This window comes from Cupriavidus sp. 05N40 (assembly GCF_056397305.1).
Map to the genome: position 1 here is coordinate 1 of NZ_JBFTND010000121.1, position 42,558 is coordinate 42,558.

General features: G+C 63.4%; 37 protein-coding genes and 1 pseudogene. 15 read left to right on the forward strand and 23 right to left on the reverse strand.

The genetic code is table 11. The annotated features are described in order from the left end of the window. The coding region (locus tag AC1DO7_RS25300; RefSeq protein ID WP_477116688.1) for a CGNR zinc finger domain-containing protein at positions 1–553 on the reverse strand (553 nt) is incomplete at its 3' end. A 466-nt stretch (positions 554–1,019) separates the two neighbouring features. Between AC1DO7_RS25300 and AC1DO7_RS25305 the strand changes: the two genes are divergently transcribed. Together AC1DO7_RS25305 and AC1DO7_RS25310 are read left to right on the forward strand one after the other, a co-directional pair. Beyond that, the gene (locus tag AC1DO7_RS25305; protein ID WP_441614031.1) at positions 1,020–1,874 is read left to right on the forward strand and encodes an alpha/beta fold hydrolase; all 855 of its coding nucleotides are present in this window, start codon (positions 1,020–1,022) and stop codon (positions 1,872–1,874) included. A 77-nt stretch (positions 1,875–1,951) separates the two neighbouring features. Further along, positions 1,952–2,923, forward strand: coding sequence for a zinc-binding alcohol dehydrogenase family protein (locus tag AC1DO7_RS25310; protein ID WP_477116689.1), 972 nt, complete (start codon positions 1,952–1,954; stop codon positions 2,921–2,923). A 127-nt stretch (positions 2,924–3,050) separates the two neighbouring features. Here the strand turns inward: AC1DO7_RS25310 and AC1DO7_RS25315 are convergent, their stop codons facing one another. Beyond that, positions 3,051–3,899, reverse strand: a complete 849-nt coding sequence (locus AC1DO7_RS25315) for a LysR substrate-binding domain-containing protein (protein ID WP_441614033.1) — start codon at positions 3,897–3,899, stop codon at positions 3,051–3,053. A 103-nt stretch (positions 3,900–4,002) separates the two neighbouring features. Between AC1DO7_RS25315 and AC1DO7_RS25320 the strand changes: the two genes are divergently transcribed. Next, the gene (locus AC1DO7_RS25320) at positions 4,003–4,650 is read left to right on the forward strand and encodes a LysE family translocator (RefSeq protein ID WP_441614074.1); all 648 of its coding nucleotides are present in this window, start codon (positions 4,003–4,005) and stop codon (positions 4,648–4,650) included. A 163-nt stretch (positions 4,651–4,813) separates the two neighbouring features. On the opposite strand, the gene AC1DO7_RS25325 is transcribed toward AC1DO7_RS25320, so the two are convergent. The 4 genes from AC1DO7_RS25325 to AC1DO7_RS25340 form a co-directional block, all read right to left on the reverse strand. Next, entirely contained in the window at positions 4,814–5,974 is a 1,161-nt protein-coding gene (locus tag AC1DO7_RS25325) for an MFS transporter (protein ID WP_441614034.1), read from the reverse strand. Then, positions 5,971–7,326, reverse strand: coding sequence for an MFS transporter (locus tag AC1DO7_RS25330; RefSeq protein ID WP_477116690.1), 1,356 nt, complete (start codon positions 7,324–7,326; stop codon positions 5,971–5,973). Before AC1DO7_RS25330 ends, AC1DO7_RS25325 begins: the two co-directional genes overlap by 4 nt. 59 nt (positions 7,327–7,385) lie before the next feature. Beyond that, positions 7,386–8,147 (reverse strand): SDR family NAD(P)-dependent oxidoreductase, encoded by a 762-nt coding sequence (locus AC1DO7_RS25335; RefSeq protein WP_477116691.1) that lies wholly within the window; start codon positions 8,145–8,147, stop codon positions 7,386–7,388. A gap of 87 nt (positions 8,148–8,234) precedes the next feature. Further along, a complete protein-coding gene (locus tag AC1DO7_RS25340; protein WP_477116692.1) occupies positions 8,235–9,992 on the reverse strand; it encodes an FAD-dependent oxidoreductase in 1,758 nt (585 codons plus the stop codon). A gap of 172 nt (positions 9,993–10,164) precedes the next feature. Here AC1DO7_RS25340 and AC1DO7_RS25345 point away from each other — a divergent pair, with 172 nt between their 5' ends. Continuing rightward, positions 10,165–10,971, forward strand: coding sequence for an IclR family transcriptional regulator (locus AC1DO7_RS25345; protein WP_441614038.1), 807 nt, complete (start codon positions 10,165–10,167; stop codon positions 10,969–10,971). A gap of 193 nt (positions 10,972–11,164) precedes the next feature. Here the strand turns inward: AC1DO7_RS25345 and AC1DO7_RS25350 are convergent, their stop codons facing one another. Further along, entirely contained in the window at positions 11,165–12,091 is a 927-nt protein-coding gene (locus AC1DO7_RS25350) for a LysR family transcriptional regulator (RefSeq protein WP_477116693.1), read from the reverse strand. Positions 12,092–12,194: 103 nt separating this feature from the next. Here AC1DO7_RS25350 and AC1DO7_RS25355 point away from each other — a divergent pair, with 103 nt between their 5' ends. Genes AC1DO7_RS25355 through leuD form a run of 3 tightly spaced genes read left to right on the forward strand, consistent with a single transcriptional unit; the run spans position 12,195 to position 15,232 of the window. Continuing rightward, positions 12,195–13,157: a tripartite tricarboxylate transporter substrate binding protein gene (locus AC1DO7_RS25355; protein ID WP_441614040.1), complete on the forward strand. Its 963-nt coding sequence runs from the start codon at positions 12,195–12,197 to the stop codon at positions 13,155–13,157. A 19-nt stretch (positions 13,158–13,176) separates the two neighbouring features. Beyond that, positions 13,177–14,595 carry a 3-isopropylmalate dehydratase large subunit gene (gene leuC / locus AC1DO7_RS25360; RefSeq protein WP_441614041.1) on the forward strand — a complete coding sequence of 473 codons (1,419 nt, stop codon included), beginning with the start codon at positions 13,177–13,179 and terminating at the stop codon, positions 14,593–14,595. Next, positions 14,588–15,232 (forward strand): 3-isopropylmalate dehydratase small subunit, encoded by a 645-nt coding sequence (gene leuD / locus AC1DO7_RS25365; RefSeq protein WP_441614042.1) that lies wholly within the window; start codon positions 14,588–14,590, stop codon positions 15,230–15,232. Before leuC ends, leuD begins: the two co-directional genes overlap by 8 nt. A 91-nt stretch (positions 15,233–15,323) precedes the next feature. Here leuD and AC1DO7_RS25370 read toward each other — a convergent pair whose 3' ends face one another. After that, positions 15,324–16,208, reverse strand: coding sequence for a LysR family transcriptional regulator (locus tag AC1DO7_RS25370; protein ID WP_441614043.1), 885 nt, complete (start codon positions 16,206–16,208; stop codon positions 15,324–15,326). 233 nt (positions 16,209–16,441) lie between these two features. Here AC1DO7_RS25370 and argC point away from each other — a divergent pair, with 233 nt between their 5' ends. Beyond that, positions 16,442–17,374 carry an N-acetyl-gamma-glutamyl-phosphate reductase gene (argC, locus tag AC1DO7_RS25375; protein WP_477116698.1) on the forward strand — a complete coding sequence of 311 codons (933 nt, stop codon included), beginning with the start codon at positions 16,442–16,444 and terminating at the stop codon, positions 17,372–17,374. Positions 17,375–17,526: 152 nt separating this feature from the next. Here the strand turns inward: argC and AC1DO7_RS25380 are convergent, their stop codons facing one another. After that, the gene (locus AC1DO7_RS25380) at positions 17,527–18,957 is read right to left on the reverse strand and encodes a DUF2252 domain-containing protein (RefSeq protein ID WP_441614044.1); all 1,431 of its coding nucleotides are present in this window, start codon (positions 18,955–18,957) and stop codon (positions 17,527–17,529) included. A 307-nt stretch (positions 18,958–19,264) separates the two neighbouring features. On the opposite strand from AC1DO7_RS25380, the gene AC1DO7_RS25385 reads away from it, so the two are divergent. The 4 genes from AC1DO7_RS25385 (at position 19,265) to AC1DO7_RS25400 (ending at position 23,777) form a co-directional block, all read left to right on the forward strand. Continuing rightward, the gene (locus AC1DO7_RS25385) at positions 19,265–19,795 is read left to right on the forward strand and encodes a hypothetical protein (protein ID WP_441614045.1); all 531 of its coding nucleotides are present in this window, start codon (positions 19,265–19,267) and stop codon (positions 19,793–19,795) included. Between the two features lie 211 nt (positions 19,796–20,006). Further along, complete coding sequence (locus tag AC1DO7_RS25390; RefSeq protein WP_477116694.1) at positions 20,007–21,992, forward strand: alkyl/aryl-sulfatase; 1,986 nt, start codon at positions 20,007–20,009, stop codon at positions 21,990–21,992. A 195-nt stretch (positions 21,993–22,187) separates the two neighbouring features. Then, the gene (locus AC1DO7_RS25395) at positions 22,188–22,481 is read left to right on the forward strand and encodes a hypothetical protein (protein WP_441614048.1); all 294 of its coding nucleotides are present in this window, start codon (positions 22,188–22,190) and stop codon (positions 22,479–22,481) included. A 267-nt stretch (positions 22,482–22,748) separates the two neighbouring features. Then, positions 22,749–23,777: a YeiH family protein gene (locus AC1DO7_RS25400; protein ID WP_441614049.1), complete on the forward strand. Its 1,029-nt coding sequence runs from the start codon at positions 22,749–22,751 to the stop codon at positions 23,775–23,777. 106 nt (positions 23,778–23,883) lie between these two features. On the opposite strand, the gene AC1DO7_RS25405 is transcribed toward AC1DO7_RS25400, so the two are convergent. The 8 genes and pseudogenes from AC1DO7_RS25405 to AC1DO7_RS25440 form a co-directional block, all read right to left on the reverse strand. After that, a complete protein-coding gene (locus AC1DO7_RS25405; RefSeq protein WP_441614050.1) occupies positions 23,884–24,747 on the reverse strand; it encodes a hypothetical protein in 864 nt (287 codons plus the stop codon). A 137-nt stretch (positions 24,748–24,884) separates the two neighbouring features. Then, positions 24,885–25,781, reverse strand: coding sequence for a hypothetical protein (locus AC1DO7_RS25410; RefSeq protein WP_441614051.1), 897 nt, complete (start codon positions 25,779–25,781; stop codon positions 24,885–24,887). Between the two features lie 222 nt (positions 25,782–26,003). Continuing rightward, the gene (locus AC1DO7_RS25415; protein WP_441614052.1) at positions 26,004–27,248 is read right to left on the reverse strand and encodes a complex I 51 kDa subunit family protein; all 1,245 of its coding nucleotides are present in this window, start codon (positions 27,246–27,248) and stop codon (positions 26,004–26,006) included. A 19-nt stretch (positions 27,249–27,267) separates the two neighbouring features. After that, positions 27,268–28,917: an FAD-binding protein gene (locus tag AC1DO7_RS25420; protein ID WP_441614053.1), complete on the reverse strand. Its 1,650-nt coding sequence runs from the start codon at positions 28,915–28,917 to the stop codon at positions 27,268–27,270. A 14-nt stretch (positions 28,918–28,931) separates the two neighbouring features. Continuing rightward, a complete protein-coding gene (locus tag AC1DO7_RS25425; RefSeq protein ID WP_441614054.1) occupies positions 28,932–29,570 on the reverse strand; it encodes a 2Fe-2S iron-sulfur cluster-binding protein in 639 nt (212 codons plus the stop codon). Between the two features lie 85 nt (positions 29,571–29,655). Further along, positions 29,656–29,742: pseudogene (locus tag AC1DO7_RS25430) on the reverse strand (hypothetical protein); the annotation flags it as partial. Positions 29,743–29,836: 94 nt separating this feature from the next. Further along, a complete protein-coding gene (locus AC1DO7_RS25435; protein WP_441614055.1) occupies positions 29,837–31,342 on the reverse strand; it encodes a DASS family sodium-coupled anion symporter in 1,506 nt (501 codons plus the stop codon). A gap of 490 nt (positions 31,343–31,832) precedes the next feature. Further along, positions 31,833–32,744 carry a LysR family transcriptional regulator gene (locus tag AC1DO7_RS25440; RefSeq protein ID WP_477116695.1) on the reverse strand — a complete coding sequence of 304 codons (912 nt, stop codon included), beginning with the start codon at positions 32,742–32,744 and terminating at the stop codon, positions 31,833–31,835. 120 nt (positions 32,745–32,864) lie between these two features. Between AC1DO7_RS25440 and AC1DO7_RS25445 the strand changes: the two genes are divergently transcribed. Continuing rightward, a complete protein-coding gene (locus AC1DO7_RS25445; RefSeq protein ID WP_441614057.1) occupies positions 32,865–33,596 on the forward strand; it encodes an SDR family oxidoreductase in 732 nt (243 codons plus the stop codon). Between the two features lie 217 nt (positions 33,597–33,813). Further along, a complete protein-coding gene (locus tag AC1DO7_RS25450; RefSeq protein WP_441614058.1) occupies positions 33,814–34,671 on the forward strand; it encodes an oxidoreductase in 858 nt (285 codons plus the stop codon). Positions 34,672–34,906: 235 nt separating this feature from the next. Here AC1DO7_RS25450 and AC1DO7_RS25455 read toward each other — a convergent pair whose 3' ends face one another. Then, positions 34,907–35,374: a cupin domain-containing protein gene (locus AC1DO7_RS25455; RefSeq protein WP_477116696.1), complete on the reverse strand. Its 468-nt coding sequence runs from the start codon at positions 35,372–35,374 to the stop codon at positions 34,907–34,909. Between the two features lie 282 nt (positions 35,375–35,656). Then, positions 35,657–36,535 (reverse strand): LysR family transcriptional regulator, encoded by an 879-nt coding sequence (locus AC1DO7_RS25460; RefSeq protein WP_441614060.1) that lies wholly within the window; start codon positions 36,533–36,535, stop codon positions 35,657–35,659. A gap of 207 nt (positions 36,536–36,742) precedes the next feature. Between AC1DO7_RS25460 and AC1DO7_RS25465 the strand changes: the two genes are divergently transcribed. Further along, positions 36,743–38,125 carry an MATE family efflux transporter gene (locus AC1DO7_RS25465; RefSeq protein ID WP_441614061.1) on the forward strand — a complete coding sequence of 461 codons (1,383 nt, stop codon included), beginning with the start codon at positions 36,743–36,745 and terminating at the stop codon, positions 38,123–38,125. Positions 38,126–38,182: 57 nt separating this feature from the next. On the opposite strand, the gene AC1DO7_RS25470 is transcribed toward AC1DO7_RS25465, so the two are convergent. From AC1DO7_RS25470 to AC1DO7_RS25485, 4 genes are all read right to left on the reverse strand, one after another. Continuing rightward, positions 38,183–39,340: a porin gene (locus AC1DO7_RS25470; RefSeq protein WP_441614062.1), complete on the reverse strand. Its 1,158-nt coding sequence runs from the start codon at positions 39,338–39,340 to the stop codon at positions 38,183–38,185. A 54-nt stretch (positions 39,341–39,394) separates the two neighbouring features. Next, positions 39,395–40,456, reverse strand: a complete 1,062-nt coding sequence (locus tag AC1DO7_RS25475; RefSeq protein WP_441643213.1) for a phosphotransferase family protein — start codon at positions 40,454–40,456, stop codon at positions 39,395–39,397. Between the two features lie 27 nt (positions 40,457–40,483). Next, on the reverse strand, positions 40,484–41,284 hold the full coding sequence (locus AC1DO7_RS25480; protein ID WP_441614064.1) for an SDR family NAD(P)-dependent oxidoreductase: 801 nt from the start codon (positions 41,282–41,284) through the stop codon (positions 40,484–40,486). A 38-nt stretch (positions 41,285–41,322) separates the two neighbouring features. Then, positions 41,323–42,558: NAD(P)(+) transhydrogenase (Re/Si-specific) subunit beta (locus tag AC1DO7_RS25485; RefSeq protein WP_477116697.1), on the reverse strand; the 1,236-nt coding region annotated here is incomplete at its 5' end.

Consider the following 42,558-nt stretch of genomic DNA (forward strand, 5'->3'; position numbering starts at 1 on the left):
ATCTGCGGCCATGGCCCCGCGTGTGATCGGCAAACATCAGCGTGCACTGAGGACCCTCGCACGCTTTCACATGCAAGAAGTCTTCTTCACACACGAGTTTCGCGAGTATCTCGGCGATCGGCATCAGCAACGACTCCGGCGAGCGCCACCGTCGAGTCGCACGTAGTCCGAAGGCCGTTGGCGCACCTGGCGCGTTGGCGACGATCTCGGCATACYCTTCGTCCCGCTCAAGCAGGCGGTTTAGAGGTTCGAGTTCACGCAAATCCTCGGCGACCAGCGGTCGTCCCTTCGTACGCTGGACAAATCCCCTGAACCATTCCCGCAGACTTCGCGCCTGTGCCGCGACGCCATCGAGTTCGCCGGGCATCGACTCCGACCGTAGCGCGTCGAGCGTGCTGCGAGGCACCAAACCTGCCTGTTCTAGCCACGCAAGAAGGCCTTCCCCATCACCGATCCAGTCGACTTGCTCACTCGTCGGCGTGGCAACCGAGTTCAGGAAATCGAGGCCCTGCGCATCGGCCACGAATATTGCGGGAAGTCGTCGGTAGTCCATCTCAAGTGACCTGATGTGCAGTGTTGATGGAGGCCATGGTAACCCCTTAAAATCGTCTTGACAAGTTACACAACAAGAAACTAACCTACATGAACACAGCAGAACGGTTACTCGGGTTCGGAGCGTGTGCATTGCAAACGGCTGGAAGATTGAAAGGAGCGAGAAATGCCTCGTGGAGACGTGAAAGCGGCGCTAGGGGATGGCGCCTGGGCGGACGGAGCGAGTTGCAGGAAGGTGATTAGCGGTCTGGCGGAGCGAGGCGTCAATGCAAGGGCGGCATCCGTGCCGGTGATGTCGTCCGGCGAAGACATCGCCGTACTGGACAGAGCGCTGCAACGAATCGAACAACCGGTTGTGCTTGTCGGCGACGCCCAGCCTGGAAAGCGGCGGTCACTTCGCATGTTGGTTGCTGTTTCCAACGCGTGTTAACCACCGGTCACGTCATCAACTCACGAGAGAGAACCTCATGTCCGCTATTGCCTATCGCCACGCCGACGTCGACGGCTTCAATGTGTTTTATCGAGAAGCCGGTCGTGCCGGTGCCCAGAAAGTACTGCTCCTCCACGGCTTTCCAAGCTCGAGCCACATGTTTCGGGATTTGATTCCTCAACTGTCCGACCGCTTCCATCTGGTTGCGCCGGATCTACCTGGGTTTGGTCGTTCGGATATGCCGGCCCATGACACCTTCGCCTACACGTTCGACAACATCGCCGACGTGATCAGCCGCTTTACCGAAGTGATCGGGTTCGATCGCTTTGCCGTCTACGTATTCGACTACGGCGCGCCGACGGGCTTTCGGCTTGCGCTGAACCATCCGGAGCGGATCACCGCGATCATTTCCCAGAACGGCAATGCTTACGAAGAAGGACTCAGCGAAGGCTGGAATCCTATCCGGGCTTATTGGCGAGATCCTTCGCAGGGAAACCGTGAGGCACTGCGGGCCCTGTTGACTCCGGAAACGACACGCTGGCAGTACACACACGGGGTATCTGACACGGCTTCGGTATCGCCGGACGGGTATTCGCTGGATAACTTTTACTTGGGCCGTGCCGGCGCGGACGAGATTCAACTGGACCTGTTTGGCGACTACCAAAGCAATGTCGCGTTGTATCCCGCGTTTCAGCAGTATTTCAGAACGCACAAGCCTCCGTTCCTCGCCGTCTGGGGGAAAAATGATCCATTCTTCCTGCCTGCTGGCGCTACGGCATTCAAGCGTGACATCCCTGGCGCGGTGGTGCGCTTTCTCGATACGGGCCACTTCGCGCTCGAGACGCATGCGACAGAAATCGCCGCGGCCATGCGTGATTTTCTTGTTACCTGAAGTGTGGGTGTGTGTGGTCGATATGTAGCGACCAGACACGCCAATCAAATTGATTGTTCAACCAAAGGAGCAGCAATATGCGTGCAATCGTGATCGAGAAATTCGGCGGTCTGGATGGCCTTGTCTACACAGAGTTGCCTGAACCCGAACCGCTGGCGGGCCACGTGGTAATCGAAATCAAGGCATTTGGCATCAACCACGCAGAGATGCATATGCGGCGTGGCGAATGGGCCGAAGCCGCAAAGGTAAGCGGCATCGAATGCGTCGGGGTGGTGAAGTCGTGCCCTGGCGGCGAGTTCCCGGTTGGGGCGAAGGTTGCCGCGTTGATGGGAGGTCTAGGTCGAACCATCAACGGGAGCTATGCGGAATACACGCGCGCACCGGTGTCCAACGTCGCATTGATTGAGTCAGACCTGTCGTGGGCCGAACTGGCGGCCATCCCCGAAACCTATGCGACCGCATGGACCTGCCTGTTTCGCAATCTCGAGATCACGGAGGGACAGACGTTGGTCATCCGCGGTGCGACATCATCGTTTGGACAGGCGGCGGTGAAACTGGCGGTCAATGCCGGTGCGCGGGTCATCGCAACAACACGCAATCGCGAGCGCTTCGAGATGCTGGAGGGCCTGGGCGTGGCACGTGTCGAGCTCGAGGGACYGGACCTTTCGCAGCGAATTGCCGAGGCAAAGCAGGTTGACGCGGTACTCGACCTCGTCGGCAACAGCACCATTCTCGATTCGCTGGCGATGCTGCGACGGGGTGGCCGTGCCTGTCTTGCGGGCTGGTTGGGCGGCCTGGCTCCGATCGCGGACTTCAACCCACTCCTGCAAATGGCGAGCGGCGTGTATCTGACCTTTTTCGGTAGTTTCGTGTTCGGCACCCCGGGTTTTCCGCTGTCCGACGTACCGCTTCAGAAAATCGCAGAAGACGTGGCGGCTGGCCGTCTCAAGGTGACTCCGTCCCGGGTGTTCGGCTTTGATCAGATCCATGAGGCGCATCGGGTGATGGAAGCCAATGAAGCCGGCGGAAAGATGGTAGTCGTTCACTGAAGCAACATTGGCTTACCCAGACCGGGAGACATGAGATGTCCACGAAAGTAGCGATCGTCACGGGCGCCAGTCAGGGCGTCGGGCATTCGGGCGGATCGTGTCGATATCCGGCCATTGAACGACCGATCTAGCCCCTCATTTCAGCCAGAATCTGCTCGGCGAGAAAATCACACGGCGGTCGGCCGGACTGTGCGCTGCGGGCAAGCACGACCTCGAGTTCGTCCAGGGGCGGCAACCCTTCGTTCTGGGATAGCTGGACAAGGTGCCCCGGCACGCTGCATCTTGCGAGGGGCGCTATCGCGAGCCCCGCTTCTACCATGCTGACAAGGCCCAGCAGACTCGGGCTTTCGTAGGACATCCGGTACTTGATATTTTCCCGCTGCAGCGCGCTGATGGCATGGGCACGCGCGGTGCTGCCATGTGCGAAGACGGCGATGGGCAGCGGGCGTTCTTTCCATACTTTCCTTGCGGCCGACCCGGCCCACACCATCGGCTCGAACCGGATGAATTCGCCCGCGATGCCCCTTGTTTTCGTGATGCAGGCCAGGTCCAGCGTATTGTCTTTGAGCAAGGGAGCGAGCGCACTGCTGGGCAGGCCGATGACCCGGATTTCGACACGCGGGTGAGCAACCGCGAACTTTCCCAGAACCTGTGGCAGCAACGATGAAGCGTAGTCGTCAGGAACGCCGATGGTGACCCGGCCCTTTATCTCCGGGCGAACGATCGACGCCCATGCTTCCTCCCGCATGGCAAGCATTCGGCGGGCATAGTCCAGAAGCGTCCTGCCCTCTGCCGTAATCGCCACGTTGCGGGTGCTTCGCACGAAGAGCGGTTTTCCCAGCGCTTGTTCAAGCGCCTTGATCTGCATGCTCACCGCCGATGGCGATCGATGCACGGACTCCGCACCCCGAACAAATGAACCTGTATCGGCGACCGCCACAACCATTTCAAGAACGTCCAGATCGAGCTTCTTCATTTTGGTCAGAAAAGCTGAGCAATGGATTCAGTTTAATGCGTTTTACTTGAGTATGCATCGGACCGATACTGCTTGGGATGACCACTTGAACGAGCCCACAAAAATGCACGGTACGGTATCGATTTACGGATTTCTGGCGGTCGGCGGAATGCTTGCCGTGACACCGGGTCCGAACATGATCTACGTGATGTCGCGCTCGATTGCGCAAGGACCTGCGGCCGGCCTGATATCGCTTGCAGGCGTCATGCTCGGATACCTCGTCTATATGTTCGGGGCAGCATTCGGCATCACGGCGCTTTTCCTGAGGGTGCCTTATGCAGGCAGCGCGTTGGGTGCGGTGGGCGCCGTGTATCTGTTCTATCTGGCGTGGCAGGCCGTGAGGCCTGGGGGCCGTTCGCCTCTGGAGGTTCGCGATCTGCCTCGCGAACAGCCTCGCCGGCTCTTCGCGATGGGCGCAACGACTAGTTTGCTGAATCCCAAGCTCGCGATGGTCTTTCTGTCGCTCCTGCCGCAATTCATCAACCATCAGGACGGCAGCGTGCTGAGGCAATCGCTCGTGCTCGGTTCGTCGCTGATTGTGGCATTCGCATCGGTCAATGGCTTTGTGGCGGTCTGCTCCGGCAGCATGGCGAGGTTCCTCTCCAGCCGCCCGGGACTTCTGCTTGCTCAACGCTGGACTATGGGCGTTGTTCTGCTTGCCCTCGGCGCAAACATGGCCATCGATGCATTGAAGTCGGGAGGCTTCTATTGAGCTACGTCGCAAACCAGGTCGAGAGCGGCCGCCTGGTCGGAGACGATCAGTGGCCGAAACTGGCTGCGGATTCAAGCGGTCGATACAACGAGTTGATGGAATCGTTGGTGGGCCGGTGTATCGAAGTTCAGGGTTTTCCGCGGGCGTTCATTGTGCCGCCTGGCTATCCGGGGCGGTGACGGGGAGCGTCCGCGCGGAGCCGTGCGCCGAATGCCAGGCCGAGAACGGGAAGGGCCACGGCGGCGGCGGCGAACAACCATCGCGCTTCCAGCGTTCCGGCGACGGCCGCGGCGCCGCTCATGCCGATCGCCTGTCCCAGGAACAGGCTCGCGGCAAACAGCCCGACCGCCGTGCCGCGCGATGGCGGGAACACCTCGGTCGCCTGCGTTTGCAAGGTGTTGTGAAGCATGTAGAAGCCGAGTCCGCCGAGGAAGCATCCGGGGACGCTCCATTCCCACCGTGGTCCGAGCGCCACGATGGCAAAGGCTGCGCCCAGGAGCATGCCGCCGAGGGCGGCCAGCGCATCAGGCCCCAGGCGCCTGAACAGCACGCCTGAGACCGCCACATAGGCCAGGCCACCAGCACCATACATCGCCATCACGGCGCCGGCCGCGCCCAGGCCGAGCCCGAAGCGGCCGTGCAGGTAGGTCGGCACGAAGGCAAATCCCGCCAGGGTGAACAGGCCTTCGATTGCCGTCACTGCGAACAGCAGCCTTGCGCGCGGCTGACCCAGCACGCTGCGGAACTGCTCCCCGAATGAACGCCTGGCAGCCAGGTGGGAGACCAGGCCCGAGCCCCGCGTCCGCACGGCGAGCGCGGCAACGCCAGACCCCGTCGCCAGCACCCAGAAGACAACGCGCCAGTGCAGCCAGTCGGCAAGCAGGCCGGACATCCACTGGCCACCGATCGTCCCGCCGATGGTCGCGAGGAAGAAGCGGGCAAGCACCTGCTGCCGGTCCCTCGCCGGAACCGTATCGCCGATCATCGCCATGCTCATGGGGATGACCCCCGCCGCTGCGGCGCCCGAGAGTCCCCGGGCCAGCGCGAGGGCGGGCATGGTCGGGGCCACGGCGGCCATGACATGCGCAACGGCGCAGCCGGTCAGCGCCAGCGTGATGACGCGAAGCTTGCCGAAGCGGTCGCCGAGCGGGCCAAATACGAGTTGCATCAGCCCATAGGCCAAAGCGAACGCGGAGATGGACCACGCTGCCATGCCAACGGGTACGCCGAAGTCCGACGATAGCGCCGGAAGCAAGGCGTCACACGCGCGCATGGACGCCATGCTCATGGCCGCCGCAATGGCGAGAGGCCCGAATCGCCTCACTCCGCCACCCTTGCCATCGGATAGGCGTGCCGGGGCTTGGCGATCATGAATACCGTCCCCGCCGCGAGCAGCGCCGGCACCGCGAGCAGGCCGAATACATCGCCGAAGCCCCAGCCAAGGCCGAGGAGGCCCGCACCGATAAAGGAGCCCGCCATGCCACCGATGCGCCCGATGCCCWGCATCCACGCCACCCCGGTGGTGCGTGCCTCGGTCGGATAGAGGCTTGCGGCGTAGGTGGACATCGAAGTTGCCGCGCTCGTGACCAGGGTGCCACAAAGGAAAAGCGAGATACCCAGGAACTCCGGATGATCGACACCGCGTCCCACCACGATGACGAGCACGGCGGCCAGCAGGTACGCCACGACGATGGTACGGTTGGCATTGAAGCGGTCCATGAGCCAGCCAGCAGCAAGGTTGCCCAGCAGGCCACCAAGGGGAAACAGGGAGGCCAGCAGCGCGCCACGTTCCACGCTGTATCCGGCTTCACGGAACAGCGTCGGCATCCAGTTCGTCATCAGGTAATAGATCACCAGACCCATGAAGCACGACAGCCAGAGCATGACGGTGCGCCGCCGGTATCCTGCCGACAGGATGAGTGCAAGAGCCGAAGCCTTTCCCGCCTTGCCTGCCGCAGCCATCGGCGCGACGAACACGCAGTGTTCGAGCGTTTGCCGAGGCGCAATGCGCTTCAGGATGCGCGCGATCCGCTCGGGCGCCCCGTTGCGCACCGCCAGGAACTGGGCCGACTCCGGAAGCAGCGCAAGCAGCAGTACGGCGAGTACCAGCGGCGCGATGCCGCCAGCCGTCAACACGCCGCGCCAGCCGAAATGGGGAATCAGCCAGGCCGATGCCGCGCCGCCCGCCACCAGTCCACCGGAGAAGCCGCAATACATGGCATTCACCGCAAGGGAGCGCAGACGCGACGGCGCGTATTCCGACATCATCGTGATGGTCGTCGGCATGGCTGCGCCGAGTCCGAGGCCGGTCAGGAAGCGCAGGACGGTCAACGTGCCAACGGTTTGCGCCTGGGCGGCAACGAGCGTCCATCCTCCGAAGCATGTGACAGCCGCCACCAGTACCGCCTTGCGGCCAACGCGATCCGCCACCGGTCCCGCGAAGATCGCGCCCAGGCTCAGCCCAGCCAGTGCGGCGCTCATGACGACACCGAGTTCACCGCGGGCGATGCCCCATTCGTGYGCCAGCGACGGAGCGATAAAGCCGATGGCCGCCGTGTCGTAGCCGTCAGCCGCCACGACGAGGAAGCAGAAGGCGAGGACCAGCCACTGGCAGGGGGAAAAGCGTTCGGCGTCGATGAAGGACTGCACGTCGATCGTGCGGGATGCCTGTTTCATCGTTTGTCTCCTGGATGGGCGGGCAAACGCGATGTCCGCGCCTGCCTCGTTTGTGAGGGTCAGGCGGCGAGGTATCCGCCGTCCACGGGCAGGGTCACGCCGGTCACATAGGTGGACATCGACGAAGCGAGGAACAGCACCGCGCCCACCAGCTCTTCGGGTTGCCCCACCCGGTTCATCGGGATACGGGACATGAAGCGTTCGAGCTTCGCCGGGTCCGTGCGCGTGGACGCGGTCATGGGCGTGTCGATGACGCCCGGCGCAATGGCATTGACGCGCACACCGTCGCRCGCGAGGTCGGCTGCCAGCGACTGGGTCAGCATCTTCACCGCGCCCTTCGAGGGCGAGTAGCCGAGCGTGTTCGGCTGGCCCGAGAACGACGCGATGGAGGCGACGTTGACAATGGCGCCACGGGTCTGTCGCAGGGCCGGCAGCCACGCGTGGCAGACGTTGAACGTCCCTTCGAGGTTGACCTTCATCACCCGCTGCAGGTTGTCCAGCGCATGCTCGCTGTCGATGCCCTGGCGAATCAGGATGCCGGCGTTGTTCACCAGCACGTCGACGGGGCCGACGCTGGCGGTGATCTCTTCGGCGACGGCACGGCACTGCGCGGCATCGGTCACGTCCAGCGCGCAGGCACGCGCCGCGTGGTTCCGGGCATCGATCATCGCCGCCGTCTCATTGGCATTGGCTTCGTTCATGTCGGTGACGACGACCGTCGCGCCGGCCTCGGCGAGGCCGATGGCGATGGCCCGGCCGTTGCCCTGGCCCGCGCCGGTTATAAAAGCGACCTTCCCGGTCAGGAGTTGAGGAATCAGCATGATTGCAATCCAGGGAAATTCAGGGTGAACGCCGCCACGCGGCCGCCGCAATGCGGCCGCGTGGGTGACAACAATCGGGCAGGGAGTTCAGTGCATGGCCAGAGGCTCGCGCGCGGAAGCCGCGCTCGCATTCGGGGGCGTGGCCTGAGAGTGATCGGCGATGTGGTTGCCCGCGACATAGCCGAAGGTCAGGCCCGGGCCGAGCGTGATGCCCGCACCGCTGTACTCGCCGCCCATGATGCTTGCCGCGTCGTTGCCCGCTGCGTAGAGGCCGGGGACTGGATCGCCGTCCAGGGAGACGACCTGGGCGTGCTCGTTCGTACGGATGCCCATGAAGGAGCCAAGGTCGCCCGGTACGAGCTTGAGCGCATAGAACGGACCGTTGGCCAGCGGCGCGACGCAGGGATTTGGCGTGTGCAGCGCATCGCCCTGGTAGCGGTTGTAGGCTTTGCTGCCACGCCCGAACTCGGGGTCGCGCCCGTACTGCGCCGTTTCGTTGTACTGGCGAACGGTGGCGGCGAGCGTCGCCGGTTCGATACCGACCTGCTTCGCAAGGTCCTCGATGGTCTTGCCGCGCTTGAGGTAGCCGTTGCGCAGATGCGGCCCGAGCGGCATCGGGAACGGCTTCACGAAGCCGAGGCCGTAGTGCCGGATCGCCGCATGGTCGGCGATCAGCCAGCACGCCGTCTCCGGCTTGCCCTTCGAGGCGGCGATCATCGCCTGCACGAGATCGTGGTACGAGTTCGCCTCGTTGGCAAAGCGCTTGCCATCCAGGCTGACGGCAATCACGCCTGGTTTCGCCCGGTCAATGAAGTGGGGCATGATGCCGGTCGTGCCGTCCTTGCGCGGCACGAGCGACATGGGCGTCCACGCGGCGGCATTCGACAGGTTCTTGTCGAACACGCCGCCCACCGCTTCGGCCATGCGCACGCCGTCGCCCACATTGGTCTGCGGCGTTGGCGAGAAGTGGCCGTGGCCTGCCTGCACGTGCGGGTAGGTCTCCTTGCGCCGCTCGAGGTCGTGCGGAAACCCGCCGCTGGCCAGCACCACACCGTGACGCGCCTTTACGCTGATCCGCTGGCCGTCGCGCTGAAGCACTGCGCCCGTGACGCGCCCTCCGTCCTGCAACAACGCCACGGCAGGCGACGACAGCCATACCGGGACCGACAGGTCGGCCGCCGACTTCGCGAGTCGCGCGGCCAGCGCATTGCCGTTGGTCAGCGTCATGCCCCGCCCGTACTTCATTACCTCCAGGAAATGCCTGGTCAGGCGTTTGGTGACATACCAGGCGGACGCCAGCGATCGCGTCACCCGCATGAAATGAACGATCTCCTTGCCGGAGCCGATCGTCACACCGAAGACGGTCAGTTCCGGCAGCACGGGGCCGAGGGTCTTGAGCAATGGGCCGAGTTCGCGGGCGTCGTACGGGCGCGTCACCATCGAGCGGCCGCCTTGCGCGGCGCCGGGCGCCTCGGCGTGGTAGTCCGGGAACGTTAGCGGCATGTCGAACTGGACGGCGGTCTYCGACATGAAGAACTCGATCGCTTTGGGGCCGTTCGCCAGGAAGGCGCGTACACGCGCCTCGTCGAACCCGGCGCCGGCCTGGTTCCGGATATAGGTCAGCGCCTGGTCCGGTTGTTCGTGATGGCCGTATGCCTTGGCCAGATGGGTGTTCGGCACCCATAGCCAGCCGCCCGAGCGGGCCGTCGTGCCGCCGTAGTAGCTCGCCTTCTCGGCCACGATGACCTTCAAGCCCCGGCTGGCGGCGGTAATGGCCGCGGACATGCCGGCGACGCCTGATCCGATGATCAGAACATCACATTTTTCCTGTTGCAGTGCAGACATCGACTTCTCCATTCAAGTGCGGGCGGTATGGCCGCCAAGAGCGGCGCCGCCATGATTGCTAGATTAGTACTAGCGCGCTTGAAATGATCTACTAGTTAACCCTACGCTTACGCATTAGATAATGTCTAGTGTTATACTGCGCGCACTAACCATCTCATGGCAGGGACATACCGTGGACCAGACCGACCAGGCACCCGAGCCACCCGAGCGAGAACGCCGCGGCATCCAGTCGATTGAAGTGGGGGGGGAAATCCTGAAGGTGCTGGCCTCCGAGGCCAGGCCGATGGCGCTACGCGATCTCGTGAAGGCGGCAAACATGCCGTCCGGCAAGATCCATCCGTATCTGGTGAGTTTCGGGAAGATCGGACTCGTCGCCCAGGACCCGGTCACGGGTCGCTATCTGCTCGGCCCGATGGCCATCCAGCTCGGGCTGACCAGCCTGCAGACGCTCAACCCCATCCGCGAGGCCACGCCGTTCGCCGAAGCGCTGTCGGAAGAAACGTCGCACGCGGTCGCGCTCGCGGTATGGGGAAACCTCGGGCCGGTCATCGTGCGGCTCATCGATGCGTCCTATCCCATCCACACGAATATCCGAACCGGCACGGTCATGTCGCTCGCCAATACGGCAACCGGCAGGATTTTCTCGGCGTTCCAGCCGCGCCAGCTCACCGAGAAGCTGTTGCTGGACGATCGCGTACGGCTCGGCCCCGATATCGCGCATCCGCTGGACGCTGCCATTGTGGAGGAGATGATCAAGGAAGCGCGGGCGCGCCACATGTCCCGCAGCATCAACCATCCCACGCCAGGGATCGTTGCCTTTTCCGCGCCCGTGTTCGACTACTCGGGAAACATTGCGCTGACGATTACCATCATGGGGCCGACCGGCACGGTCGATACCGATTGGGACGGCCCGGTTGCCAAAGCGCTGGATGCCTGTGCGCAGGCAGTTTCGAAGCGCCTTGGCTACCGGGCCAAGTAGCGGTGCTTGCGAGGGGAATCGTGCACGCTGCCGAGCGAACAGGCGTTCAGCTTCGTGTGGCTGACCGTCGGCATGGCATGACCGCTGCCGATTCCAACGTAGCCGGCTATCTGTCCCCAAGCGGTATCCGCATTACGTCGCATACGCGAGCCTGGCGCCGACGTGAGTGATGCTCTGGAAGGTAATACCAGTACTACCAGTGACCGTCCGAGCCGCCGGAAGCTGGACCACGGTGATCGGCGAAGCGGTCCAGCAGGAAGTCCACGAGAACCCGAACCTTGTCGGGGCGATTGCTCTGGGCCGGAAATACGAGATTGATATCCGCCGGTGTGAGCTGCCATTGCGGCAGCACCCGGCACAACGCGCCGCTTCGCAGGTGCTCCGCGACGTCCCACTCCGAGCGTACGATCAAGCCTTGACCATCGAGCGCCCAGGCCAACGCGGACTCTCCGTCGTTTGTGCTCATGGTCCCGCGGATCTTGACGGTTTCCTGCTRCGCGCCGTTGCGCAAATGCCAGGTACCAAACGTCTCATCGCTCTCACGGATGAAAATGCAGTTGTGCCGGGACAGGTCGCGCGGACTTGAAGGCTCGCCGCTTGCTTCGATGTAAGACGGTGCGGCACAGACCATGCGGCGGTTGTTGGCCAGTAGCCGACCGGTCAGTCGCACATCCGGCAGTTCTCCAAAGTGGACCAGCACGTCCAGACCCTGCTCGACCAGGTTCAGCGAACGATGGCTCAGATAAAGCTGCACCTCGACTTTCGGAAACTTCCGCGTGAATTCGGAGAGGGCCGGCGCGATATGCCTTCGTCCGAATCCCAGTGTTGCCCCGATTTTTAGCAAGCCGTGCGGCGTACTGCTGCTTCCCGCAATGGTGCGCTCAAGGGCTTCCATCTCCGCATGAATTCTGGCGCCTTCGACCAGGTAGCGCTCCCCCTCGGGCGTCAGGCTGATGCGTCGCGTGGTCCTGTGCAACAGGCGGACACCCAGACGGGCCTCAAGGCCAGAAAGCCGCTTGCTGACGGCCGGTGGCGTGACGCCCAGTTCCTGCGCGGCCCCTGCAAGGCTTCCGTGCCGGTTGATCAGCATGAAAAACGCAAGGTCGGAGAAATGGTCCATTGGTGAACTACAGGAACGAAAGAAGTGAATAACTATGAATTATGCGTCATGTGGTAACTGATAGGATGGTTTCCATAACGATTCATACTCACAGGAGACGCCCATGAAGTTTGCCCATCTCACCGCAGCGCTGATTTGTGCCACGTTCGCTGGCACTGCGGCTGCGCAATCCTATCCTCAGCGACCGGTCCGGCTCATTGTGCCGTACGCGCCGGGTGGAAGCGCCGACATCGCCGCGCGTCTGGTATCTGACACTTGGGCGAAAAGTCTGGGCGGCACCATCGTGGTTGAGAACCGGGCCGGCGCCGGCGGCAATATCGGTGTCGATGCGGTCGCGAAAGCCGCCCCCGATGGCTACACGATCGGACTGCAAACGGTCTCGCTCGCCATCAACCCGGGCCTGTTCCCGCGCATGCCGTACGACACGCTGAAGGACCTTGCGCCGATCGGCATGGTCGCCAGTTCGCAGCATGTCCTGGTGGTCAACAACAATGTGCCCGCCAGGAACCTTCAGGAACTGATATCCGTTGCGAAGGCAAAGCCCGACAAGCTGACCTATGGTTCGGCAGGCAACGGGAGCACGTTTCATATGTCCGCAGAACTGTTCAAGTCTGTGGCAAGCGTCTCTATCGTCCACGTCCCTTATCGCGGCGGTGGCCCGGCCCTGGTTGACACGATCGCCGGTCAGGTCGACATGAGCTTCCCGGTGGTTTCCGCCGCCCAGCAACATGTCCAGAGCGGCAAGCTCCGGGCGCTGGCTGTCACCGGATCAAAGCGCTCCCCACTGCTTCCCAATGTCCCGACCGCAGCCGAGGCGGGCCTGTCCGATTACACGTTTGAAACCTGGTTCATGGTGTTTGCGCCGGCGGGCACGCCGAAGCCTGTCGTAGACAAGTTGAACGCCGCACTGAATGCCGCGCTGGCATCGCAGGCGGCCAGGGACCGGATGCTCAAGGAAGGCTTCGAGGCGACGCCGAGCACGCCCGAGGCGGCGCGGCAACGCCTGGAAAAGGAGATGCCCATGTGGGCCAGATTGATCAAGCAGCGCGGCATCACCGCGGAATGATCCTGAAAGAGGTATAGCAATGACCCCGACAACCCTGTACCAGAAGCTGGTCGACTCCCATACGGTCGCCAGAATTGATGAAGACAACGTTCTGTTGTATTGCGACCTGCACCTGATGAATGAGTACACCAGTCCTCAGGCATTCCATGGGCTGCATGAGCAAGATCGCGGTGTGCTGATCCCCGGGCAAAACGTCTCCGTCGTCAGCCATATCATTCCGACGCACCCAACGGCGATCCGGGTGATCGCGGATCCCGCCTCCGCCCTGCAGGCCACGAACCTCCGGGACAACTGCAACCGGCATGCGATTCCGCTGTTCGACACCAACGACACGCTGCAAGGGATCGAGCACGTGATTGCACCGGAGCACGGGATGATCCGGCCGGGCATGGTGGTGATCTGCGGCGACAGCCATACCACGACGTATGGCGCGCTCGGCGCCCTGGGCTTCGGTATCGGGACCTCCGAGGTCGAACATGTGCTGGCGACCCAGACGCTGGTCTATCGGATGGCAAAGACCATGCGCATCCGCGTAGACGGGAAGCTCCCGGTCGGCACGACCGCCAAGGATCTCATTCTCAGGATCATCGGTGCGATCGGCGCGCAAGGCGCACGCGGGTATGTCGTCGAATACTGCGGATCGGCCATTCTGGATCTGAGCGTCGAGGCACGCTTCACGCTCTGCAACATGACGGTGGAAGCTGCGGCGCGAGGCGCGTTGATCGCGCCAGATGCGGTCGCCACCGATTACGTGCTGCGCCGTGCGGTGGACATCGAAGGCCCGCAACGTGAAGATGCGCTCCGATACTGGGCAAGCCTGCAAAGCGATGCGGGCGCCCTGTTTGATATGGAGTATGTGTTTGACGCGAGCGATGTCGAGCCCTATGTGACCTGGGGAACCAGCCCCGACCAGGTACTACCTGTTTCCGGACACATTCCATTCCCCGAGGATCAGATCGACGAAGTCGAGCAGCGGTCGGTTGAACGGGCGCTTGCGTACACACACCTGACGCCCGGGGCGGCGTTGGAAGGCACGCCGATCCAGCATGTCTTTATCGGATCCTGTACCAACGGACGCATCGAGGATCTCAGGGCCGTGGCGAACGTAGTCCGCGGCAAGAAGGTGGCCGAAGGGGTCAGGGCCATGGTGGTACCCGGCTCAGGCGCGGTCAAGGCTCAGGCCGAACGGGAAGGCATTGCCGACATCGTTACCGCCGCGGGATTCGAATGGCGCCAGCCGGGTTGTTCGATGTGCCTGGCAATGAACGATGACGTGCTCGCCGACGGCGTTCGCTGCGCTTCCACCACCAATCGCAATTTCGAGGGCAGGCAAGGACGCGGGGCCATCACCCACCTGATGAGCCCGCCCATGGCCGCCGCCGCGGCGATCACCGGAACGATCACCGACGTCCGAAAGCTGGAGACTTCCCATGTCTGAGTACACGCACATCACTGGCAAGGGTGCGGCGATCCGCATCGAAAACCTCGATACCGACCAGATCATCCCGAAGCAGTTCCTGCGGGGCATCGACAAGACTGGCCTGGACAAAGGCATTCTCTATGACCACCGCTTCGACGCCACCGGCGCACGCCGTCCGGACTTTGTGCTGAATCGCCCGGAGTACGCCGGCACCGGCATCCTCATCGGCGGAGCGAACTTCGGCTGCGGATCGAGCCGCGAGCACGCGGTATGGGGACTGCAGCAATTTGGCATTCGCGCCGTCATTGCACCCAGCTTCGGCGAGATCTTCTATTCGAACGCCATGAATAACCAGCTTCTGCTGGTAATGTTGCCGCGGGAAGCCATTGAGCAGTTGATGAACGACGTGGACGCGAATAGCGGCAACGTGATCACGATTGATCTCGATGCGATGCGGGTGCGGACACCTTCAGGGGAGTATCCCTTTGAGCTGTCCGCGAGGCACCGCCGCATGTTCCTCGAGGGGCTGGACATCATCGGCCTCTCCCTGAAGCACCGTGGCGAGATTGAGGAGTTTGTCGGGAAGTACTGGTCCAGCTTCCCCTGGACAAAAAACGTAGCCAGACAAACTCGAGACCGGCTTGGGTCTACCTGAAAAGGACGACTTCGCTTGTCGCGAGTCGGGTGGGTGCCTCGCACAACTCGCACAACTCGCACAACAGCCGGTCGGCGTGTGGCCAACGGCGCTACCCCGCCCGTAGCGCCCACAGGGCCTCCAGCACGTATTCCGTGGCACGTTCTACCCGTTCCGCGCTGTGCGCCAACCCCAGTCGCCGCCACAATGCCGGCCGCAGCGGCCGCATCACCACGCGCGCATCCGGCGCCGGCGTGGTGACCTCGTGTGGCAGCAGGGCCGCGCCATAGCCGGCCGCCACCAGGCTCTTGATGGCGTCGTTGTAGTTGAGCTGGATACGCGGCGCCGGCCTCTGGCCACCGCTGGCGAACCACTCGGCGGTCAGGCGCGACAGGCGCGTGGTGCCGTCATTCAGGATCAGCGGGCGCGTTGCCAGCCAGGCCGGCGTGATGCGCGCAGGGCAGGGCCAGCTCGCTGGCAGGAAAGCCCGCACAGGATCCCGCCGCCAAGGGCGGATGGTCAGCCCCGCCACGCGCGCCTGTGGCAGGGCCACCAGACCGATCTCCAGCGTGCCGGCGGCCAGCCGCGCCAGCGTCTCCTCCGAGGTGAGCACGGCCACCTGCACGTCGATGTCGGGGTGCTGCTCCGCCAGCATGGCCAGCGCCTGCGGCAGCAGGTGGGCGATGGCCCCGGTCGAGGCGCCGAGGCGCACGCGGCCGGTCAACCCCTGCACCTGACGCTGCACGTCGTCCAGCGCAAGGTCGGCATCGGCCAGCAGGCGGCGGGCGCGATCGACCAGTGTCTCGCCAATCGACGACGGACGCACCTCGCCGCGCTTGCGCGTCAGCAGTGGCGCGCCGACGCGGGCTTCCAGCTCGGCAATGTGCAGGCTGACGGTGGGTGGAGCCAGGTGCAACGCGCGCGCAGCTTCGGCGAAGGAACCCAGATCGGCGATGGCGACGAGGGTACGCAGGCGGTCCAGGCTGATCTCGCGCATGGGGCGGAACTCCGGTCAAGGGCGTAAATGCTGACGAGGATATCGTTCAGGATTCGTGAATTTCATCGTCATGAAATTCAACTTTTCCGATTCTATCCGGTGGCGCAAGATGGCGCTTCCATGATCGCGCCACACCCGCGGCCGCACCAACGCAAAGCTGATGCCGAACCGGCCGGGGCCGCCACTTTCACGTCACTTCCGAGGATCCATCCCATGCGCTACCGCTTGTTTTCATCGACGGCGACCAGGGCACCACCGGCCTGCAGATCCATGAACGCCTGCGCGGACGCGACGATCTGCGCGTCCTTACGCTGCCCGCCGGCCAGCGCAAGGATGCGCGCGCCCGCGCCGACGCCATCAACGGCTGCGACATCGCCATCCTGTGCCTGCCGGACTCCGCCGCACGCGAGGCGGTGACGTCCATCGTCAATCCTGCGGTGCGCGTGATCGACGCCAGTTCGGCACACCGCACGCAGGCCGGCTGGACCTATGGCTTTCCGGAGATGGCCGCCGGCCAGGCGCAGCGCATCGCGGGCGCGCTGCGCGTCAGCAACCCGGGCTGCTATCCCACCGGGGCGATCGGCCTGCTGCGCCCCTTGGTGGAGGCCGGCCTGCTGCCGCACGACTACCCCATCGCCATCCACGCGGTGTCGGGCTATTCGGGGGGCGGCCGCGCCGCCGTCGATGCCTACGAGGGACCGGAGGCCACCCGGGCCCTGCCGTTCCAGGTCTATGGCCTGGGCCTGGCGCACAAGCACACGCCTGAAATCCAGCAGCACGCGGGCCTGGCACGGCGCCCCGCCTTCGTGCCGGCCTACGGCGCCTTCCGGCAAGGTATCGTGCTGACGGTGGCGCTGGAGCTGGACCTGCTGGCATCCGGCACGGACGTCGACAGGCTGCACGCCTGCCTGCTCGACCACTACGCCGACGCCCGCCATGTCGAGGTGATGCCGCTCGCCGAATCGGCCGCCGCCACGCACCTCGACCCGCAGGMGCTGAACGGCACCAACGACCTGCGCCTGGGCGTGTTCGCCAACCGCGAGCACGGGCAGGTGCTGTTGGCAGCGGTGTTCGACAACCTCGGCAAGGGTGCCGCGGGGGCGGCAGTGYAGAACCTCGACCTGATGCTGGCCGGGGTGGCGGCGGAGGTTCGCCGGGCCGCCTGACCTCTACCCAGGGTAACGGCGGTCGCCGCAGCCGGGCGAGTTCACCGTATCGCCGTCCAGGCGCGTCACTTAAGGCGGCGCAAGCCTCGGCGTCGAGATAAGAAGCGGGCCGGCAGCTTGTCGGCTTCCGGCCCGATGATGTCCCATGCAGATCAGATGTCCTCGATCGTCGCCTGGATGCGTCCCTCCCGAATCGCGGCGAGAAACGCCCGGAAATCGCTCCGGTTCTGTGATGCGTATTCGGTGGCGAACTCGCCGATCGCGTCATCGAAGGTCTGGCCGGAGCCCATGTAGCCCGCCATGACCGCGGCGTCGCCCGTCCGCGCGTGCGCACGGGCCAGGGCATGGGCGCACATCCGGCCGTACTGCCTGAGCATGCCGCTATCCCAGTCCTCGATGACGGCCGACATCTTCATATCGCGCAACTGCCGGATGTAGAAGTCCCGACCATTCTTGCCCCGGGTCCAGCCCAGGAACACGTCGCTGGCGGCCTGCATCAGCCGCTGGCCCACAATCACGCGCTGGCCGTGATTGTCGTACACGCTCTTGCCAGCATAGGGCTCCAGCACCGACGCCCGCGCCTCCTTCACCTGCAGGAACAGCGGGTCGTTATCGGCCGCCATGAACAGGCACACGGCGCACATCGTGCCGACACTGCCGACGCCGACAACCTTGATGGCCATGTCGAAGAAGTGAAAGCGGTCGAACAGCACCCGCGTATGGTCGGGCAGGCTCTCGCGGTACCGCGCGATGGCCTCCTCGTAGCCCGATGACAGGCCGGGCGCCTGTTCTTCAGACGGATGAAAGATCAGCGGCGGCTCGTCCTTGATCCTCGGATGCAGACCTTCCTCCACGACAAACTTCGGATACAGGTGGTCGGGTACCGACTTGCGCCGTTCCGCGGCGATGCGTTCGGCCAGCCGCTTGCGCGTCATCTCGACGATCTTGGGATCGCCGCTACGGTCCTCGTACTTCTGCAGGTCGATGCGGTCGTACCAGACATCGAGCGCGCGCATCCCCGCGTAGTTTTGCATTCGCTCCCGGTACTCGCGCACGGAGTCAGTCGCCACGCGTGCCGCGTCGCTCCTGGGTAGTGCCAGATGGTCGGCCGCGATCACGATGCTGGCCGTGAGTCGCTTCAGGTCCCACTCGAAGGGAGCCGGAAGGGTCTCGTCGAGGTCGTTGATATCGAAGATGACATTGCGCTCCGGCGTGGCAAATCCGCCGAAGTTCATCAGGTGCGCGTCACCGCAACTCTGTACGCGAATGCCGCTGGAGGGGGCGGTTGCCAGGTCGGCTGCCATGATCGCGGCCGCGCCCCGGTAGAAGGCAAAGGGCGAGGCTGACATGCGGCCGAAGCGGATCGGCACCAGCTCCAGTATCCGGCCCGTGTTCGATGCGTCCAGCAGTGCCACCGGATCCTTGCGATTGCGCGCGGCCTTCCAGCCGGATTGGGAAGAGCGCGGCACATCATCGCGCAGGGCCCGGCCTTTGGCGGCGCGCTCGTCTGCGGTGAGATAGATCGATGCGGAAGTCGGTTGGCCACCCTTCTGGGTGCGTTTCTTGTTGTCCGCCCTGGCCATGGATCGTCTCCTTGTTGTTGGGCATACGTGGGCACATCCCGAATGGGCGGCACTTGCACGCAAGCCCATACGGGACGCAAACGCGGCGAAGCAGAGCCCCACGCATGCGCCGGCGACTGGCCGGCGCTGATGGCGGTGAGCATCATCGCTTACTCAAGGTTAGGTGCAATTCAATCGCATCGCGGGCAAATTACCGCGCTGGGCCGGGAAAGGTGTCCTATTGTGTCTTGGCATTGGCAAGGCTCGATTGTGTCGATTGCGGCACCTTGGGTGGGCCGGGCCGGTGCATTCACTTCAGGAGACTGCGATGGGTAAGCTGGCTGCCACACTCAAGCATGAATTCATGGAAATGCTGCCGCCGACGATCTTCTTCTTTATCGCGCTCCACGTCGTGGCGATCATCCGTGCCCTGATGCTCCGCGGCACAGGGGTCTCGCTGCCTGCGTCGGCCTCCGTCCTCCTTGCTGCACTGATCCTCGGCAAGTCGGTGCTCGTTGCCAACATGCTTCCGTTCATCAACCGCTTTCCCGAGAAGCCGCTGATCTGGAATGTCCTCTGGAAGACGGCGATCTACATGGTGGTGGCGTTGTTCGTGCACTACCTGGAACGCCTCTACGACTACTGGAAGGACGCTCCTGGCCTGGCCGCCGCCAACCACCAGTTGCTCGTTGGAATCAACTGGCCGCAGTTCTGGGCGATCCAGATACTGCTCGTGACGCTAATCCTCAACTATTGCGTGATCGCCGAGCTGGGTCGCGTCTTGGGCCGGGAGAGGCTCAAGGCGATCTTCCTTGGTCCTCTGCCGCGGAGCGTCGTGGAGAGGAGTGCCAGGCCATAAAGCCACGGCTCGGCGATACGCATTTCACCCGCCGGTTTGCCGGGTGCACATGTGCGGCATGCGGCATGGGCCATGCGATTCAATTCAGAACGCGTAGCGAAAAAATTCACTTCTGTTTTCACTTGCCTTGGCAGAGTATTTTTCAGCACTCGGCAACGCCAGCGCGTGCCCGTTCGAGGTGCCCTCAAACACATTGGAACAGGGGTAAGGAATGACCACGGATCGCAACGTACTGGCCAGAGGCGTTGCGCTGGCCGCGGCCGCCGCCTTGTTGCACGCCGGCCCGGGCATGGCGCAGGACGCGCGCAAGGACGCCACCAGTGCTACCAGGGCCGCCAACCAGAAGCTGCTTGGCGAGCTGCCTTTCGCCGACCGCTCGGATTTCGATGACGCGCACCGCGGCTTTATCGCGGCGCTGCCGGACGCCATCATCAAGGGTACGTCGGGGAACCCGATCTGGAATCCGCAGCAGTACGCCTTCATCAAGGAGGGATCGGCCGCGCCTGGCACCGTCAACCCGAGCCTCTGGCGGCAGGCGCAGCTCATCAATATCAGCGGGCTGTTCCAGGTCACCGATGGCATCTATCAGGTCCGTAACCAGGATCTGTCGAACATGACCATCATCGAGGGCAAGGAAGGGATCACGGTGGTAGACCCGCTGGTCTCGCAAGAGACGGCAAAGGTCGCCATCGAGCTCTACTACGCCAACCGGGGCCGCAAGGCGGTCAAGGCGGTTATCTATACGCACAGCCACGTCGACCACTACGGCGGCGTCCGCGGCGTGGTGGACGCGGCGGATGTGGCATCTGGCAAGGTCAAGATCTACGCGCCGGAAGGCTTCCTCGAAGCGGCCGTCGCCGAGAATGTCATGGCGGGTAATGCCATGAGCCGCCGCGCCAGCTATATGTACGGAAACCTGCTGCCGCCCGACCCGAAGGGCCAGGTGGGCGCAGGGCTGGGCACCACGACATCTGCCGGCACCGTGACGCTGTTGCTTCCCACCGAAACCATCACCAAGACGGGCGAGAAGCGCACGATCGACGGGCTGACCTATGAGTTCCTGATGGCGCCGGGGTCGGAAGCGCCATCGGAGATGCTCTGGTATATCGAAGAGAAGCGCGCAATATCCGCCGCCGAGGACTGCACTCACACACTGCATAACACCTACTCGCTGCGTGGCGCCAAGATCCGCGAACCGTTGCCGTGGTCCAAGTACCTGAACCAGGCGCTGACCATGTGGGGCGCCAAGGCAGACGTCATGTTCGCCCAGCACCACTGGCCGACCTTCGGGCGCGAGAACGTCGTCAAGCTACTGCGCCAGCAGCGCGACCTGTACCGCTACATCAACGACGAAACGCTGCATCTCGCCAACCAGGGCGAGACGATGGTCGAGATCGCAGACAAGTTCAAGCTGCCGCCGGGCCTTGCGCTGATGTGGGCCAACCGGGGCTACTATGGCTCGGTCAGCCATGACGTCAAGGCGACCTACGTGCTCTACCTCGGCTGGTTCAACGGAAACCCGGCCACACTGGACGAGCTGACGCCGGCGGAAGCCGGCAAGCGCTACGTCGAGTTCATGGGCGGCGCCAACGCTGTGCTGGCCAAGGCAAGGCAGTCTTACGCCCGCGGCGAGTACCGCTGGGTCGCGCAGGTGGTCAACCACGTTGTGTTCGCCGATCCGTCGAACCAGGCCGCCAAGGCCCTGCAGGCCGATGCGCTCGAGCAACTCGGCTACCAGGCCGAGTCCGGCCCGTGGCGCAACTTCTACCTCAGCGGCGCCAAGGAACTGCGCGAGGGCGTGAAGAAGCTGCCGACGCCGAACACGGCCAGTGGCGATACAGTGAAGGCGATGACGCCGGAGATGTTCTTCGACTACCTCAGCGTGCGCGTCAACCGCGCCAAGGCAGCCAACGCTCATGTCGTGCTCAATGTCGACCTCGGCAAACCGGAGGGGACCTACCTGCTGGAACTTGAGAACGGCGTGCTCAATCACACTGCGGGCGTGCAGGYGCAGCAGGCCGATGCCAACATCACGATGTCACGCGATACGCTGAACGGCGTCATCCTGGGCCAGACCAAGATGGCGGATGCAGTAAAGAACGGTAGCGCGAAGGTCACCGGCAACCAGATGAAACTGGACGAGCTGGTGAGTTACCTCGATACGTTCGAGTTCTGGTTCAACATCGTGACACCGTAATCAGAAGATCTTCGTCAGGCTGCAGGTGTCAAGCCGCTACGAGGCCATCATCGCGGCCCGCAAGCTGGCGCTCTGTGAGCGTTGACGCGCACGCGTGGCATCAGCCCACGAAGCGCCGGTCAACGCTCCAAATTGACGCGCCGAAAGATCAGGTGCAACCTTCCATCATCTTCCTCCCCCGCACCGGAGCCCGCCATGACCTCCCAAGAATTCCGAGCGTTCAAGGCAAACCTGGCGATGTTGCTACGCGACATGCCGATCGGAACCACGGCCGATTTCTCCGACGTGGCCGTTGCCTACTGGGATGGCACCCAGGTGATCGGCGCTTATTTGCGCGACGGCGGGCGGCTGGATGAGGACTTCGAGTTCGACCGGAACGCGTGTGAGAGCTGGCACGACGAACTAGTCGGCTGGCAGGCCAACCCGACCTTCACCGAACGCGAGGAACTGAAGGGCAGCCTGCAGCACCCCGGGCAACGCGCCGCCTGACCGCAGCACCTCGCCAGCATGTCTGGTGGTGCTGGCACTGGTCCAGGATGCCGATGCGATGTGCTTCAGGAGCGGCTCACCATCGACGGTGGCATGGAATGCAAAGTCGTTGGCATCCGTTGCATGGCGGGCACCGGGTCCCGTGTCGCATGCTTGCTAACCGGGAACTTGCAGAGTGTGTCCGCCAGCGCTTCCCGGTTTGCCAAAGTTAGCGGGCCTGATACCGAGATGGGTGGCGAACGTCGTCGACCCGTCGGAGAGACATCCATGTCCGTGAAATTTCTGAATCCGAGCTTGTTAAGTACGTTCCGGGGCAATCTGCCCGGCATGGTCATCAGCGCGGTGGTAACAGTCGCAGCCATGTCGCTCGCCTCGCATTACCAGGCGCCGGTGATGCTGTTCGCCTTGCTATTGGGTATGGCGCTGAACTTCCTGTCCCGAGAATCCTCCACTGCTTCCGGTATTGACTTCAGTGCCAAGCAGGTGCTTCGGCTGGGGGTGGCCTTGCTGGGATTACGCATCACTGCCTCGCAGGTAGCGGCGCTGGGCTGGCACTCCGTTGCCATGGTCGTATTGGCGGTGGCGCTGACCATATTGTGCGGCATCGTGCTGGCCCGAATGATGGGGTTCCAGACGTTCTTCGGCTTGCTCACCGGGGGTGCCGTGGCGATCTGCGGTGCTTCCGCGGCGCTGGCCCTGTCGGCAGCCATGCCACAGCATCCGCTAAAGGAGCGCGCGACGCTGTTCACGGTAATTTCCGTGAGCACGCTATCGACGGTCGCGATGGTGCTATATCCGATGCTCGCGCAACTGTTGGCCCTGCCTTCTTTGCAGGCCGGAGCCTTTATTGGCGGAACCATCCATGACGTGGCCCAGGTCGTGGGGGCCGGCTACAGCATCTCGCATGAAGCTGGTGATGCGGCTACGCTGATCAAGCTGATGCGCGTGGCCATGCTGCTGCCGGTGATCGCGCTGGCAGCCTGGTTGTCGCAGCGGCATCAGCGGGCACAAGGGGAAGCCGGAAAGGGGCCGCGCCCGCCGCTGCTGCCATGGTTTGCCGTGGCCTTCGCGGTGCTGGTGGCGATCAACAGCACAGGCTGGTTGCCTCCGGGGTTGGTAAAGGCGGGGCAGTTTGCTTCGCAGTGGTGCCTGGTCATGTCCATGGTGTCGATCGGCATGAAGACCCACCTCAAGGATATCCTGTCCGTAGGCTGGAAGCCGGTGGCGCTGATGGTTCTCGAGACGCTGTTCCTGGCCGTGCTGTTCTACGGCATGCTGGTGGTGGTGCGATTCTAGTTTGGCAACCACGGGGCCTGGCGTCGCGGACCGCATTGTCCGGCAAGGCCGCCCATGCGTGCGCGCCAGGGCGATAGAGAGGAAGGGATAACCCAGGCGAGTCACGCTAGAAGCTGACACCCAGTGAAAGGATCGCGACCTGATCGGATGAGCCGGGATTGAACCAGTAAAAGCCTGCGGTGAACTTGCGCACCGTGACCTGTAAAAAGCCGCCTCGCTGGAGATCGCGGCTCCCCCCGTAGATCCGGGTACGCTGGGCGACGACACCGAGTCTCAGCCATTCGATCGGGCGGAATCCGAGTTCACTCCAGGCATAGAGATAGCCCGATTCGTCTCCATGTGGATTCAAGTATTCGGCTTCGATGTAGTAGTCGAACTTGCGTATGGCCACGCTGGCCTCGAGTCCGCCGATCACACCATGCGTGGAGCCTCCCACGAATCCGACGATAGGCGTCGCCTTGAACTGGACGGATTCGCCTCCCGAGAATGTCCAGCCGATGAATGCCGACTGCGAGTGCTTCGCCTCGTAGTTGGTTCTTGCCTCGAGGTGGAGCTGCGATTTTTCCGCAATGAAGATACCGCTGAGGTAGTCGCCGCTCTCACGCGGCATGTTCCAGTAGCCTGTCGCCGAGAAAGTCCACGGTGCGCCGGCAGGCTGTGCTGCGCCGTCCGGCGCGGGCTGGGGCGGTTCCTGTGCGCGGACACCGCCCACGGCCAGCGTGGTGGCCAGCAACATGGAGGCGGCTCGCATCCGAGCCACCCAGCGAGTTCCTGACGGCAATTGCGAGGGAGAGGCGCCGGCCGTGTCCCGCCGGCGTGCGAACCAGGAACATGACCGCGTCAACCAGCTCCCGGGCCAGCCCATCTCGGAGACCCGGTCCACCACGTCCGGCACCGGCTCGCGCATCGGCGCATCCTCCGGCGGCGCGGTCGCGCCCGCGCCGATAGTTGTCTTGGGTGCATCTGCCACGGAGAACTCCCGGACGCTGCATCGATGATCGGACAAAGTGACAGGGGCCAGTTCTGGCTATTTCCCCCGGCTCCGACAAAGTGTCCCGCGTGCCAACAGGCTCCCCGAAACGGTGTCTTCCTGAAAGGGCGAGGGGCTCAGAAGCGAAACACGGCACTCAGCATGGGCCCCTTGAGTGTCAGCCTCTGCACCAGGTCRTCGCCACCCAGATAAAAGGTCAGGTAGCGGTAAGTCAGTTGCACATCGCCCCATTTTGCTGCGTACGCCGCCCCTCCGGATGCCTGCACCGTATATCTGGCGGAGCCGGCACCGACGTCCAGGTAATAGGGCATGTACCATCTGCCCGAGTCGCCAAGTCGGATACGCCCGCGAACACCGATGATGCCGTCGATGATATTGGCCGTCTGCGACAGGCTCCCGTCTTTCGCAAGCGTCGCGCCTTGTTCCGTGAACGTGGCAGACAGTGTCCAGTTCGCGTTCGCGCTCAGGTTCAGGTACCGAAGCCCGCCGAGTGGTTCGATCGTGCCCCAGGACACGCGCTGCCCGGTATAAGCGACAGCAAGTCCGAACAGGCCACCGCTCAGGCTGCTGCCTGTTCCGGTTGTCACATCGCGCGGTATGACAACCCTGGCACCGTTCCCCGCGCCGACGGCATTGACGGTGGTCTGTTGGTGACCGAAATCCAGATAGGCAGCATCGGCCAGGATCGTCCAGTTTCCCTTGCTGGCCTCGGCCTGCAACATGAGCAGGAACTGCAGATTCTGGAGATAGCTGTCCGGCCCCGTTCCCACGTCGAGTCTGCCACCTCCGGTCGAAGACGATCCGGAGAAGCCGAAGGCTCCGCTCACATTGGGTAACCAGAGGTATGGCCCGATCGCAAAACGCCATCCATTCGCATCCGGCGATTCCGCATGAGCCAGGCCGGCCGCGATTGCAAGGACGAGAGTGACACCCAGACGGTTCCTGCCGGGCTTCGCAAGCCGCTTCTTGCCATAATCCGCGTCGGGCAGAACGCCTTGTGGTGCGTTTTCCATGCTTTACGCCTCCGCTCTTGGATCCGAACCCCAAGCCGATCAACACGCAGACACAGACGCCCGCGTCAGTCGCCTGCCCCATGGATGCTTGCCAGCGCCGCCAGACAATGCCTTGTGCAGTTGATGGCAATGCATCTGGTCTGCCGCAGATCGAACGGTGACCTGTGCCGTTCCGTGACGACTGCCGGTCCCGCTGGCCAGATCCAATGGAGCCTTGCGCGCCTATGCCGCCAGAGGCGCCTCGTATTCCTCCCGGAATTGCTGAAGCGAACTCTCCACTACCGTCACGGCACCGTCGATCAGGCCACAGCGTCCGCTGCCGGGCAGGATATTGCACAGGTTCTCCAGCGCCTCCAGGTCGGCACGCACGCCCCGGCCGGTGTCGATCCGGTTGAGCAGCCGCATCAACTGGAAGGTTCCACCCTTGCATGGAGGACACTGGCCGCACGAGCCCTGAGCGAAGAAGCTCACGTACTCGGCAACCTTGCGCACGATGCTGGTGCCTTCCGATACGACGATCATTGCGCCGGTACCCAGCCGTGAGCGCCGCAGCCTCACCGAATCGAAATCCAGCGCGACATCGAGATCGCGTTTCGTCAGCAGGGTATTGGAGGGGCCACCGGTAAAGACCGCCTTGAACTCCTTGCCCTGCAACATGCCGCCGCCATGCTCGAATACCAGCGACTCGAGACGCGTGCCCATTGGCAACTCGTACAGGCCGGGGCGCAGCACGTCCCCGGAAAGCGAATGGAGCTTTGTTCCCGTGGCATTCCCGATGCCGAGGTCCCGATACCATTGCGCGCCGTGGCGCAGAATCCCGGGGACGTGGGCCAGGGTCTCCGTGTTGTTGACGATGGTTGGCGCGCCACGCACGCCGTGCTCGGCCGGGAATGGCGGCTTGCGGCGCGGGAAGGGGAACCCGCCCTCGACGCTGGCTATCACCGCGGTCTCCTCGCCCCCGATGTACAGCCCCGAACTGGGCACGATCCCCAGGGTGACTTGCTTGCCCACCAGCCGCTCGAGCTCGGCGAACAGCGGATGCTCCAGCCATTGCCCGACCGCTGTGCGTGTCGCCGCGAGGGATTCTGGCTGGTGCGGATTGACGTACAGGACGACGTGGTTGGCACGGGTGGCCGCGGCGGCAATGAGCGCGCCCTCGATGACCTGGTGTGGCGTGTGCTGCAGAAGAAAGCGGTCCTTGAACGTGCCCGGCTCGTCTTCGTTACCGTTGCAGATGATGTACTTGTCGCCGTCAGGCGCAGCGGCGACTGGCGCCCATTTGCGATGCGTCGCGAAGCCGGCGCCGCCCATGCCGCGCAGATCGGCCCGCTCGATCTCGGCGATGATTGTCGCCGGCTCGCGCAGGGCTTTCGCGAGCCCCTCTCCGCCGCCCGTGGCAAGCCATGCGAGCAGGTCGGCGCCAAGCTGGATGTCTTCCTTTAGGAGAACCTGGTTCAGGTGTGTCATCGCTCGCTCCGAGTAACGCTCACCGGACACCGCTGACCACCCGGCCCCGGGCGCCGGAATGTAGTCCGGCATCGACGCGCAAGTCGAAATGCGCGTAGCCAGGGAACAGCATCGGCGCCTTGACATGAAGGGGTAGCCCGGCGAGCGTCAGTTCCCGCTGCCAAGCATGTACGTGGCCGATTCCTGCACGACTGGCCATGACCCCGCGCCGCGGTCCGGCGGCACTGGCGCCTGCGCGCCGCCCCATGCTCAGGATGTCGAGCAGCGCGTTTCCCATCAGCCGGTTGCGGCCGTGAATGCCGCCCGTCACCTCGCCAACGCAATACAGCCCGCCGACGCCCGTGGCGCCATCCTTGTCGATCGCAACGCCGCCGTTCTGGTAGTGGAGCGTCGGATAGACGAGGAAGGGGTCCCGCGCCGGGTCCTGGCCGCACTTGCGCGCAAGATGGCTCAGCGTGACCAGGCGCTTGGCCAGGATGCCGGGATTCTCCATTTCGAGCGTCGGCGTATCGAGAAAGACCCCCACCTGCCCACCACGCGTGATGCCGCGTCCCTCCGCGCACTCGCGCAGGATCGCCGACGCGACGACGTCGCGCGGCTTGAGTTCGTCCACGAAGCGCTCGCCTTCCCCATTGATCAGCTTCGCCCCGGCGGAACGTGCTGCCTCCGAGATGAGTCCGCCAGCGAGATGCGGCGGGTATGCGATGCCGGTGGGATGGTACTGGAACGAATCGAGTTCGCGCAGCCGGGCGCCGATCCGGTACGCGAGCACGAGGCCGTCGGCGGTGGCGCCGTAGTGATTCGAGGTCGGGAAGGCATTCAGGTGCAGGCGTCCCGCGCCCCCGGTGGCGAGGATCACGGCATGGGCACGCACCAGGACGAAGGTGCGCCATTCGAGGTTGTAGATCACCGCGCCGGCGCAGTTTCCCCGCTCGTCGGTCAGCAGTTCGACCACCGGGCATCGGTTCCACACGTCGATGGCGGCGTCCAGGTCCACCGCCTCGCGCAGTACCCGCATCATCTCGAGCCCGGTATAGTCCCGGTAGGAAAGAATGCGGGCGGCCGAAGCTCCCCCCGGCCTCTTCCGCATGAGGTTGCCGCCGGGGAGCCGATCCTCCTCCTGGTCGAACATCATGCCGAGCCGGATCAGCCAGCGAATCACATCGGGCCCATCCATTACCATCTGCGCGACTAGCTCGGGATCGCCCTGGAAATGGCCGGCGCGCAGGGTGTCCTCGAAGTGCAACTGCGGGCTGTCGTCCTCGCCGATGGCAGCCTGGATGCCGCCTTCGGCCATCACGGTATTGCTGTCGCCGAGACGCAGCTTGGTGGCCAGGATGACCCGCGCGCCCTGCTTCGCAGCGGTGAGCGCGGCCGCACATCCGCCACCGCCACCACCGATCACCAGCACGTCGGTGGTCGTGAGCTGGGCACCTGCAATATCCACGTCGTCGATCAGCGCGTTGGCTTGCAACTGACGCGCGAGATCGGGCTGGCACGGATCACCTCGGTTCACCCCGACGACCAAGGACACGCGCGCATTCGGGCCATGGTCCGGGTGAAAGCCTTTCAGGAGTGCATCGACGGACGAGTCATCGCTGCGTACCGCCGGCGTCATGCCTGGCCGGTAGCGCTGGCGGGCGTCGTCATAAGGGATGCCGGCAGGCATGATCTGTTGTCCCGTCAGCCTGGCGGGCGCGCGCCCGGCGCATCGAAATCGATCTTCATCTCGCCGTTCTCGATCTGTTGCAGCCGGCGCATCAGATTCGCCGGCCGTAGCGACAGCGACGCGGTCATCCGCCGCACGAACAGGCCGAGGTGGTTGGGCCGGATCAGCTCGGGACAGGCCAGCGTGCAGAGATTGCACATGACGCATTCGTCGAAGACGCGGCCAGACTCCGCCAGCTTTCCCTCCACGGCGAGGTTTACCCCGCGCTGCACGTCGAGTCCCTTCGGGCATGCGCGATCGCAACCGCTGCAGTGACGGCAATGGGAGGCTTCCGGGAATGTTTGCTCGATGACGTGCAGGACCTGCCAGCTATCGTCCAGATCCTCCATGCGATAGACGTGGCGTGCCGGGGCAGTGAAATAGTCGAGCGAGGCCACCTGCATGCCTTCCTCGATCAGGGTCTCGCAGGCGAGCGCCGTGTTCACCTCCGGCTCGCCGCTGCGCCGCACCAGCACACGGCAGGACCCGCACACGCCCTGACCCATGCAGCCGACGCCTTCCACGAGGGTCTCCCCGGCGTGGAGAAACGCTTGCAGGATAGAGCAGTCGGGTGGGGCGTCGATCTGATGGCCTTCGATGGTGAGGCGTACCATCTTCTTGCACCCTGTCGTCTGGCGGCGCTCGCGCCACACTGGCGCACTTGCCGAAAAGGTCATATAAACCATAGCACACAGGCGGTTATGCTAGCGGGGGAATCGCTATGGGTCCGTTCCGTCCGATGCGACGCACGCGTATTTCCTTCGCACCAGCCTGCGTACCGGACTGCCACCTCTTCGCAGGAGGGCAATCCCCGGCGTTGCAATTGGCTCACCAGCAAATCCGCCTTGTGCTTTCATGCGTGAACCGGCCCTTGCCCGGCTCACCAGAATCCCAGAATCTTCCACCAGGTACCCCCTACCACGGCGAAGATGGTCAGTTCCAGCACGCACATCACCGCGCCGACCCGCCACCACTGTCCCATCGTCACATAGCCGCTGCCGAAGATGATTGGCGATGTGCCGGTGGCGTAGTGGGTCAGCGTCATCATGATCGCGGAGCCGGCCGCCATCATCAGCATGAAAGGCGGGACATAGGGTGGCGGGATCAGGTGAGCGCCCACGGTGAGAAAGGCCAGCATCATCGCGCTGATATGCGCCGTGGTACTCGCGAACAGGTAGTGGGAAAAGACGAACGCCAGCACCAGCACGGCGGCAATCGAGAGCCAGCCCATTCCACTGGCGGCGATGGCATCGCGCATATCGGCCGAGAACCATGCGATCACGCCAAGCTTGTTGAGCTGTTCCGCGAGCATTACCAGGGCGCCGAACCAGATCAAGGTGTCCCAGGCGCTCTTCTCCGATAACACATCATCCCAGTCGATCGTGCCGGTGATGATCAAGGCGAAGAGGCCGAGAAATGCGACCACGGTCGGATCGAGGGTGAAAGCCGGGCCCATGATCATCGCCGGCACGTTGGCCCACAGGACCAGCATCATGGCGAACACGCCCATCATGACCCGCTCCTTTCCACTTAACGGGCCCATGCGGGCAAGCTCGCCCCTGGCGTAATCGATGGCGTTGGGCGTCGCCTTCAGTTCGGGCGGGCAGAGCACGAAAACGACAAGCGGCATCAGCAACAGGCAGAGCAGGCCGGGCAGCAGCATGCACAGCGCCCAGGTGGTCCAGGTCAGGTGCAGCGACTGGCCACTGGCCTTGGCCACGTAGTCGACGACCAAGGGGTTCGGCGCGGTGGCGGTCACGAACATGGCCGACGTGATCGGGTTGGCATGGTAGTTGACCAGCGCCAGGTAGGTGCCGACCTTGCCCTCAGTCCCCTTGGTCGGATCAGAGTCGAAAGCGCCGGCGATCGACCGCATGATCGGATGGACAATGCCGCCACCGCGCGCGGTGTTGCTGGGCGTAAATGGCGCCAGGACCAGCTCGCAGATCGCAAGCCCGTAGCCGATGCCGACGGTGCGCTTGCCCAATAGCGCGATGAACATCAGGCCGACGCGATTGCCCAACCCCGTTTTCTTCAGCCCGCGCGAGATCAGGATGGCCACGACGATCAGCCAGATCAGCGGATTCGAGAAACTGCTCAGCGCATCGGCGATGGCGCCTTTGGACGAGTTCGAGGTCACTTGCGCCAGTGACACGATCACGATKGCCATCATYGCCATCACRCCGATCGGCATSACCTTGAGAATGATTGCGACGATCGTGGTCAGGAAAATGGCCACCAGATCCCAGGCGTCCGCGTTCAAGCCAGCCGGCGCGGGCATCAGCAGCAACGTGACAAGTACGGCCGTGGTGATGATGGCCGGCGTCAGCCGGAAGGGCACCACGGACATGAAGTAGCGATACATCGCGACGATCTTGGCGAGCATCTCCGAACCTCCCCGAAAAGGACACGGTGAATAAAGACAGCCAAGGTCCTCGCATCTGTCGACGCGAACTGTGCCTTCCGGCGGCGTAGCATTTCTCAAGAGATCCTGAACGATGGGCCTCGCGAGCAGAAGTGAATCTTTTCGAAGGGAGGATGAAGAACTTACAAGGATGGAGCTCGCCGGAGACGAGTTGACAGGGGCGAGTTGGACGCGGAGGGGCTAACCACACGATCCGCGCTGCTGAGCTGACCGGTATGCACCATTTCGGTGCCAAATTTGCCTGGCACCTGCGCCCTGTCCATGCGAGAAGTGTCGCTACTGTGACACTCCGGGCGTCGCAGCGCCTGTCAGATCCGCGGGTGTTCTTCGCGCGTGTCCGACACGGCCGCGAGATAGTGTTCCGCGCGCATGAAGCGCCCCGGCGACATCGCTCGCGCCCACCGCGGTCGGGGGACGACCAAGCGTTCGCGACGTAAAGTCGTAGAACGCTTCATCGCAATGGAAGCCAAAGGGGGCCTTCCCACGCTTTCAGCGCATCGAGAAACGCTTTCAGCTTTGACGRCGTGAAGCGGCGAGTCGGATAGACGGCATGAACGAATATTTCCGGTGACGACCATTCCGGCAAGATGCGAACGAGCTCCCCGCGGGCGATATGCGCATCGGAATAGCCGGAAGGAAGGAGTGCGATGCCGTGACCGCGGAGCGCAAAGGCGCTGACGATGTGAAAGTCGCGCGCGGCGACGGGGCCCGTTACGCGAACGTTGACTGACTTTCGTCCGCTGACCAAATGCCATTCCGTCTCGTTGTTCCGGGCGTTGATCAGCACGCAGGGATGTTGGCTGATGTCTGCGGGCCGGGCCGGGAGATGGTGATTCCGTGCGTATTCGGGGGAGGCGACCAGGTGCCTGATACTTCTTCCCACGCGTTGCGCGACAAGGCTCGAGTCCCGCAAGTCACCGAAGCGGATCGCGACGTCGACGTTTTCGGCGATCAGGTCCACGAAAACGTTGGTGAAGTAAAGATCCACCTGGATGCGCGGATAGTTCCTTAGAAACGACGACAGAAATGCGTAGAACGGCTCCTGTTCCAGCATCACGGGACCGGAGATGCGCAGCAGGCCCTCCGGCTTTTTTTGCGTCTCGGTGATCACGCGCTCCGCGTCGTACAGATGGCTCAGCGGCTCGCTGCACTGATCGAAATAGGCTCGTCCCTGCGCGGTCAGGCTGAGCTTGCGGGTCGTGCGTTGCAGCAGCGTCACGCCAAGGCGTTCCTCGAGCGCCGTCACCTTGCGGCTGACGGTGGAAACGGGCATGCCAAGGGCTAGTGCAGCGCGACTGAAGCTCTCGAATTGCGCCACTCGGACGAAGACGGCGATGTCATTCAGGTCGGCCAGTTCGGTCATGTGGACATGTGGGACTTTTGCATGGATGGAAAAGAGATTCCACATATTCCAGTCTAATCAAAAATAGATTCCTCGGCCAGACTTCTCTCCACGCAATCCAGCGCCTTTCGGAGAGATACCATGGCTAACAACGTCGTCATCATTACCGGTGCTTCCAGCGGAATCGGAGAAGCCACCGCCAAGCTCCTTGCCACGAAAGGCGCCACGGTCGCCTTGGCCGCTCGCCGGCTCGGCAGTCTTCAGCGCATCGCCGCCGAAATCCGGGCAAAGGGCGGCAAGGCATCCGTTCACCAGGTCGACGTCACTGACCAGGCGCAGGTCAATCGCTTGATTGGCGACGTCGTATCGCAACACGGCCGCCTGGATGTGATGGTCAACAACGCCGGCCTGATGGCCATCGCGCCCCTGTCGCTGCGCAAGACAGACGAATGGGATCGCATGATCGACATCAACATCAAGGGTCTTCTCTACGGTATCGCAGCGGCGTTGCCAGTCTTCGAAAGGCAGCAATCGGGTCACTTCGTCAACATCGCGTCGGTCGTGGGCCTGAAAGTCTTCAGTCCCGGAGGGACGGTGTACTCGGGCACGAAGTTCGCGGTGCGCGCCATTTCCGAAGGCTTGCGCCACGAGGTCGGCGGCCACATCCGCACCACGGTGATCTCGCCGGGGGCGGTCGACACCGAACTGAAGTTCGGCTCCGGGCATGAGGACAGCCGCAACTTCGTCGTCGATTTCTACAAGATGGCCATCCCGGCCGATGCCATCGCACAGGCCATCGCCTATGCGGTCGAGCAGCCAGATTCGGTCGACGTCAACGAGATCGTGATCCGCCCCACCGTGCAGGATTTCTGAGGGTCGCGGCGGGCAGGGAAGTGCTTAAGCCGATGAGGAAGTTCAGCGAGTTACGTCAGATGCCAATCCGATAAGCCCGCAGTGCTGGATCTCGACCGAATACCGACCCACCAATTTCATCCGGGTTTGACCCACCGTCAGGCAGCGTCATTCCGCTATCTCGATGCGGATAACGCTTGGCCATCGACGCTTTCACCACCAATGCAGGAGCAAGATCATGAGCAACCTCACCAAGCAACAGTTCAAGCGCGTCTGGTTTATCACGGGCGCTTCACGCGGCCTGGGCGCGCTGATGGCCAAGGCAGCCCTTGCCGATGGCAACGCCGTCGTCGCCACGGGCCGCAACGCCGCCGCAATTGCCGAGCGTCTCGGCGAGTCGTCCGCATTGTTCCCTGTCGCACTGGACGTGACGGACGGCGCGCAGGTCAAGGCGGCTGTCGAGGCCGCCGTCGAGAGGTTCGGCCGCATCGATGTGCTGATCAACAACGCTGGTTTCGGGCTGCTCGCCGCCGTCGAAGAATCGAGCGACGCCGACGTGCGCCGGATCTATGAAACCAACGTCTTCGGTCTGCTAAGCGTGACGCGCGCCGTGCTACCAGTGATGCGCAAGCAGCGCTCGGGTCACGTTATCAATATTTCGTCCATTGTCGGCTATCAAGCGGCGGCCGGGGTCGGCGTGTACAGCTCGACGAAGTTTGCCGTCGAAGGCATCACGGAAGCATTGCACGCAGAACTGAAGCCGCTTGGCATCCATGCGACCCTCGTCGAGCCGGGCTTCTTCCGCACCGACTTTCTGGATACGTCGTCTCTCCTCGTCGGCAAGGAAATCATCGACGACTACGCTGAGACCTCGGGCAAGCTGCGCGACCTCGCAGTCGTCATAAATCACAAGCAGCCGGGCGATCCGGAGAAGCTGGCAACGGCGCTCGTCACGCTGGTCGATGCGCAAACGCCGCCGTTGCGCCTGCCGCTTGGCACCGACACGCTAAAGGCGATCGCCGAGAAGAACGCGTACGTGACGACGGAAACGCAGGCGTGGAAGTCGCTGTCGGAATCCACAGACTTTCCGGCGTGAAGACGATGAGAGCAGGCTGAGGCCGTTGCGAGCCGCGTGCTGTCGTTCTTGACGCAGCAAACCGTCCAGACCTGAACCAGTCGGCGTATGACTGCCAGGAGAAGCGGTCGATGTGGCCGACGAAACCCGGCAGCCGCATGGCGGCAACCGTGACTTCGGTGTGCTGCCATGTCATGGATGCCGCATCTTCCTGCGCGGCACGCTTCGCTACGACTGCCCTCAGGGCGCCGGGGTTTCAGGGCAGCAGGTGGGTATCGCCGGCGGCCTGCGGTGGCAACTTGACTGCCAGTGCCTTGAAATCGCCGCTGGTTGCGACCGAACCCGCGTGCGCGACGCTCTTCGGAATGACGATCAGGTCGCCGGGGCCGACTTCGCGCTGTTCATTGCCCAGCCAGAATGTTCCCTTTCCTGCGATGACATACTGGATCTCGTCGGCGCTGGTGTGGTAGTGCTTTGGAACGTTGCCCGATTGCACAGCAACGGTCCCTTGCGGCGTCGTCACCAGCCCTCTCGTGCGCAGCGTGCCCATATTGGGAACCTGTGGCCCGAGGTCTTCATTGGTCAAGGCCGCCAGGTTGATGATCTGCGGCGCCAACGCGGCGGGCGGGGTCTGCGCGTGGGCGGGCGGCAGCCCCATGTGGGCCGCAAGGTAGCCGCAAGCAAAGGCGACCGGGACTGCGGAAAGAGCGGCAAGGCGATGCATATTTATCTCCCTTTGGTTGGCCTGCGATCATTGCGCCGTCACGACGCTTGATTCGTGCGATCCGGCTGGATTGTCTCACCGCGATCCGCGCCCAGAATTAAGGGGAAACCCGAAAGCACTGAATCGATCGCATCTCGGAGAGGGTGCTGCCGAAGCCGGAAGGGAATTTACCTTGGGCCGCCTCTGGTATTGAAAAGGAAGCCGGTTCTCTTTCCACTCACTTCCGGAATGAAACCGCTGTCGACCGCGAAGCTGGTGAATGCATCCGCGACAGAAAGCCGTTCATTCGAGGTTCCGCATTTCGGTATCCATCCAGCTGCAGAATTGCCGGACCACGCGCGATTCCGAGCGGCGCTGGTAACGATATGTTCCGATCTCAACCGGCTCGTATCCGGGCAGGACCACCAACGCGCCGGCTTGTGTTTCCCTGGCCGTGAGGATCGGCGGCGCGAGCACCATCCCAAGACCGGCAACACAAGCATGAAGAGCCGCATCGTCGGTGTCGAATTCATGGGCGAAGGAAAGCTCTGCCAGCGAAATATCGAAGGTTTCGCACCAGAGCTTCCAGTCCCAATTGCCGGCTGCGCGCTGAAGAGCCGGCACGTCCGAAACGGTGATCTCCCGGCGATTGGTGTCTCTTGCCAGCAGGCTCGGCGAAACAACCGGGCGGCTCAGGTCGCGAGCAAGGAGTTCCCATCCTTCGGCTGCTTCCCCTGCCCGGAAATAACGGATGCTGACATCAGAGACCGGGACGGCGAGCAAACCTCGCGCGGAACCAGTTTCCACCCGAACGCGGGCCTCGGGGCAGAGCGCGTGAAAGCGATCCAGTGACGGGATGAGCCAACGCACTGCAAGCGACGTTGACGCCTGAACGCTGATTTCGGTTTCGTCGCGATACAGGGCATCGGCCGAATGCTCGATGAGCCCGATCGCCGGCGCGACCTCCTGATAGAACCGCTGTCCCACGTCGGTAAGGGAAACGGTGTTATTTCCCCGGTGGAAGAAGGTCACGCCAAGCTCGTCTTCAAGCTTCTTGAGCTGGTGGCTTACCGCGCCGGCGGTAACGCCGAGTTCAGCGCCGGCGGCCGTCAGGCTCCCGGTGCGTGCCACGATCGCAAACACCCGAACGGCGTTGAGAGAGACGCGATGCCTGTTCTGCATGAGGTTTCCTCAAGCTCCCCTAAAATTACTCGTTTGAGTGTCGCAAAAAAATATAGCACAATCGAAAGTGAAAATCCGCTCGGTAAGTACGATGCGCTCAAGAAAATATTGAATCGACACCAAAGTCACGGCGTGGGTGATGGCGGGGACGGCATTATTTTATTAATTTTCTTTTCACAATAAACTACTCGCACCCAGAGATCTGTGATGATTTCCATCCCACGTCACTACCGCGACATGATCATGCTTTCCGCGCCGATTGCGGGAATTCAGTTTGCGCAGATCGTATTGACGAGCACCGATCTGATGATGATGGGCTTGATCGGCATGGAGGCGCTGGCGGCCGGTGGTCTTGCCACGCTACTTTACAATCAGTTCCGCACCATGTGCGTCGGCATGGTGACAGGCTTGGGAAATCTCATTGCCGCTTCTATCGGACGGGCCGAAAAACGCACGGAAAGCATAATGGTCGATGCTGCTGCCCGGGAGGAGATCCGCGGCCTTGTCCGCTCTGCGTTGTTTCTCGCCACGGTCGTCGCTCTTATCGGTGGCGGCTTGCTTGCCGGTCTGGGTTATTGCCTCACCTTTCTCGGCCAGGATGACACCGTCGTCGCCCTGGCAAGGCCGGTGATGATCACGCTTGCGCCGGGGCTCTTACCCATGGTCTGGCTCAATGTCTTGCGGCAATTCGCCGTCGGTATGCGCCGCCCCGGCTCGCTTTTGTGGGTCACCGTGGTCTCCATCGCCGTCAACGTGCTATTGAACGCGATGTTCATCTATGGGTGGCTAGGCCTGCCCAGACTCGGACTGACGGGCGTCGGGCTTTCGACGACGTTTGTGCAGGTATGGACTTTCCTTGTCTATCTTCGCGCCGTTCAACGGGACGAGAAGCTGAAGGATTTTCTGTCGCTCGCCTTCTGGAAAGCACGACCTGCGACCGTTCTCAAGATGGCGAAGATGGGAACGCCGATCTCCCTGACCTATGGTCTCGAGGCGTCAATTACTTCCGTGGCGTCGATCTTGATAGGAAATTTCGGGCCTGTTGTGCTTGCTGCCTCCAATGTCATCAACCAGCTTGCCAAGATCGTCTATCAAATCAATGTCGGCCTCTCTCACGGGTCGTCCATTATGGTCAGCCGTGCCATCGGGAAACAGGAATATGGGGAGATCGGAGTCATTGCACGAGGCGCCATGACAATCTGCTTTATTCCGATGACGGCGATCGGGCTCGTTTACCTGTTCTTTCCCCATATTGTATTGTGGCCATTTCTCGGCGCTCACGCAGATCCTGCCATATTATCCACAGCAACCACGCTGCTCTGGTTCGCCGTTTTCAATCAGTTCTTTACGGCTTCGCAGAATATCAGCATTGGCCTCTTGCGTGGCCTTGGAAATACGAAAGCCGGACTGAGCAATAGCCTGATTTCCTATTGGTTGATCGGCATTCCAGCGATACTATTTTGCAGCGATTGGCTCGGATGGGGCGGCGCGGGCGTTTGGTTCGGCTTGTGCATCGCTTTCGGCGCGAGCAGCGTGCTGCTCTGGCGACGTTTCATGGCCGATCTGAAGCGGATATCGCAGCCTGGATAGATGGAGCGGTGGCCAATCCACCGCATGCCGTACCGCCGCGCGCCAAGTCAAAACCCGTCAGAACTTGTGACGAAGCCCGATCGCGACGCCGAGCATATTGCTCTGGCCGTTGCCCAGCGTGTAGCTGTTGCCGAGCGAGAGGCTGTTGGCATACACCGTGGCCAGCGATTCCATCATCAGGCCGGCGTTCTTCGCATAGGCCGTGGTCAGGTAGGCGTCGGTGCGCTTGGAGAATGCGTAGTTGGCCACCAGCGCGATCTGCCAGGGGTTCGGCACGCCCGTGTTGCCGAACAGGCTTTTTACGTTGTCGTAGTCGTATTCGAGCGTGAGACCCACGGCGGGCGTGACCTGGTAGGTGCCGCCGATCCAGTAGAAATCGTCCCGCTGGATCACCACATCCGCGGCATTCTTGTTCTGGCCCCAGCGGTATCCCCCCATGATCTTGGCCGTTCCGAACGCGTAGCTCGCACCCACCGCGGCTTTTTTCAGCGTGCCGCTGCCGGTGCCGATGGTCGGATTCCACTGGTCGTAGGCCGCCATCAGCCCGATCGGGCCCGCGGAATAGGAGACGCCCGCGCCGTAAGCCGTATCGCGCCGGAACTGGCCGGGAACCTCGCCGTTGCCGCCGATTGCGGTGGCCACGCCTACCGTCTGCGGCAGGGCCAGGCCAACGCCGAACGACCAGTGGGCGATAGCCGTGACCGGACCGAACTGGCCGTTGTACTTGAGCGTGTTGTCCTCGCGGAAGTTGGCGCCGGTCTGCAGTACGACGGGCTCGTACTGCGTGGCGAACGCGGTGGGCTCATAGTTGGCGACCGTCTCGAACATCGACGTGTACTGGCGCCCGAAGCTGAACTGGCCGATGGGACTCTGCACGCCGACGTACGCCTGGCGCCCGAAGATCCGGCCGCTCTGCTGGGAAGCGCCGGTGTCGAGGCCGAAGCCACTCTCGAGCACGAACACCGACTTGAGGCCGCCGCCGAGGTCCTCGGTGCCGCGCATGCCCCAGCGCGAGCCGGACAGGCCACCCGAGTTCAGGCGGTAGACGTCGTTGGCCGGGCCGCGGTTGAAGCCGTTGGTGGCAACGGGCACTGCGCCGGCGTGGTTCACATACTCCACGTTTGCGTCCACCACGCCATAGAGCGTGACGGACTGCGCAAAGGTCGTTCCTGAACAGGCAAGCAGTGAGAAGAGGGCGGTCGTCTTGATGTTCATGTCGTGGCTCTTTTGATTTTCCCTGGGGTCTTGTTTGTTACTTCTTGCTTGCCGTCATGCTGCATTCGCGTATTGCATCGCGTATTTCCAGCCAAGTTCGGCCAGCGGGATCGCTTTGCGACTTGTTTCCACGGCGTCGGCGCTGGTCGCATTGCCACTCCTCGCGCGCCGGGCGATGCCGTTCATGATCGCGGAGAGGCGGAACAGGTTGTAGGCGAGATAAAAGTCCCAGTGCTCGATCGACTGCGTGCCGTTGGTGCTCCCGTACCAACGGAGATAGCTTGCCTCGTCGGGGATGCCGAGCGCCTGCAGGTCGAGGCCGCCGATGCCACGCCACAGGTCGGCCGGGATATGCCAGCTCATGCAGTGGTAGGCGAGGTCGGCCAGCGGGTCGCCCAAGGTCGCCAGCTCCCAGTCGAGCACGCCGATCACGCGCGCTTCGGTGGGGTGGAACACGAGGTTGTCCATGCGGTAGTCGCCGTGGACAAGGCAGGTACGGTCGCTGTCCGGCAGGTGCTGCGGCAGCCAGTCCGCAAGCGCGGCGAGAGCGGGGTTGTCGTCCATGCCGGCCTCCCGGCACTGGCTCGCCCAGCGCCGGACCTGCCGGGCGATATAGCCGCCGTGCTTGCCAAAGTCGGTCAGGCCTGCGGCGTCGAGGTCCACGCGGTGCAACGCGGCGATGACGCGGCCCATCTCGCGATACATTGCCGAGCGCTGCTGCCGCGAGAGTCCCGGCAGCGACTGGTCGAACAGGATCCTGCCCTGCAGGAACTCCATGACGTAGAACGGGCTGCCAACAATGGCGGTGTCCTCGCTGTAGAGGAATGTGCGCGGCACGGGGACCTCGCTGTCCCGAAGCGCCTGCATTACCCGGTACTCGCGGTCGATTGCGTGGGCCGACGATAGCAACTGGCCCGGCGGCTTGGTGCGCAGGACGTACTGCCGCGGGCCGCAGGCGATCCTGTAGCTAGGGTTGGATTGTCCGCCCGTCAGACGCTCGACGGACAGCACGGGATAGTCGATCAGCCCGTGGGCGAGCAGGAGCCGGGCCAGGGCACGACTGTCGAACGGGGACGGGCCGGCTGCCTTCGCCGGCGGGGTGGCGGTGACTTCCATAGGCATTCTCCTGTGGCGCGGTGGCGGTCAGAGCGAACTGACGGCGTGGCCGCCGTCGACGGGCAGGACCGTGCCGGTCATGTAGTCCGAAGCGCTGGAGGCGAGCAGCAGCAGGGCGCCGTCCAGCTGGGTGGCGCGGCCGAGCCGGCGCTGCGGAATGCGCCGGATGAGCGCCTGGCCGTTCTCCGTCTCGAAGAAGTCCCGGTTGATATCCGTCTCGAAGTAGCCGGGGGCGAGTGCGTTGACCCGGATCCCGTGGCGTGCCCATTCCAGGGCCAGCGAGCGCGTCAGGTGGATCAGCCCCGCCTTGGCGGCGGTGTAGGCCGGCACCTGTTGCGCCACGCGCAGGCCGAGGATCGAGGCGATGTTGACGATGCTGCCGCCGTTGCCCGCGTCGCGCATCGTCCGGGCGGCGCACTGTGCCACGCGCCACGCGCCGTTCAGGTTGGTGTCGATCACGCTCTGCCAGGCGTCCTCCGTCACGTCCATGGCAGGGGAAGTCGTGGCGATGCCAGCGCTGTTGACCACGATCTGGGCCGGACCGAGCTCGCGCTTCACCGCATCGAATGCCGACTCGACGGAAGCGGGGTCCCGCACGTCGAGTGGCACCACGCATCCGGTGGCGCCTTGCTTGCGCAGCGCCGCCAGTATGGTCTCGCCTTCGCCGACGCGCCGGCCCGCCAGCGCGACGCGGCAGCCCGCGCGGGCGAGCGTCTCGGCGAAGTGCCGGCCGAGGCCGCCGAACGCGCCCGTGACGAGCGCGACCTTGCCGTGCAGGTCGCCAAACGGGTTCGGCGGTGGTTCCGGCTGCCATTGAGGTTGAGTCATCAGCTTGTCTCCGTTGTTTTGTAGTGGGCTCAGGCTCTTCAGACCGACTTGCCCATGTCCTCGACCACCTTCTTGGCGTCGCCGAACACCATCATGGTCTTGTCCATGTAGAACAACTCGTTGTCGAGACCGGCATAGCCGGCCGCCATCGAGCGCTTGTTCACGATGATGGTCTTGGCCTTGTAGGCTTCCAGGATCGGCATGCCGGCGATCGGCGAGTTGGGATCGGTCTTGGCCGCCGGATTGACCACGTCGTTGGCGCCCAGCACGAGCACCACGTCGGCCTGGCCGAACTCGCTGTTGATGTCTTCCATCTCGAAGACCTGGTCGTAGGGCACTTCGGCCTCGGCCAGCAGCACGTTCATGTGGCCCGGCATGCGGCCCGCCACCGGGTGGATGGCGTACTTCACCGTCACRCCCTTCTCGACCAGCTTCTCGGTCAGTTCCTTGAGCGCGTGCTGCGCGCGCGCCACCGCCAGGCCGTAGCCCGGCACGATGATCACGGTCTCGGCGTTGCCCATCAGGAAGGCCGCGTCATCGGCCGAGCCGGACTTGACCGGGCGCTGCTGCTGCTCGCCGGCGGCCGCCCCCGCGGCCGTGCCGCCGAAGCCGCCCAGCAGCACGTTGAAGAACGAGCGGTTCATGGCGCGGCACATGATGTACGAGAGGATCGCACCGCTCGATCCCACCAGCGAGCCGGCGATGATCAGCATCGGGTTGTTGAGCGAGAAGCCGATGCCGGCCGCCGCCCAGCCCGAGTACGAGTTCAGCATCGACACCACCACCGGCATGTCGGCGCCGCCGATCGGGATGATGATCAGCACGCCCAGCACGAAGGCGATCGCCAGCATCACCACGAAGGGCAGCCAGCTCTGCGACAGGAAGAAGATCACSCCGAAGCCGATCATCGCCACCGCCAGCAGCAGGTTGAGCATGTGCTGKCCGGGGAAGGACACCGGCGCGCCCTGGAACAGGCGGAACTTGTAGCGCCCGGCCAGCTTGCCGAAGGCGATCACCGAGCCCGAGAAGGTGATGGCACCGACGAAGCAGCCGATGAACAGCTCGATGCGGTTGCCCAGCGGGATGTCGTGCGAGCCCGCCGGCGTGATGCCGAAGGCGGCCGGTTCGGCCACCGCGGCCACCGCGATGAACACCGCCGCCAGGCCGATCAGCGAGTGCATCGCCGCGACCAGCTCGGGCATCTTGGTCATCTCGACTTTCTTCGCCACGTAGGCGCCGATGCCGCCGCCCACCACCAGCGCGCCGAAGATCAG

What these genes read in the sequence shown, in the direction of transcription:
- leuC (WP_441614041.1), top strand. Translation starts at nt 13,177, where the DNA reads ATGACCCCGACAACCCTGTACCAGAAGCTGGTCGACTCCCATACGGTC.
- leuD (WP_441614042.1), top strand. Translation starts at nt 14,588, where the DNA reads ATGTCTGAGTACACGCACATCACTGGCAAGGGTGCGGCGATCCGCATC.
- AC1DO7_RS25370 (WP_441614043.1), bottom strand. Translation starts at nt 16,208, where the DNA reads ATGCGCGAGATCAGCCTGGACCGCCTGCGTACCCTCGTCGCCATCGCC.
- AC1DO7_RS25380 (WP_441614044.1), bottom strand. Translation starts at nt 18,957, where the DNA reads ATGGCCAGGGCGGACAACAAGAAACGCACCCAGAAGGGTGGCCAACCG.
- AC1DO7_RS25425 (WP_441614054.1), bottom strand. Translation starts at nt 29,570, where the DNA reads ATGGTACGCCTCACCATCGAAGGCCATCAGATCGACGCCCCACCCGAC.
- AC1DO7_RS25400 (WP_441614049.1), top strand. Translation starts at nt 22,749, where the DNA reads ATGTCCGTGAAATTTCTGAATCCGAGCTTGTTAAGTACGTTCCGGGGC.
- AC1DO7_RS25455 (WP_477116696.1), bottom strand. Translation starts at nt 35,374, where the DNA reads ATGCATCGCCTTGCCGCTCTTTCCGCAGTCCCGGTCGCCTTTGCTTGC.
- AC1DO7_RS25320 (WP_441614074.1), top strand. Translation starts at nt 4,003, where the DNA reads ATGCACGGTACGGTATCGATTTACGGATTTCTGGCGGTCGGCGGAATG.
- AC1DO7_RS25480 (WP_441614064.1), bottom strand. Translation starts at nt 41,284, where the DNA reads ATGACTCAACCTCAATGGCAGCCGGAACCACCGCCGAACCCGTTTGGC.
- AC1DO7_RS25470 (WP_441614062.1), bottom strand. Translation starts at nt 39,340, where the DNA reads ATGAACATCAAGACGACCGCCCTCTTCTCACTGCTTGCCTGTTCAGGA.
- AC1DO7_RS25355 (WP_441614040.1), top strand. Translation starts at nt 12,195, where the DNA reads ATGAAGTTTGCCCATCTCACCGCAGCGCTGATTTGTGCCACGTTCGCT.
- AC1DO7_RS25445 (WP_441614057.1), top strand. Translation starts at nt 32,865, where the DNA reads ATGGCTAACAACGTCGTCATCATTACCGGTGCTTCCAGCGGAATCGGA.
- AC1DO7_RS25395 (WP_441614048.1), top strand. Translation starts at nt 22,188, where the DNA reads ATGACCTCCCAAGAATTCCGAGCGTTCAAGGCAAACCTGGCGATGTTG.
- AC1DO7_RS25465 (WP_441614061.1), top strand. Translation starts at nt 36,743, where the DNA reads ATGATTTCCATCCCACGTCACTACCGCGACATGATCATGCTTTCCGCG.
- AC1DO7_RS25475 (WP_441643213.1), bottom strand. Translation starts at nt 40,456, where the DNA reads ATGGAAGTCACCGCCACCCCGCCGGCGAAGGCAGCCGGCCCGTCCCCG.
- AC1DO7_RS25415 (WP_441614052.1), bottom strand. Translation starts at nt 27,248, where the DNA reads ATGACACACCTGAACCAGGTTCTCCTAAAGGAAGACATCCAGCTTGGC.
- AC1DO7_RS25305 (WP_441614031.1), top strand. Translation starts at nt 1,020, where the DNA reads ATGTCCGCTATTGCCTATCGCCACGCCGACGTCGACGGCTTCAATGTG.
- AC1DO7_RS25420 (WP_441614053.1), bottom strand. Translation starts at nt 28,917, where the DNA reads ATGCCTGCCGGCATCCCTTATGACGACGCCCGCCAGCGCTACCGGCCA.
- AC1DO7_RS25315 (WP_441614033.1), bottom strand. Translation starts at nt 3,899, where the DNA reads ATGAAGAAGCTCGATCTGGACGTTCTTGAAATGGTTGTGGCGGTCGCC.
- AC1DO7_RS25460 (WP_441614060.1), bottom strand. Translation starts at nt 36,535, where the DNA reads ATGCAGAACAGGCATCGCGTCTCTCTCAACGCCGTTCGGGTGTTTGCG.
- AC1DO7_RS25450 (WP_441614058.1), top strand. Translation starts at nt 33,814, where the DNA reads ATGAGCAACCTCACCAAGCAACAGTTCAAGCGCGTCTGGTTTATCACG.
- AC1DO7_RS25385 (WP_441614045.1), top strand. Translation starts at nt 19,265, where the DNA reads ATGGGTAAGCTGGCTGCCACACTCAAGCATGAATTCATGGAAATGCTG.